Genomic DNA, 56234 nt, shown 5'->3' with positions numbered 1-56234 from the left:
CCAGCGAGATCGGCGACGAGATCTGCGCCAATCCGCTGGTGTCGAAGATCACCTTCACCGGGTCGACGGAGGTCGGCAAGCTTCTCATCCAGAAGTCCTCGGTCACCGTCAAGAAGGTGTCGATGGAGCTTGGCGGCAACGCGCCGTTCATCGTCTTCGACGACGCCGATCTCGAGCGTGCCGTCGCCGGCGCGATCACCGCCAAATACCGCAATTCAGGCCAGACCTGCGTCTGCACCAACCGCTTCCTGGTTCAGGCCGGCGTCTATGACAAGTTCGTCGAAAAGCTCGCTGCCGCGAGCAACGGGTTGAAGGTCGGTTCCGGCCTCGAGGACGGCGTGCAGCAGGGACCGCTGATCGACGAAAAGGCTGTCGAGAAGGTCGAGGAGCTGATTGCCGACGCGACTGCCAAGGGCGGCAAGATCGTCGCCGGGGGCAAGCGTCATGCGCTCGGCGGYTCGTTCTTCCAGCCGACCGTCATCGCCAATGCGACGCCCAAGATGCGCTTCATGAAGGAAGAAATCTTTGGCCCGGTCGCACCGGTGTTCAAGTTCGAGACCGAAGAGGAAGCCATCGCGCTCGCCAACGACACCGAATTCGGCCTCGCCTGCTATTTCTACACCGGCGATCTCGGCCGCGCCTTCCGCGTCATGGAAGGGCTGAAATACGGCATGGTCGGCGTCAATGAAGGCCTCATCACCACGCCCGAGGCGCCGTTCGGCGGCGTCAAGGAATCCGGCCTCGGCAAGGAAGGCGGACATCAGGGCATCGAGGACTACCTCGACACCAAATATGTCTGCATCGGTGGCCTCGGCCTCTGATAGGCTAGCTCCAAGCGGGCAGGTCTGTGACCTGCCCGCTTGAGTCGAGAAAACCAGCCGAAATTCTCTGAATCAACTGGCGTTTGCGAGCATGGCGAATGAAGGACGGTGAGGTTTTCGGTACGACGCAGGCAGGCGAACCGGTGCGTCGCTTCGCGATCAGGGGTGGCGGTCTTACCGCCAACATCATCGGGCTCGGCGCAATCATCCAGGATTTGCGCCTCACCGGACACGATGCGCCGCTGGTGCTCGGCTACAACAATTTGGCAGCCTATGAGACCGACACCGCCTTCTTCGGTGCGGTCGTCGGCCGCTACGCCAATCGCATCCGGGACGGCCGCTTCACCATCGCCGGCCAGCGCTACCAGACCGAACGCAACTTCCTCGACAAGCACACGCTGCATGGCGGCTCGCAAGGCTTTTTCCACCGGCCGTGGACGGTTTCGCTGCATGGCAGGGATTTCGTCACGCTGACGCTGCATGATCCCGACGGCACGATGGGCTTTCCCGGCGCGCTCGACGTCACCTGCACCTACCGGCTGAAGATCCCCGGCACGCTCAGCGTCGAACTCACCGCGACCTGCGAGGAGCCGACGCTGTGCAACCTCACCCAGCATTCCTATTTCAACCTGGATGATGGTGGCGCCGGCGACATTCTCGACCACAGGATGATGCTGAATGCCGGCGCCTATCTGCCCGTCGATGGCGACATGATCCCGACCGGCGTGGTCAAGCCGGTCGACGGCACGCCCTTCGATTTCCGCCAGGCGCGGCCGCTGCGCATGGAGACCGAGGGCGAACAGCTGCCCTATGACCAGAATTTCTGCCTCGCCCCGACGCGTGGGCCGCTCAAACAGGCGGCTTGGACGCAAGGGGCGAGTTCCGGTGTCGAGATGGAGGTGTGGACCACGGAGCCCGGCGTCCAGCTCTACACCGGCCAGTACGTGACGCCGCGCAAGGGGTTGGAAGGGCGAGACTACAAGGCCTTCTGCGGGTTCTGCCTGGAGCCGCAGGTCTGGCCGGATGCGCCGAACCGGCCGTATTTCCCGCAGGCGACGCTGTGGCCCGGCGCGATCTACCATCATGTGACGGAATATCGGTTCCGGCTCCCTTAGTATTTCAGGTCATTCGCTCTTGAACGCCGCTCGCAACGTCTCGAATGGCGCCAGCGCGCCGCGCACCTGCACCACGGCGGCCGCGACGCGGTGCGCGCGCAATACGGCATCCGCCGGCGCGTGACCGGCGAGGCGTGCGGCGAGATACGCCCCATTGAAGGAGTCGCCGGCGCCCGTGGTGTCGACAGGTGCGGTGACATGGATCGCCGGCACGTCGTGCGATGTTCCGCTGGCGGCGATCAGTGCCGGCGCCTCGCCGTTCTTGACGACAACTTCGCTGACCACTTGCCCAAGCCGGGCGGCGGTCGCTTGCGGCGTTGCATCGCCGAACAGCATCTGCTCGTCGGGAAAGGTCGGCAAGGCGATGTCGGTGACGGCAAGCGCTTCGGCAATCGCTGCCTGCGCATCCTCGCGCCGGCGCCAGAGCCGCGGCCGGTAGTTGGGGTCGAAGGCAACAGTCGAGCCTGCCGCCCGCGCCCTGGCCACGGCCGCCAACAGCGCAGCCCGCGGGGCATCGTCCAGAATTGCCAAAGTGATTCCGCTGAAGTAGACAAGCGCCTGATTTTCCAGGTTTTTCGACAATGCAGGCGGATCGGAGGCGAGCTGCCGGGCGGCGGCGTCGCCGCGCCAGTAGGTGAAGGAACGCTCGGCGCCGGTCAAAGTGATCGCATAGAGGCCGGGCCGCGCCCCGGCTATGACCGGGCTGGAACCGATGCCGATGCCGTTTTCAGCGAAGAAAGCGATCTGGCCTTGCGAGAAGGGATCGTCGCCAAACGCCGAGACATAGGTTGCTGGCCGCTCACTGCTCAACGCGTGCAGCGCCCACAGCGTGTTGAACGTGTCGCCGGCAAAACCCATGCGCCAGTTCGGGCCTGTCTGGCCAGAGAGTTCGAGCATGCATTCGCCGATCGAGGCGACGCCGTTTCCCGCCATCTACAATCCTCCAGTGATCCCGGTGCTGTAGCTTTTTGCCACGGGCAGCGCCATGCTTGGCAAGCAGGCTTTTTTCCGCCACAGCGTTTTCCCACAGGCTGGCGGGATGCGATCCGTCCGGCAAAACGTTGTCTGCAGAAGAGGAACCGGTTTGGCATCGTTATGGCGTTATCTTCTGGCGGGTCTTGGTCTGGCTGCCTTGCTGGTCGGCATTCTCGCGGTCGTCTATCTGACGGCGCCGCGATCGGTGCAGCCTGCCGGTCCGGATGTCTCGCGGACGAAGAACACCGACAACGGGCTTTTCGTGGCAAGTTTTTTGCCGGAGCGGGGCGTCGTGCGGCAAGGCGAACTGGAATCCTGGCTGCTGACCCTGAAGACAAAGGCCGGCGCGCCGGTGGAGGGGGCCGCGATCGCGATTTCCGGCGGCATGCCGCAGCACAATCACGGCCTGCCGACCAGCCCGCAAGCGACCGACTATCTCGGCGACGGGCGCTACCGGATCGAAGGTGTGAAATTCACGATGAGTGGCTGGTGGCAACTGCACTTCGCCATCTCGGCCACGGCCGGCTCCGACACGGTGCTGTTCAACGTGGTGCTGTGAGCGACCGATGAGGCACTTTCCGCGTTTTCTGGCGCTGTTGGCGGCCATCGTCCTCGCCGGTTGCGGCAAGCCGGATTTCTCCGACGCCGAGAAGAAGACCGTCGCCTCGCTGGCGCTGTCAACGCTGCCGTCGCTGAAGCCCGACACCACCAACCGCTTTGCCGATGTGCCGGCGGCCGCCGCACTCGGCTCGACGCTGTTCTTCGATCAGGGTATGAGCCGCGACGGCACGGTCTCCTGCTCGACCTGCCACAAGATCGACCGCCAGTTCCAGGACGACCTACCGCAAGCGGTCGGCGTCGGCCACACCAACCGGCGCACCATGCCGCTGGCGGGCGTGGCGCGCGATCCCTGGTTCTTCTGGGATGGCCGCCGCGACAGCCTGTGGGCGCAGGCGCTGACGCCGCTCGAAAATCCGCTGGAGCAGGCGGGAAACCGTACCGCCTATGCACATTACATGAAGGCGCGATTCGGCGAACGCTATGAGCGCATCTTTGGACCGCTGCCCGATTTTTCCGGCATGCCGTTGAATGCAAGCCCACTCGGAACCGATGCCGAGAAGGCCGCCTGGAACGCGATGAGTGATACGCAGCGCAACGCGATCAACGGCGTCTATGCCAATATCGGCAAGGCGATCGCCGCCTTCGAACGGTCGATCGAACCGGCGCCGACGCGCTTCGACCGCTTTGCGCTGGATCTCGCCACCGGCGCCGAGGCCAAAGGCGATGCCGCCTTCTCCCAAGAGGAAATCCTCGGGCTGAAACTGTTCATCGGCAAGGCCAATTGCGTGACATGCCACAATGGGCCGCGCTTCACCGACAACAGTTTTCACAACACCGGCGTGCCGCCCGTTGCGGATCTGCCGCCCGACCGCGGCCGCATCGATGCGGTACGCCAAGTCGAGGCCGACCCGTTCAACTGCCTGGGCGCCTACCGTGATGGCGACGCCAGTGCCTGCGGCGAGCTGCGCTTCATGGTCAAGGATGGGCCGCAGTTGATCCGGGCCTACAAGACGCCCTCGCTGCGCGGCGTCGCAACGCGTCCACCCTATATGCATGCCGGGCAGTTTTCGTCGCTCGACGAGGTGATCGCGCACTACGCAAAGGCTGCGCCCAGCGTTGAAGGAACATCCGAAATCCATCCGCTGGAACTGTCGGATCGCGAACGCGCGGCGCTGGTGGCCTTCCTGAAGACGCTGGCGGAATGATCTACCGATCCTTGACCGTCTCCATCGCCACGAAAGTCGAGGTCTGGGCGACATGGGGCAGGGCCGAGATGCGCTCGCCAAGCACGCGGCGATAGGCGGCGATGTCCCGGGTGCGGACCTTCAGCAGATAGTCGAAGCTCGACGCCATCATGTGGCATTGCTCGATCTCCGGTACCGCCTGCACGGACCGGTTGAAGGCATCGAGTGCTGCGGATCGGGTATCGGACAGTTTCACCTGGACGAAGGCGACATGACCTTCGCCCATGCGCTCGCGGTCGATGATCGCCTGGTAGCCCCTGATGTAGCCATCCTTCTCCAGCCGTTTGACCCGCGCCTGCACCGGTGTCTTCGACAAGCCGACCTTTGCCGCCAGTTCGGACATCGAAAGCCGCCCATCGCTTGCCAGCGCCGACAGGATATTCCGGTCGATGCGGTCCAATTGGTCTTCTGTCATCGAAAGTACAGTCCATATGCCTGTTTATTGCCGCTATGATAGATCGAATGACCTAAAATGTCGACTTCTTCGGACCGACCGAAATTCGCACATTGTGCTAGCTTGCGCCATTCGGTCCGGTGACCGCCGGTCCGCTCCCCGATGCTCGCTCCGCAGGACCGCCATGCCACTAGATTCCATCCGCCAGCAGATCCGCGCCAACTATCTGCCCGACGAAGAGGAGGCGGTGCAGCGACTGGCCGAGGCGACGGGGCTTTCCGCGAAAGACCGCAAGGCGATCTCGGCCCGCGCCGCCGATCTTGTGCGGGCGGTACGCGGCTCGTCCGATCCGCGGCTGATGGAGGTGTTCCTCTCCGCTTACGGACTTTCCACCAAGGAAGGCGTGGCGCTGATGTGCCTAGCCGAGGCGCTGCTGCGCGTGCCCGACACCGAGACGATGGATGATCTCATCGCCGACAAGATCGCGCCGCACGACTGGTCGGCGCATTCGGGCGGTTCGAGCTCCATCTTCGTCAATGCCTCGACCTGGGCGCTGATGCTGACCGGTCGTGTCCTCGATGAAGGCGAGGGCGGCATCGAAGGCACGCTGCGCTCCATGGTGCGCCGGCTGGGCGAGCCGGTCATCCGCAAGGCGGTGGCGGCGGCCATGCGTGAGATGGGTGAGCAGTTCGTGCTCGGACGCACCATCACCGAGGCCGTCAAGCGCGGCCGGCCGATGACGCAGAAGGGCTATCTCTATTCCTTCGACATGCTGGGCGAAGCCGCACGCACCGAGGCCGACGCGTTGCGTTATCACAAGGCCTATGCAGACGCGATTTCCTCGCTCGATTCCGGTTCCAACGGCCCGGACATCCGCCAGAATCACGGCATCTCGGTCAAGCTCTCGGCGCTGCATCCACGCTACGAGGTGGCGCAGAAGGACGAGATGCTGCCTGTCATGGCCGAGCGGCTGTTGTCGCTGGCGCTGGCCGCGCGACATTCGCGCATGGGTCTCAACATCGATGCCGAGGAGGCCGATCGCCTCGATCTGTCGCTCGACGTCATCGAGCGGGTGCTGGCCGAGCCGGAGCTTGCCGGCTGGAACGGCTTTGGCGTCGTCGTCCAGGCCTATGGCCCGCGTGCCGCCTTTGCCATCGACTGGCTCTACGCGCTGGCCAAGAAATACGACCGCACCATCATGGTGCGGCTGGTCAAGGGCGCCTATTGGGACACCGAGATCAAGCGGGCGCAGACGCTCGGGCTTACCGGTTATCCCGTCTTCACCCGCAAGGCCAACACCGACGTTTCCTACATGGCTTGTGCCAAAAAGCTGCTGTCGATGACCGACCGCATCTATCCGCAATTCGCCACCCACAACGCCCACACCGTCGCCGCCATTTTGTCGATGGCCGGGGACCGCGATTCCTTCGAGTTCCAGCGTCTGCACGGCATGGGCGAGGCGCTGCACGAGACGGTGCGCAAGGCCGAAGGCACGCGCTGCCGCATTTATGCGCCGGTCGGCGCGCATTCCGATCTGCTTGCCTATCTGGTTCGGCGGCTGCTGGAGAACGGCGCCAATTCCTCCTTCGTGCATCAGTTGACCGACGAGGAGGTCGAGCCGGAGGACATCGCCCGCGATCCGCTCGAAACGGTCGAGAGCCAGGGCCCCGCCGCCAATCCGGCGATTGCCCGGCCTTCCCAGATCTTCGGTGCCGGTCGACGCAATTCGAAGGGTTTTGATATCACCGACACTGTGACGCTGGCGGCGATTGACAAGGCCAAGGCTGCGTTCGCCGGCCCCGATCGCTGGCATGCCAAGCCGATCACGCGGGCCGCCGGATATGGCAAGCAACGGCCGATCGTCAATCCGGCCAAACCCGCGGAAGTCGTCGGCACGGTCAGCGAAGCCGCCGCCAAGCAGGTGGCGACCGCCGTGCGCATCGCCGTGGAGGCGCAGCCGGCCTGGGCAAAGCGTCCTGTGGCCGAGCGCGCCGCCATTCTCAATCGCGCTGCCGATCTCTATGAGGCCAACGCCGTCGAGTTCTTCGCACTGGCCACCCGGGAAGCCGGCAAATCTCTGGCCGACGGTGTGGCCGAGGTGCGCGAGGCCGTCGACTTTCTCCGCTACTACGCTGCCGAGGCCGCCAATGCCGAACCGGGCACGCTGGCGCGCGGCGCCATCGCCTGCATTTCGCCGTGGAATTTTCCGCTCGCCATTTTCACCGGCCAGATCGCGGCGGCACTCGTCACCGGCAATTCGGTGATCGCCAAGCCGGCAGAGCAGACGCCGCTGATCGCATTCCGCGCCGTCGAAATGCTGCGCGAGGCCGGCGTGCCGGAAGACGTCATCCAGCTTCTGCCCGGCGACGGCCCCTCGGTCGGCGGGCCGCTGACCGCCGACCCGCGCATCGCCGGTGTCTGCTTCACCGGCTCGACCGAAGTGGCCAAGCTGATCGAAAAGCAACTGGCCGAGACCGCCGCGCCGGACGCCATGCTGATCGCCGAGACCGGCGGCTTGAATGCGATGATCGTCGATTCCACCGCGCTGCCCGAACAAGCGGTGCGCGACATCCTGGCTTCGGCCTTCCAGAGCGCCGGCCAGCGCTGTTCGGCGCTGCGCGTGCTCTATGTGCAGAAGGATGTCGAGAAGAAGATGCTTGAGATGCTGAAAGGCGCCATGGAGGCGCTCAGCATCGGCGACCCTTGGCGGATTTCGACCGACGTCGGCCCGGTCATCGACGACGAGGCGCAGACTTCGATCCGCGATTACTGCACGAAGATGGGCCTGCAGGGCCGGCTGATCGCCAAGCTCGAGGCGCCGAAGGATGGGCGGTTTGTCGCGCCGCATGTCTTCCGGGTCAAGGGTATCGAGGACATGGAGCGCGAGGTGTTCGGGCCAGTGCTGCATGTCGCCACGTTCGACGCCGACGAGATCGACGCGGTCATCGCCGCCATTAACCGCAAGGGCTATGGCCTGACCTTCGGCCTGCACACCCGCATCGAGGGCCGCGTGCAGCATTTCGTCGACGGCATCCATGCCGGTAACATCTACGTCAACCGCAACCAGATCGGCGCCGTCGTCGGTTCGCAACCGTTTGGCGGCGAGGGGCTGTCGGGCACCGGGCCGAAGGCGGGCGGTCCGCACTATCTCCGTCGGTTCCGCAAGGGGCCGGAGGCCGGCACGCAGATTGCCGAAGGCCACAAGGTGACGGCGACCGAGCTTGCCGACAATCTGCCCGATCCGGCGTTGGGTGGCTGGTCGACGCGGCCCGACCGGATTGCCATCCTGAGGAAGCATCTGCGCGGCAAGGGTGCCGCGGCCATTGGCGCCGCCGCCGGCATCGACTTCGGCCAGGTCGACCTGCCCGGCCCGACCGGCGAGGCCAACACGCTGTCGCTGTCGCCGCGCGGACGGGTTCTGTGCCTCGGTCCCGATCAAGACACGCTGCTTGCCCAAGCGATCCAGGCACTCGCCGCCGGCAACGCGGTGCTGGCCGTTGCACCGGGCGCACCGGCGGCGCTCTCGGCGCTGACCGGCAAGGGCCTGCCGCTGGCCGCCATCGACGGCCGTCCGGATCCGGTCGAAGCGCGCTCGCTGCACGTCGACGTCGTCGCCTTCTCGGGCACACCGGAGGCTGCGCGCATCGTGCGCAAGGTCATCGCTGACCGCTCAGGGCCAATCGTGCCGCTGGTCAGCGAGGTGCTCAACCCGGCGGCCTATGCGCATGAGCGCGCCGTCTGTGTCGACACCACCGCGGCGGGCGGCAATGCCAGCCTGCTGGCCGGCTCCTGACGGGCCGGCTGCTCACACCTCTTCGGGTGCGCAGCCGAACTTCAGCAGATTGCCGTGCGGGTCCCGGATATGGAATTCCTTCATGTTCCACGGCCGCACGGTGAACGGACTGAGTTGCCTCACACCGCGCGCTGAAAATTCGGCATGCAGCGCCGGCACCTCGCCGCCCCTGATATAGCAGGACGAAACTTCGGGAAGTTTGCGGTCGTCGCTCTTCCAGAAATGGATTTCGATATCGCCCCGGCGCACGATCAGATAGTCGTCCATCTCCGGCCCGACGACACCGAAGCCGAGCTCATCGCGGTAGAAATCGCGCGTTGCCTCGATGTCGGGCGAGGGCAGGATCGGAATACTGCGCGCGGGGTCTTCGGTAGGCGTTGCCATCTCAGGCCCCTTCCACGACGGAAAAGCCCTCGAATTGCGGATGGCCGAGATAGTGGACTTTCGTCGTGCCGACATTTCTGTGGGCAGCGCGGAAATTCTCCGACTTGGTCCAGGCGACGAAATCATCGCGGCTCGCCCACACCGTGTGCGAGGCAAACAGCGTGTAGCCTTCGGCCTCGTTGACCGGGCCACGCAGCAGATGGAACTCCCGGAAACCTTTCATCTGTGCAAGGCTGGAATCGCGGTTCTTCCAGACGGCTTCGAAATCGGCTTCCGAGCCGGTCTGCACCTTGAAGCGGTTCATGGCGATGTACATGGAGGTTCCTTTCATTCGGGTGTTGATGGCTGAGGGCGCGACAGTTTCAAAATGGGCCGATTTCGGCCTCGAACGCCAAACTCTTGCTCGCGGCCTGTGGTGGAATTGGAGGAAAAGGAGCTGCCTTGCGCACGATGCCGAGCGCGACCTTGTCGAAGTTCGGCGATCCAGAGCTTTGCACGATGCGCAGGTCATCAATGCCGCCGCGGCTGCCGATGACGAATGTCACAACGGCATTGTTGCGAGCAGCCAACTGTACCGAAGGCGGGACGCCGCGATTGACACGGCTGAGCTTTCGGAAGACATCGCCGCGGTAATTGTCTTCCGCCGCGCTGCCTGCCTCCTTCTGTTTTTTGCCCTTGCTGGCCGCCTGCGCCAGTCGGTCCTGGCCATTCGCCGTGCCACGCTTCTCATCCGCTTGGCTGGTGCTGGGCGGGGCGGCTGCCGGAGTTGGCCTGGCGCTGGGAACCGGTGGCTGCTCCGGGACGGCGGCAGGCTCGGCCAGAACGGTCGGCTGTGCAGGGGTTTCAGTCTTTGCAACGATGCTCTTGTCATCGGCGCGCGGGGCTGTCGCCACCAGAATGTCCGGCGTGACGGAAGGCTGTTTGACAGGCGCTGACAAAGGCTCGACCGGCTGTTTGGCGGTTTCTTGAACAGGTTGAGACGGCTCTGTTGGTGTCGTCGGCCTGGCCGCCTTTGACGGCTCTGATTTGGTCGGCCGTGGATTGGGCACCAGCGTGACATTTACCGCCGCCGGATCCTGGTCCAGTGCGCTGCCGACCACCTTGTCCCCGGACTGATCGCTGCCTTCCGACTGTATGGCGTCCTGCGAATCGAATGTCTCCGGGGGCGAAATCAGAAAACCCGCAGCCACCGCCGTATGGAGCAGGCAGGAGACGGCGATCGCCGCCGTCCATTTGCGGTTCCAGGCCGATGACCGCGGCGGCGCAAGCGCCTCAGTTGGCGTGATAGCCAGCTCGGCGGCGCTGGCTTCGGAGAGGGGGCTGATATCCTGCATGTCTCGCAGCGAGACCTGCTGCGACCCTAGCAGAATTGTCAAATCAAGTTCGTTTGCCAGCGGCAGTCGGCCGTAGCCGACCGGAGGCCATGCCACGGCGTTTTGCAGGAATGCGGGATGCAGTCCCACCTCAGACGCCGAAAGCGATACCGGTCTTGGTGTCGGTCTTCAACTTGCGCATGCAGGCGTTCGGTTCGACGGCAGCGCCGGCGCATTCCGTCGCGCTGTTGATCAGCACACGGCTGACCTTGGCGCAGTCGGTGCCGGCCAGATCGAAGCGTGTCACCTTGGTCTTGCCTGCCGGCAATTCCTTGAAGTCGAGCACGGTCAGCCGGTCGACGACGCCCGCCTCGTTGAACAGGGCGATCTCGAACGCCGCCTTGGAGAGGTCGGCGCCGAGGTTGTTGCTGACCACGAAGGTCAGGCGGCAGCCTTTGTCGGAGGCTTGCGCGCCGTTGAGTTCGAGGGCCAGCGCGGGAACCGGCGCGGACTGCTCAGCCCACGCCGGAACCATCGCAAGCGACATCGCCAACGCCGAGGTCAGCAGACGAAGGGATGTCCTCAAGCTCGTCATTGCCGTCAGCCTCCAAATCGCATCGTTGCCGCCAGCTTCAGCGTTATGCCCGGTTCATAGACCGCGACCGTCGTGCTGCCGTTCAACGGGTTGGCGTATTTGACATCGAACAGATTGTCGGCGCGGAAATCGACCTTCAGATTGTCGGTCGCCTGATAGCTGGCGAAGGCGTTGACCAGCGTATAGTTCTTGGCCACCGCATTGCCCTTCGGCTTGCCATTGTACTGCACTTCGCCACCGACGGTCAGCTTGTCCTCGAGGAAGCGCAGGCCGAGCTGGGCCGTGACCTGAGAGGACGGGATGGTGGCAAGGTCTGCCCGGTCGCCTTCATAGGATATGGTGTGACCATTGATGATGGAGGCGGAAAGTCCGGCATAGCCCCATGCCGCATCGTAAACGCCCTCCATCTCGAAGCCGTTGATCTTGGCCTTGGCAAAATTCTGGTACTGGAAGCAGATCGGGATGCCCGGGCCGAACGGGCAGCCGCTGGTCGGGTCGAACGGCGACAGCGTCACGCCGTCGATATAATCATCGACATTGTTGTTGAAATAGGCCGCCTTGATGCGAAGCGCGTCGCCGGCCTCCATGATGTCATCTTGCTTGTAGTTGACGCCGAATTCCGTCGTCTTGCCGGTTTCAGGCCGCAAATTGGGATTGGGCAGGAACGGGAAGGAAACGCCGGCCGGATGGTTGCCGCTGATCAGCGTCTCCGTCAACGAGGGCGAACGGTAGCCTTCCGCATAGGTGCCATAGAATTGCAGGCCGGCAAGACCAGCGCTTTCGAAGGGCGAGACGCCGACGGTGATGCGCGGCGACACTCTATCGCCGGAAGTCTCGTGGGTATCATCCTTCAAGCTGTAGTTGTCGTAACGCAGGCCGGCGATGACTTCGAGCCACTCCCAGGTGAGCTTGTCCTGGACATAGGCGCCGGAAACGTTGCGCTTGCCGGAAGGCGTGTAGAAGCTGTCACCACCGGCCGTGCCGCCGGTCTCGACGTTGTCGCCCGCCCAGTCACCGCCATAGGTCAGTTCGTGCGCGACGCCGGCGGTCTCGAACCTGGACGTGTTCCAGATGTCGATGCTGGTCGTGCCGACATTGAAGGTCGAGGTCGAACCTGTCGGCAGCACCACAGGCAGGCCGGTGACCGGATCAAAGCGTTTTAGCGGGACGAGGCTCTTCAGGTCGAGGTTGGTCTTGTTGTAGGAGGTGTTGATGTGGAGATCGAGCCAGCTCTTGTCTTCGTCGGTGATGTTGTAGCGGGCTGTGAAGGTGTTCGACTTCAGGTCCACATCATTCACCGGCGCGCCACCGCTGATCTCGTTCCAGCCATCGCTTGAGCCGACCCAGCCGAGCTTCAGCTCACTGTTGTCGGTCGGCCGGATGGTGGTCTTGAGCAGGCCGCTGAGCACGTCGAAGCCAGTGCCCTTGACGGTATCGCCATCGCCATCCTTGTAGTCGTCATAGTTGCGGTAGACGATGTTGCCGAGCGCATCCCAGTTCTCGTTGAAGCGATAGGCGCCGGATGCGCTGGTGGTCCAGCCCTTGCCATTGCTCTCATAGCGCCCGGTGACGGAACCAGCCCATGTCTCATTCGGCTTGAGGAAATCCTCGGCATCCTTGGTGTCGAAGAAGACCACGCCGCCGATGGCGCCCGAGCCATAGGTATTGGCGACAGGACCACGGATCACGTCGACGGATTTGACGAGCTCCGGATCGATGTAGAAGGTCGACTGCGTGCCGTGGTCGGAACGCTGGAAATTCTGGCGGGCGCCGTCGACGATAACCGCGACGCGGCCGAAATCCTGCAGGCCGCGGATGTTGATGCTGGTGCTGACGCGCCTGGCGTCGGCCTGCGCCGCGACACCTGGCACACCGAGCAGCATCTCGTTCGGCGTCGTCGCCATGCGGCGGTCAAGCTGTTCCTGGTGGATATGGCTGGCCGAAGCCAGCGATTCGATCGCTGTCTCGCCGGTGCGGCTCAGCACCAGGATCTTGTCGAGCAGTGTTGAGCCCGCCGGGGCGGGCTTTGCCTCCTCAGCCTTCGGTGATTGCGCCGCTTGCTGGGCGCTGGCCGGTGGCGCCAGCAAAGCGACTGCCGCGACGCTTGCCAGCAAGGCCGTCATCGCTCTTGCCGTGGATCGCCCGCCAAGACCCTCATCAGACGGGCCAGTGTCAAACCGGCCACGCCATTCCCAATTCATCAACCCCATGCCCCAACTCCAAAGCCCAGGTTCGTTGCTGGCTGGCCTGGGGCTCGCTGGCGTTTTTGATCGTGTCCGGCGTCTTAAATGTTGACTCATTTACTCCGGTATTGCACTGACTAGTAAACATGATTATTCGAGTCAAGAAATGAATCGGCATTTATGCAGGCCTAGCCAGGCGCCCGGCACAGGAAAGGGATCGATCCAGATGAACACGCACAATCCCAATGACTTTCGCTATCGCGTCCGTCGTTCCGACGACACCTCCACCCGTTTCGACCGGGTTCCGCTGGCGGTGCGAACGCTGTCCAGCAACACCCTGTTCCAGGGCGAGCACGAGATCGGCATCGAGCATCATGGCGCTCTCTACCGGCTCAAGATCACCCGCCAGGGCAAGCTCATTCTCAACAAGTAAGGCAAGGCAGTAGGGACGAAACATGGACCAGCGCGTAAAACCCGCCCCGCATGAAATCCGGCGGGCACGGACAGAGAATCCGAAGACGCGCGAGCGTGATCTGGCTGCCCAGCTCGGCATTTCGGAGGCCGAGTTGCTCGCCGCGCATTGCGGCGACGGGGTTGTCCGCATCGAGCCGCGCGTCAACGATCTGCTGACCGGCCTCGAAGCAGTCGGCGAAGTCATGGCCTTGACCCGCAACGAAAGTGCGGTGCACGAGAAGATCGGCGTCTACGACAAGATCGTCACCGGCAACCACAATGCCATGGTGCTCGGCGAAAATATCGATCTGCGCATCTTCCCGAAAGTCTGGGCGCACGGCTTTGCCGTGGAAAAGCGCGATGGCGACGACATCCGCCGCAGCCTGCAGTTCTTCGACGCGGCGGGCGAGGCGGTGCACAAGGTGCATCTGCGGCCTGCCTCCAGTCTCTATGCCTACCAGAAGCTGGTCGCCGCACTCGAATCGTCGAATCAGGAGCCGACGATCGACATTTCTGGACACGTCCCCGACGACGAGGTCCATGGCGGGGAAACCACCGCCAATCTCGACGATCTGCGCGACCGCTGGAGYCGGCTGACCGACGTGCACCAGTTCTTCGGCATGCTGAAGRCGCTGAAGCTCAGCCGCAGGCAGGCGGTGCGCATGGTCGGCCAGGACTATGCCTGGCTGCTCGACAATGACGCCGTCCGCGCCATGTTCCATCATGCCTCCGAGGGCGAGATGCCGATCATGTGCTTTTGTCGGCAATCGCGGCTGCATCCAGATTCATTCCGGTCCGGTCAAATCCATCAAGCCGATGGGGCCATGGATCAACGTACTGGACGAGACCTTCCACCTGCACTTGCGCACCGACCACATCCATGAGGTCTGGGCGGTGCGCAAGCCGACCAAGGACGGTCATGTCACCTCGCTCGAAGTCTATGACGCAGACGGCAAGATGATCATCCAGTTCTTCGGCAAACGCCACGAAGGCGAGAGCGAGCGCGACGACTGGCGATTCCTGGCGGAACACCTGCCGCGCATCCCTAGCCCGACCGCAGCCTGAGGACGATACCTATGGTTTCCCTTTCCAGACTGGCGCCTGTTCTCAGGCTGGCGCTTGGACCGGCAATCGGTCTCTCCCTGGCTTTTGTCGCCTTGCAACCCGGCAACGCCGCCGAGGGTGCGACCGTCTTTGCCGATCGCTCGAAGACAGTTGCCATTGGCGGCTCCATCACCGAGATCGTCTACGCGCTCGGCGAGGAGAAGCATCTGGTGGCTCGCGATTCCACCAGCCGGTATCCGAAAGCCGCACTTGATCTGCCTGATGTCGGCTACATGCGCCAGCTGTCGCCGGAAGGTGTGCTGTCGGTCAACCCGACCGGCATCCTTGCGCTGCACGGCAGTGGTCCCAGAGAAGCCGTCGATGTGCTGAAGAAGACGAGTGTCCCATTCATCGAAGTGCCCGAACACTATAGCCACGAAGGCATCCTGGAGAAGGTCCGCATCGTCGGCAAGGCACTCGGAGTCGACGCCAAGGCCGAGGTGCTGGTCAGGGAGCTTGATGCCAAGCTCACCGCGGCCGAAAGGCAGACGGCCTCGATCAAGCAGCGCAAGCGCATCCTGTTCGTGCTGTCGATACAGGGCGGCAAGATCCTGGCGGCCGGCAGCGAGACCGCCGCCGACGGCATGGTCAAGCTCGCCGGCGGGATCAATGCCGTGGAAGGCTTTTCCGGCTACAAGCAAATGTCCGACGAGGCGATCATCACCGCCAGGCCGGACGCGATCCTGATGATGAGCAATGCCGGGCCTCCGGTCTCGGACGACGAATTGTTCTCCAATCCGTCGATCGCCTCGACGCCGGCGGGTGCCGCACGCAAGCTGATCCGCATCGACGGCGCCTATCTGCTCGGCTTCGGGCCGCGCACGGCCGATGCTATCCACGATCTCGCCGTCTCGCTTTATGGCGGGCAGGTCACGGATTGAGCGGGCAGATCATGGTCGATGAATCAATCGCCGGCCCGGTGAAGGTGATGGCGGGTGGATCCGAAGGCGATCGCTCGGATCGCGCCCGCATCATCATCCTTCTGCTGTGCCTGGGGCTCGTCATTGCCGTGCTTTTGTCGCTCACGTCGGGGGCGTCGGACGCATCGGCCGCCAACGTCATCAGCGACTGGCTGTTCGGCACCGTGCCCCGCGACACCGCGTTGAGCGCCCGCGACAGGCTGATCGTCTACGACATCCGCCTGCCGCGCATCATCCTGGGAACGCTGGTCGGCGCAGCACTTGCCGTCTCCGGCGCTGTCATGCAGGGGCTGTTCCGCAATCCGCTCGCCGATCCCGGCCTGATCGGCGTTTCGGCCGGGTCCAGCCTCGGCGCGGTTGCCGTCATCGTGCTCGGCGCCACGGTGCTGGCGCCGGTGACGGCCTGGCTTGGCACGCTTGCGCTGCCGCTGGCGGCATTCTGCGGCGGGCTCGCCACGACATTGGTGCTCTACCAGGTTGCCACGCGACGGGGACAAACCTCGGTCGCCACCATGCTGCTCGCCGGCATCGCGCTGGCGGCGCTTGCCATGGCGCTGACCGGCATCCTGATCTTCGTTGCTGACGACCGCCAGTTGCGCGACCTGACCTTCTGGCAACTCGGATCGCTCGGCGGCGCGACCTGGGCGAAGATCGCTTCGGTCGGACCGATCATCGTGCTGGCGCTGGCGGCGATGCCGTTTCTGGCGCGCGGCCTCAACGCACTGGCGCTGGGCGAGGCGACCGCCGGCCATCTCGGCATTCCGGTGCAGCGGCTGAAGTACACGGCCATCATCGGTGTCTCGGCGGCGGTCGGCGCATCCGTCGCCGTCAGCGGCGGCATCGGTTTCGTCGGCATCGTCGTGCCGCATCTGCTGCGGCTGCTGATCGGTCCCGACAATCGTTATCTGCTGCCGGCATCGGCGCTGCTCGGCGCCTCGCTGCTGCTGTTGGCCGACACCATCGCGCGCACCATCGTGGCGCCGGCTGAATTGCCGATCGGCATCGTCACCGCGATCGCCGGTGCGCCGTTCTTCCTGTGGATACTGCTGCGCAAGCGCGGCGTCGTTGATTTGTGATTTGGGATTTGTGACCTGTGAGGCTGGGATGATCGAGGCAAGGGATGTTTCCGTGGCGATCGCCGGCAAGCGGATCGTTGCCGGTGTCGATTTCGCCGCACACCCCGGCGAAGTGACGGCAATCGTCGGCCCCAACGGATCCGGCAAGACGACCTTCCTCAAGGCGCTGTCCGGCGAACTTGCCTACACCGGACATGTCGTCCTCAACGGCCGCGATCTCTCGGGGATGAAGCCGGTTGAGGTCGCCATCCATCGGGCCGTGCTGCCGCAGGCGACGACGCTGTCGTTTCCGTTCACGGTGCGAGAGGTCGTCAAGCTCGGCCTTGTCGGCGGCCGCTCGGGCGTCCTTCCGGGCGAGGACGCGCGGCTGCCGGAGCGGGCGCTGGCGCGTGTCGACCTCGACGGTTTTGCCGGGCGTTTCTACCAGGAGCTTTCGGGCGGCGAGCAGCAGCGTGTCCAGCTTGCGCGCGTGCTGTGCCAGGTCTGGGCGCCGGTGCTCGACGGCAAGCCGCGCTATCTGTTCCTCGATGAGCCGGTTTCCAGCCTCGATATCAAGCACCAGCTGATCATCATGAACATCGCCCGCGACTTCGCCAGAAGGGGTGGCGGCGTGGTCGCCATCCTGCACGACCTCAATCTGACGGCCATGTTTGCCGACCGGATTTTTGTCACGCATCGCGGCCTGCTTGCCGCCACCGGCTCGCCGCGGAACGTGCTGAGCGACGATCTGATCGAAAAAGTGTTCGACTGCCGGCTCAGGATCGGCGTGCTGCCTGACGGCGACATGCCATTCGTTTTGCCGCAGTCGACGGTCTATTGAGATTCAGGTGAGGCCGGGCTGCGAATGGCGTTTTCCTGCGCTTCCGGTACTCACGTACCCGAAAGTACGCTCCGTTCCGGTTCTCGGAACCCGCCATTCTCGACTCGTCCTAACCTGAATCTCAACAGACCTACTCAGACGGGGAGACTTGCTCAGGCGGCAGGTGCGCGGCGCTCAACCAGCATGTCGATACCGAGCAGGTTGCGCACATTCGGCCGCGCCGCCACGAGATCGGCGATCGTGTAGCGCTCCAGCACCGCGAAGAACGCGTTCAGCGCCTCGCGCAATGCCGAGTTCAGCGCACAGCTGTCGACCAGCGGGCATTCGGCGGCATCGTTCTCGAAGCATTCGGCCATGGCGAAGCTCTCTTCGGTCACGCGCACGACATCGAACAGGCTGATGGACTCAGCGGCACGGCCAAGCCTGACGCCGCCATTCCTGCCACGCACGGTCTCGACCAGGCCGTGCTCGACCAGCGGCTGCAGGATCTTGAACAGGAACAGCTCCGACACCGAGTAGGCGGCCGCGATCTCGGGGATGCGGCTCAATCGATCATTGTTGGCGGCACAATACATCAGGATGCGCATGGCATAGTTGGTCTGGCGCGTAAGCCGCATTTTGTCCTCACAACGCGCTGGCGCGGTAGAACCACGCCAGATTTCAAAACTTTACTGATGCGGCTTTGACCCCGAAATTTCGGATTCGCCACATTGGCCTGGGCGGAATATGGCCTATACCTTGGAACAATTCCAGACTAGCCGGGCACAATAGATGAACATTCTCGTCAACTTTGTGTGTGCATCTGGGCAAGGTGCGAGCGAAACCGGCTGTAACGGGCATTTCGCCTGATGAAACACTAAATAGGCCCGAGATTGACGAGGAGCAGCTCATCCATGTCACAATCGGTCCAGTCGCTGGCGCCTGTCCGTTTCGATGCCGACGCGGAGGCCAAGCTTTCCGCCTTGCGGTGGACAAAGTTTATCGCGGCGGCGGCGCTAGCGCTTTGCGTGCTGGTGTTTGCGCTCGCCAAGTCGTTCGAGCACACCTATCCGTGGCTCGGCTTCGTCGCGGCCTTTGCCGAGGCCGCGACCATCGGCGGTCTGGCCGACTGGTACGCAGTGGTGGCGCTGTTCAGGCGGCCGCTGGGATTGCCGATCCCGCACACCGCCATCATCCCCGAGAACCAGAACCGCATTGCCGACAATCTCGGCCGCTTCATCGAGGTCAATTTTCTGGCGCCCGAACCAGTGCGTGAAAAGCTTGCCGAGGTCGATTTCTCGGCGCTGGTCGCCGACTGGCTCGCCGATGCCGAACGTGCGGCCGGCCTGTCGCGCTTCGTCGTGCGGCTGGTGCCGCAGACGCTTGCCGCGGTCGAGCAATCCGGCCTGCGTGGCTTCGTCACCAGCCGCATGCTCGAGCAGATCGAAAAGGTGCCGCTGGCGCCGCTGGCTGCCGAGCTGTTGTCGGCGCTCACCGACGACCGTCGCCACCAGAAACTGTTCGACGAATTCACCAAGGTGATCGGCCGGTTCCTAAACGACGAGCAGGCGCTGGCGACGATGCGCGAGAAGATCCGCGAGGAGTTGCCGTCGCTGTTCAACCTGTTCCGCGCCGACGCCTACCTGCTGAAGAAGATCGTCGCCTCGGCCGGTTCGCTGCTCGACGAGGTGCGGGCCGATCCCGACCATCCAATGCGCGCCGAATTCGACCGTTTCGCTCAAGCCTTCATCGAAAGGCTCAGGACATCGAAGCAATATGCCAAGCGCGCCGAGAAGCTGAAACGCGATTTCCTCGCCCGGCCGGAGGTCAGGGGATTGGCCGGCGACATGTGGGCAAGCCTCAGCCAGTTCATCGAGCAGGACGCCAAGGCGCCCGAGTCGATCATTCGCACGCATCTCGCCAACATGTTCGTCGAGGTCGGTCGCCATCTTGCCAGCGATGCACAGATCCGGGCCGACATGAACCAGGGGTTCGTGGTGGCGCTCGCTTCGTTCGTGGAGAGCCAAAAGAGCGGCGTGTCGAAATTCATCGCCGACCAGGTCAAGCGCTGGGACCTAACGCAGCTGACACGGCTGATCGAGATGAACATCGGCAGGGACCTGCAATACATCCGCTTCAACGGTATGATCATCGGTGGGCTTGCCGGTGTCGTGCTCTATGTCGCCGAGCGGCTGTTCCTTGTCGGCTGACGCCCATTCGGGCCTGGGCCATTCACTGCGGTCGAATGGACACGCAGCACTTCGGTGCTATTCTCTTGTCCGGAAGCCCAATCGGCGGCGACAGGGGAGAGACCATCATGGCCAAGCAACCGGAATCTGATTCCTTCATGGACATGTTCGGCAAGTTCGGCCGCGACCTCAAAGTGCCCAACGTCGATGTAGAGGCAATTCTTGCGCATCATCGCAAGAACCTCGAAGCGCTGGAAAAATCGGCCCGAGCCAGTGCTGCTGGCGCGACCTCGCTGTTGTCCAGGCAGCGCGAAATGCTGCAGGACACGCTGCGCGAGGTTACCGAGATGGCGCAAAGCTACAGGGCGCCGGGCAATCCGCAGGATCTGATGGCCAAACAGACGGAATTCGCGCGCAAATCCTTCGAGGCTGCGTTGAAGAACGCCGGCGAAGTGGCTGAACTGGTCAAGAAATCCGGCACCGAATCGGTCGACATCCTGCGCACGCGCATCAAGGAGGCGATGGAGGAAATCCGCGCCGGCTACGACAGGAAGTAGCGGTCTCCGGCCAAGGTGGCATTGTTGCCGCCGGCAGCCCGAAAGCCATAGAAATCCCGATTTACCCTGCCGTTGCGGCGGGCGGCATGGCACGATCGCGGCCGAAGTCGGCGGAACGGATTCGCGCAGGGCGAATTGACAGGGGCCGCCAGTTCGTGGTCCGGAGGCGTTGGAAGCTATCGGGAAACCAGGAATGACTGAAATACGGCTCAAGACGCCGCCGACCTACGAGCAATTGAGGACGATGGCCGGGCAGGAGCTTGGCGTGTCTGAGTGGACGACGGTCGACCAGAATCGTATCAACCAGTTCGCCGAATGCACCGGCGACCATCAATGGATTCATGTCGACCCTGAGCGGGCGCGACGGCAAAGCCCGTTCCGCACGACGATCGCGCACGGTTACCTGACGCTGTCGATCATCGGCGCGCTGGCGCTCGGCATGGGCATCGTGCCCGAAAACACCCAGGCTGCGTTCAACTACGGTTTCGACAAGGTGCGTTTCCTGGCGCCGGTCAAGGTCGGCGCGCGTATCAGGCTGCGCGCCGTGCTGTTGTCCATGGAGGACAGAGGCCCTGGCCAGTATCTGATGAAGGCGGCCAACACGGTAGAGATCGAAGGCGAGGAAAAGCCGGCGCTCACCGCTGAAACGCTGGTCATGCTCTACGAGCGCCGAAAACGGGCAGGGGCCTGAGCGTTACGAAACGCTGGGCTGCGCGCGGCCAACGGTGCGGGCCGAGAGCAGCGCAAGGAACAGCGCGACCAGCGCCAGTGCCGTTGCCGTCTGAAAGGTCACCTGCATTCCCCGGGCGGCGGCCACGGAACTCAGAATGTCTTGTTCCCCAGCCGATGCGACGGCGAAGACGGCGCCCATCAACGATGCGCCGGTGATGAGGCCGAGATTGCGCGACAGATTGAGTAGGCCGGAGACGACACCGCGCTCGCCGGCGCCAACACCGGTCATGATGGCTGCATTGTTGGACGTCTGGAACAGCGCGTAGCCGATGCAGGTGATGGTGATCGGCACGACATAGCTGGCAATGCCGAGTTTCGTCATGGCGAGCGACAGCAGGAAGGTGCCGGTGGCGAGGGTGGCCAAGCCGGCAACCATCATCCTGTGGGCTCCGAAGCGGTCGGTCAGGCGTCCGGCCAGCAGCGCCGACAGGGCCGAGACGAGCGGGCCGGTCGACAGCACGAGGCCGACCATAGCGGCATCGAGCCCGAGCCCGCGCGACAGGTAGAACGGGGCAACCACCAGGGTCGCCATCATTACCGTTGCAACGACGAGGCTCATCGCCAGGCTGGCGCTCAACTGGAGGTCACGGAAGCCGGCAAGCTTGATCAAGGGGTTCTTCACTTTCGCCTGCGCAGCGGCGAACAGAACGACGCCGATGCCGGCAGCTATCAGCAGGCCGAGGTTGAGTGCGCCGAAATTGCCCCTGCCTAGAGTCATGGCCAGCGCATAGGCGGCCAGCGTCAGGGCCAGCAGGGCGGTGCCTACGGCGTCGAACTTGCCTGGATCGGTCTGGGCTGCCTTGCCGCGCGCCGGCAAGGCACGATAGGCGAGAGCGAAGGTGAGCATGCCCAGCGGCACGTTGACGAGGAAAATCGCCCGCCAGCCGAAGCCCGCGATCAGAAGGCCGCCGAGCGACGGCCCGAGTGTCGTGCCGATTGCGGACATGGCGCCGAGCAGGCCCATGGCGCTGCCGGTTTTGGCCTTGCTCACCGTTTCGGCGACAAAAGCCAGCGTCAGCGCCATCATCAGCGCCGCACCAAGTCCTTGCACGGCCCGCGCGGCGATCAGCAGCCAGAGCGTTGGCGCCAGGCCGCAGAGTATGGATGCCAGCGTGAACAGCGCGATGCCGCCAAGCAGCAACGGCCGGCGCCCGAACATGTCGGCCAGCCGTCCGGCGCTGACAATCAATGTGGTGATGGCGAGCAGATAGGCCAGAACAACCCACTGCACCGACTGGAACGAAGCGCCGAACGCCTGCATCAGCGACGGCAGGCCGACGCTGGCAATGCTGGTTCCCAGCGACGACAGCAGGGTGGCGAGCGAAAGGCTCGCCAGCGCCCGGCGGGAGGATTGGACCTGGGGCGGCGCCGATACGCGCTCATTTTGCTGTGCGATTGCCAAGGCGATCTCCTTTCCATCGGCTCCAGAACCGGAGCTGTCGGAGATCTAGTCTCTTGGTTGATATGGCGGAAGGCGCAGCATTTGCATGTTATTCGTGCACCAAACGCCATATCGTGTGCTATGATCCGCCGATGGCATCGCCCGATCTCAATTTGCTCGTCGCTCTCGACGTTCTGCTGACCGAAGGCAGTGTGGCGCGCGCCGCCAATCGTCTTGGTCTCAGCCCCTCGGCGATGAGCCGGACGCTGGCGCGGCTGCGCGAGGCGACGGGCGATCCGCTGCTGGTTCGCGCCGGCCGCGGCCTGGTTCCGACACCGCGTGCCGAGGAGTTGCGGCAGCAGGCCGGTCGCGTCGTCCAGGATGCGGAAGCACTTCTGCGCCCTGCCACGCTCCTCGACCTTTCGGGCCTCGCCAGCACTTTCACACTGCGCACCAATGAAAGCTTCGTGGAAGAGTTCGCGCCGCGCCTTGTCGCTCGTATCGAAGCGGAGGCGCCATGCGTGCGACTGCGTTTCGCGCCGAAGTCCGACAAGGATGTCACGCCGCTGCGCGAGGCGGCGGTTGACCTGGAAATCGGTGTCGCCGGTGAAACCGGACCCGAGATGCGCATTCAGGCCCTGTTTCGCGACCGCTTCATCGGTGCCGTGCGCGCTGGCCATCCCTTGAGCGAGGGCGTCGTCACGCCCGAGCGCTACGCGGCCGGCCGCCACATCAGTGTTTCGCGGCGTGGCCGCGAGAAAGGGCCGATCGATGAAGCCCTGGAGCGGCTTGGACTCCAGCGGGCTGTCGTCTGCATGGTTTCAAGCTTCTCGGCCACGCTTGCGATGGCGCGCGCATCCGACCTGATCGCCAGCGTGCCTGCGCGTCACACCGAAGGCGCGCGCGCCGGCATGCACAGCTTTCCGCTGCCGGTCGCCACCGTGGAGGTCACCATCTCCATGCTCTGGCATCCGCGTCTCGATGCCGATCCGGCGCAGCGCTGGTTGCGCGACTGTGTGCGCGAGGTCTGTGCGACATCTCGCTGACCACCTTGCAACATCAACGCGCCATCGCCGCCTCAACCACCTTGAAAATCCGTTCGTCCGCGCACTGGGCGACGTTGAAGCGCAGGAAGCGGCTGGCTGTCTGGGACAGGCTGAACGCATTGCCGGGCGCCAGCACGATGTTGTCGGCGAGAGCCCGGCGGGCGACTTCGGCCGCATCGACGCCATCCGGCAGGCCGCACCATAGGAACATGCCGGCCGGCTGGTCGATCCAGGGCGTGATGCCGATTGCCCTCAGGCGGGTGCTCGTCTCGCCCATGGCGCGCGAAAGCCGCGCCCGCAGCAGATCCATGTGCTTGCGGTAGCTGCCGTCCTTCAGCAGAGTCAGCACCAGTTCGGCCGCAAGCCGCCCGCCGCCGAAGGTGGTGGCGATCTTGAGATCGGTCAGGCGCTCGATCCAGTCGCGGGGTGCTGCGATGAAGCCGCAGCGAACAGACGCCGACAGCGTCTTGGAGAAACTGCCGATCTGGACGACCCGGCTCAGGCCATCGAATGCCGCCAGCCTGGGGGCGGACGCATGTTCGAAATCGGCAAAGATGTCGTCCTCGACGATGGTCAGGTCGGATTGATCGGCGAGCTTGAGCAGCCGGTGGGCCGTGACTGGCGACAGGATCGCGCCGGTCGGGTTGTGGATGGCCGAATTGGTGATGTAGAGGCGAGGCCGGTGCTCGGCCAACGCCTGCGCGAACAGGTCGATGTCCGGCCCCGACGGTGTGTAGGGAATGCTGACGACCTTGGCGCGGTGGGCGCGCAGCAGAGCGTGGAAATTGAAATAACAGGGATCGTCGACCAGTACCGTGTCACCGGGCTCGATCAGGAACCGGCACAGGAGATCGATGGCCTGCGTGCCCGATTCCGTCAACATGATCTGTTCGGGAGAGGCTTCGATGCCATGCTCGGACATGCGCCGAGCCAGCAGGTTCCGCAGCGGCGGCAGGCCGAGCGGCGTGCCGTAGTCGGCGAGCGCGACATCATCGGCGCGCGCCACGGTGCGCAGCGCGCGGCGCAACCCTGCCTGGGGCATCCACGCGGCCGGCAGCCAGCCGCAGCCGGGTTTCAGACTGTCATCGCCTGCGTCCAGCGACTGGCGCGAGATCCAGAGCGGATCGACCGCGCGATCGAGCCGGGGACCGATCTCGGCCAGAGACAGCGGCGCCAGCGACCCGGCGGCATAGAAGCCTGAGCCCGGTCGGGAGCGGATCGCGCCTTCTGCGGCGAGCCGCTCATAGGCTTCGACCACGGTGGATTTGGAAACCTGCATGGATTTGGCGAAGGCGCGGATCGACGGCAATCGCGCCCCCGGAGTCAGGCTGCGCGCGGCAATCCGCTGGCGGACAGTTGCCATCACGCTCTCGACCAAAGTGACCGTGTCTTCAGTCTCAATCGCTGTTCTCGTCATCTGTACTGCCTTGTTGGCCATTACAGTTTTGCAAAATTGTACCCCATTGTCTCTGGCGACGCCATAGGCGCAGGCCCGATAGAGGGCGAAACAAACGGAGCCTGTGATGGACAAGATGGCGAGCGGCTGGGTGAACGGATTCGTCGGYGTGCTGATTTTCAGCGGCTCGCTTCCGGCAACGCGCGTCGCTGTGATGGATTTCGATCCAACCTTCGTGACATCGGCCCGCGCGGCGATTGCCGGACTGCTTGGTCTCGCCCTGCTGCTGGTGTTCCGCCAAAAGCGCCCGGAGCGAGGGGATCTGCTGTCGCTGGTCATCGTCGCGCTCGGCGTGGTGGTGGGTTTTCCCCTGCTGACGGCACTGGCGCTCAAGCACGTCACCTCGGCCCACTCCATCATCTTCGTCGGCCTGCTGCCGCTGGCGACCGCGATTTTCGGCGTGCTGCGCGGCGGTGAACGTCCTCGCCCGGCGTTCTGGCTGTTCTCGTGCGTGGGCAGCGCGCTTGTCGCGGGCTTTGCCCTGATGCAGGGCGTGACAGCCTCGCCGGTCGGCGATGGTCTGATGCTGGCCGCCATCGTCGTCTGCGGCCTGGGTTATGCCGAGGGTGCAGCGCTGTCGCGCAAGCTCGGCGGCTGGCAAGTGATCTGCTGGGCGCTGGTGCTGTCGCTGCCGATCATGCTGTTGCTGACTTTCGCGACGCTGCCGCCATCCTTTGCCAGCGTCGGCTCCAACGCCTGGGTCGGGCTCGCCTATGTCTCGCTGTTCAGCATGCTGATCGGCTTCGTGTTCTGGTATCGCGGCCTTGCGCAAGGTGGCATCGCTGCGGTGGGGCAGTTACAGCTTTTGCAGCCGTTCTTTGGCCTGGCACTGGCGGCGACGCTGCTGCATGAGCAGGTCAGTCCGCTTATGGTGGTCGTGACGCTCGGTGTGGTGCTGTGCGTGTTCGGCGCGAAGAAATTTGCCAGGTAGTTCCGGGGCGGCGGCTCCTTTCCCTAGAACTTCGTCACCACCCCGATGCCGATACCCTCGAAGCCGCCCATGGCCATCAAGGCCGCGGGCGCTTCTTCGAGGCTGATCTTCTTGCCGACCAGAAGTTCGGGCTTGAGCTTGCCGTGGCGGATCATCTCCATCATCGCGTGGTAGCGATAGGCCTGCATGCCGTGGCTGCCGAGGATTTCGAGCTCGAAGGCGATCACCTTGTCCATCGGCACCGGCGGGCGGGCGTGCTCGCCCAGCATCAGGCCGACCTGCACATGGCGGCCGCGCCGGCGCAGGTTGGCGATCGAATTGAACGAGGTGGTGGGATGGCCGAGCGCGTCCATCGACATGTGCGCGCCGCCATTGGTGATCTGCTTGACGGCCTTGACCACATTCGGCGTTTTCGACGCGTTGATGGTGGCGACGGCGCCGATCTTCGTGGCGAAATCGAGCTTCTCGTCGGTGAGGTCAATGGCGATGACATTGGCGCCCATCGCGCTGGCGATCATGATCGCCGACAGGCCGACGCCGCCGCAACCATGCACCGCCACCCATTCGCCCGGTGTCACCCGACCCTGATCGACGATGGCGCGAAACGAGGTGACGAAGCGGCAGCCGAGGCTGGCGGCGGTGGCGAATTCCATCTCGTCGGGTAAGCGCACGAGATTGCTGTCGGCGTGTTCGATGGCGACATATTCGGCGAACGAGCCCCAGCCGGTGAAGCCGGGCTGCGTCTGATGTTCGCAGACCTGGTGGTTGCCCGAGGTGCATTCGAAGCAACGGCCGCAGCCGACGGCGAACGGCACGGTGACGCGCTCGCCGGCCTTCCAGCGGGTGACATGCTTGCCGGCGGCCACCACGACACCGGCCAGCTCATGGCCTGGAACATGCGGCAGGCGGATGCCGTCGTCATGACCCATCCAGCCATGCCAGTCGCTGCGGCACAGCCCGGTCGCCTCGACCTTGATGACGACGCCATCGGCAGCCGGTTTCGGATCGGGAACGGTCTGGATCGTCGGCGTTTCACCGAATTTCTCGAAGACGACGGCTTTCATTGGCAACTCCCAACCTTCAAACGGCCTGTGGGAAACGATAGCCGATTCCCCGTGCGGTCAAGCGGAAATCGATTCCGCCAGACGGGCTGACCGGGTCGCGCCGGTACCGGCGCTACGCGTCGGCGGCCTTACTCGGCATCGATCTGGTTCTGTGGCGCCGCTTTCTGAAAGGCGGGCAATGCCATGCAGGCGCCGTTGACGCGCGCTATCGTCGGGTAGGGCGTCATGTCGAGGCCGAAGCGGGCATTGCTGGTGACCTGCGCAGCCAGGCAGATGTCGGCCAGGCCCGGCATGTCGCCATGGCAGAATGTTCCTGTCTCGGCCGAGGCAGCCAGGATCTTTTCCAGCGGCTGAAAGCCTTCGTTCACCCAGTGGCGGAACCAGTTGGTGATGTCCTGGTCGCCGGCGCCGAACAAGGTGCGCAGCGAGGTCAGCACGCGCAGATTGTTCACCGGATGGATATCGCAGGCGATCATCTGCGCCAGCATCCGGACCCGCGCCCGGCCAGCCGCGTCCTTCGGCAGCAGCGGTGGTTCGGGACGGGTCTCGTCGAGGAATTCGATGATCGCCAGCGATTGCGTCAAGAGCGTTCCGTCGTCGAGGATCAGCGCCGGCACCAGCCCTTGCGGATTGACCGCGAGATAGGCTGGCTCCAGATGCTCGCCATGGCGCAAATGATGCGGGACATAATCATAGCTCAGCCCCTTCATCTCCAGCGCAATCCTCACCCGATAGGAGGTGGAGGAGCGATAGTAGTTGTGCAGGACGATGTCGCTCATGCGCTCACCTCGGCTGGCCGACGGTGATTTCGATCGTGCCGATGCCGTCGACGCCGCCAGTCATCGTGTCGCCTGGGCCTACCGCGCCGACACCGGCCGGCGTGCCGGTGAAGATCAGGTCGCCGGGTTCCAGTTCCACCGCCTCGCTGCAGATCGATACGATATCGGCGATCGGCCAGATCAGTTCGGCGAGGTCGGCATCCTGCCTGACCTTGCCATTGACGGCGAGCGAGATGCGGCCCTTTTGCGGGTGGCCGGCTTTCGCCGCGGGGACCAGCGGGCCGCAAGGCGCGGAGCGGTCGAACGCCTTCGACCAGTCCCAGGGCCGCGCCGTCTTCTTGGCTTCATCCTGCAGATCGCGGCGGGTGAGGTCGATGCCGACGCCATAACCCCAGACATGATCTAGAGCCCGCTCGCGCGTGATGCGGAAGCCTGGCTTGCCGATCGCAGCGACCAGTTCGATCTCGTGGTGCAGATTGCCGGTCAAGGGTGGGTAGGGGATGGTGGTGCCGGAATCGACCACCGCATCGGCCGGCTTGGTAAAGAAGAAGGGCGGATCGCGCTCGTCATTGCCGAATTCGCGGGCATGCGCCGCGTAGTTGCGGCCGACGCAGAAGATGCGGCGCACCGCAAAACGCTCGGGCGAACCTGCAACGGCCACCGATGATGTCGCGGGCGAGGGTAGGACGAAGGCGGTCATGTGGGGTCTCTGCTTGGTTACCGGAACATTCGGTCGATTTGGGCCGCCGGGCAAGGCGAATGGGTCGAGAAAGCGCGGCCGCGCTTTCCGACGGAGATGGCGATGTACTATTTGGCAATAATCTGGCCATGGTCGCGAGGCTATTCTAAAGCGCGTCGCGTTTGAACGGATTTGAGGCGACGCGCTTTAGGTCTTTGTCTCATGCATGTCGTTCACCCAAAACCGGGGCCACTTTTGGGCGACATGCATCAATCGCCCCTGAACCGAAATGAACCCCATGACCGCAATCCACGATCGCGCCCGGTTCCTGATCATCGACGACCATCCGCTGTTTCGCGAGGCGCTGCACAGCGCGGTGCAGATGGCCTATCCGGAAGTCGACACGGTGGAGGCGCGCTCGATCACCGAGGCGCTCGATCTTCTGGCCGGCGCCAAGCCGTTCGATCTGGCGCTGCTCGATCTCAGCATGCCCGACGTGCACGGCTTCGAAGGGCTGCTGCAGCTCCGAACTCGCTATCCGCGCCTGCCGGTGGTCATCGTCTCGGGCTATGAGGAGCCAAAAATCATTTCCGAGGCGCTGTCCTATGGGGCGGCCGGCTTTATCCCGAAATCGGCGCGCAAGAGCGACCTCGCCGCCGCCATACGCTCGGTGATGGAAGGTGCGATCTACGTGCCGGAAACCTATGAAGGCCGCACGCCGGACGCCGACAGCGTCGACCGCGCCGACATGGTGCAGCGCCTGTCGACGCTGACGCCGCAACAATTGCGCGTGCTGCAGATGCTACGCCAGGGCCTGCTCAACAAGCAGATCGCCTACGAGCTGCAGGTCGGCGAAACCACCGTCAAGGCGCATGTCTCCGAAATCCTGCGCAAGCTGAACGTGTACAGCCGCACGCAAGCGGTGATCGAGGTGTCGAAACTGGACAATGCGGAGTTGTTCAGGGATCAGGCTGGGTTTTGAGGCGAAGCGGAACGGGGTGGGGTGGCGGCGCCGGTTGGCAAATAGTGCTTTTCGTCATTTTTGAAATTTAATAATACGACCGATCGACGTACTTTCTCGCGAGATGACGCGTTTTCTGGTTAGCCCATCTAGACGACACAATATCCGACAAATAGGGCTGGAGTTCGCGAAGGTCTTCGTCTGCTAGTGAGGGCAGCCATGCTGCGGCTTTCTCGGACGCTAACCGTGACTTTGATAAGAATGCTGCCGCAACGATCTTCCACATAGGAAAATTCTGTTGGGTGGGTCCATCAATCAATTCTTTGACGGTATCAGCGGCGATCAAGAAGGAATCATCCAGCAACGAAAAAAGTCGAAAGAAATCTCTAACTTCTTTGAGATGATATTCGCCCTTTAAACCTTCTAGCGTCCATGAATTATTTTCATACCGCAATCGCGGTTGATCTCCCATTAATAGATCCCCTCGTTATGAAATGGCGGCCGGGCGAACATCGCAAAAAGCGCACTGTCACCGTAATTTTTACCTTGAATAGCGCATGTTTCGGGGCGCTAAAGCGATATAGACGAAACAATTTCTGTCGCCTCATTCAACTCCTTATTCATACGGTCGTTTTCCACACCCAGGGCTACGTATGTCACGAATGCAAAATCGTTTCCGTTTGATAAATACCACGCGGACAACCTCTTATCTTCAGTCTCTGAGGAGACGCCGACGCACATTGTGCTGTCAAATTTTCGTGCCCGAATACGCTTGGCGTCTATGAGGTTGTTTTGACAAAATTCAATCATGAACGATCTAAGGACGTCGAAACCTGCGTTTGGCTTTTCCCCAGCACGATACTTCGCAATAGAGAATTGAAGGGCGCCGACACCTGATGCTCTAGCCAAGGTGGGTGGTGATCCTGCGGGAAGGTCGTCGGTTATGTCTTCCCATCCGGCAGGCAGGTCGAAGGTGATGCCATAGAACTGTACTATCATTGTCGATTCTTTGGGCCGGGTGATTTGTCACGGCGAGTGGCAGACATGATGAAAGTGCACTGTCGCCGTAATTGCCTCGATAAAAGTGCACTGTCACCGCAATTCGCATCTTAGAATTATCATCTCGAGACTGCGTCGGCGCGCGCCAAGGTCACCCTCCTTATTCTGTCAACATAAGCGTGATACAAAATATGTATCGAATAGTCCGCTTTATCAAATCGGTCCCAAGGGCCGTATTCACCCAAAATGGGATCTCTCCGTGCGTCGCCGCTTTTCGAGGGCACACCGAGGGTACCCAGCACATCGTTGCGACTGGATGAAAAGGGGATATCAAGAAGCTCTCGACCCAAATTGTCAGATTCTATAAATATGGTGTCTATTTTTTCATCGTTATCGCATGTGAATGAAAATTTGTTGCTCGCAGAAACGTAATCTATGCGGATTTCTGGAAGGTCATCTTCAACAGTTTTTCGGAATTTCCAGAATTTAAACGGTGCCGACGATAGGAGTAGCGACGCCGGATTTCCTAGATATTCAAGAATCCCATTGATCATTCTCTAAGCCAGCAGATGCGCCAGCAGCGCCCTCAATTGCGCCGGCTTCAGCGGCTTGCGCATCAGTTCGATGCCGCCGGCGCGTGCCGCCTTGGCGACGGCTTCAGAACTGTCGGCGGTGACGATCAGGGCCGGCACGGCGCGGCCGAGATAGTCGCGGACCTCGGCGATGGTGGCGGTGCCGAGATCGCCGCCGTCGAGATGCTGGTCGGCAATGACGATGTCGGGCACCCAGTCTGTATCGCCCAGCATGTCGAGGGCGTCGTCGGTCGAGGTCGCGGCCCGCACCAAGCATTGCCAGCGCTCTAGCAGGAAGGTCATGGCCTGCAGAACCTCGACATCGTTCTCGATCAGCAGCACCTTGGTGCCGAACAGGCCGTAGCCGCGCGGCCGTTCCATGTCGGCGCTGCTGGCGATGGCGTCGGCCGGGGCGCCGATTCCGACCGGAACATCGATGTGGAAGATCGTGCCGCGCCCGACCTTGGATGAAAATGTCACGGGATGGCGGAGCGCGCTGGCCATGCGGCGCACGATGGCAAGCCCGAGCCCGAGACCGCCGCCGTCCAACTCGGCATTGGCCGACGAGGTGCCGCGATGGAATTCCTCGAACACCGCCTCGCGCTGGTCTTCGGGAATGCCGCAGCCGGTATCGGCGACGTCGATGCGGATGGTGTCGCCACGATGTCTGGTGCCGACCAGCACACCGCCCGAGCGTGTGTAGCCCAGCGCATTGGAGAGAATGTTCTGCAGAATGCGGCGCAGCAGCGTTCGGTCGGAGCGGACCACGGCGTTGACCGGCCGGAATTTCAGCGACAGTCCCTTCAGTTCCGCCACCGGCAGGAAATCCGAGCGCAGCGAGGAGAACAGCGCCTCCAGGCTGACGTCGCCGGTGTCGGGTTGCACCACGCCGGCGTCGAGCTTGGAGATGTCGAGCAGGGTGCGCAGCAGGTCCTCCATCGTCTCCAGCGAGCGCTCGACCTGCCGCACCAGCTTCCTGCCCTCGTCGCTGGTCTGTACTTCGGCCAGCGCCGAAACCGAGAGGTGGGCCGCGTTCAGCGGCTGCAGCACGTCGTGGCTGGCGGCGGCGAGGAAGCGGGTCTTGGACAGGTTCGCCAGTTCGGCGTTTTCTTTGGCGGCGCTGAGGTCGATGTTCGACTGCTCCAGCCGGCGCAAGGTCGAATGCAACTCCTCGGTGCGCGTGCGCACGCGGTTTTCCAGCGAAATCGCGGTCTGGAACAGCGAGAATGCATTGCCCTGCTGGTCCATCGACCGCTCGACACGGCTGACCAGTGCGGCGTTGATCTTCTTCAGCTTTTCGAGATCGTTGATGTCCCTGAGCGGCATCTTATTCCGCCGCCTGTCGTTCGCCAAAGGCGATGCCGGTGAAAGTCTGGTTCAAATGCATCGACCGGTATTGTTCGCCATAAGTGCCGAAGCCGATGACATTGTTGACCCGGTAGAGCTCCGAGATATCGCGAAACACCTGACGGTTGCGCGCGTCCAGGCGGCGCAGCACGCAGTCGAAGCCGAGGATCATGTCGATGCCGCCAAGCCGCTCCTCGACATCCCTGAGCGCCGCGCGCGTCGATTCGACCATGTCCTTGGGTTGGGCGATCGACAGCACGACACCGTCGTCTATGGCGCAGAAGAACGACAGCGAGCCATCGGGATGCATCTTCTGGATCGACCGGCAATAATACTCGCCGCCCACTTTCACCACCACCGGATGCGAGGCAAAACTCAGCGGCGTCAGCGTCTGCGCGACGATGCCGACGGACGCGGCGTATTCCTCCGCCGCATTGGTGGCGTTGAACTCGCGCACGATGCGGTGATCGGGATCGGCCGCCGTCACCACCAGCTTCTCGTCGGTGGGAACGAAATTGTCGGTCTTGAAGACGTGGAAAGGGATTTCGGTGGCGATCAGCACGATGATGGCGCTGTCGGAGGTGACGTCGCCGTTCGAGATCAGGCGCGTCGTCTCGAACTTCAGGTCGTCGCCGGCCGAGCCGCCGAGCAGCGGTATGTCGTCGAGGCCCCAATGGATGGCCGAACTCACCGCTTCCTCGGCATAGGAGAGCCCGTCGATGAAGCACAGCGCGAACGTGCCTTTGGTGCGGTCGCAACCCAGGCGCGCGCGCAGCGACCGCCGCAAGGCCTCGACCTCGCTGGTGATCCTGTCCATGCCCGACGAGGACAGATCGTCGACCATCACGCTGACGGCGGTGAACGCGGCGGACGGAAGCAGCATGGCGAGCACGTGGCCATCCTCAAGGCCTTGCGGCGTGATCTCGCCGGCGGTCGAGCAGCCCGCGTGATGAAGCGCGGGCGCGTGGCTCATGAGCGCCTGGGAAAGGGTGTCGGCCTCGACCAGGCTCTGGGAAAAGAACAGCAGCGCGAAGCCGGCGTCGATTGCCGCGGCCTCCAACGCGATCGCCTTGGCGAATGCGTCCATGTCGGGCTCATCCGTGGTGAGCGCCGACAGGCCGCATGCATAGCGCGTCCGTGAACTGGCCAGCGGTGTTCTCCGCATTTCCTCCGACGCTGTTTTATGCGCGTCGGGCGCGCGGGCGTCTGATAACATTGTTGCCCTCAAACCCTGTTTTGGCAATGGGCGACCGGGGCCGTGCGTTTGGGCTCGGCCCATGACCGAAAGTACAATGTAACGAGTTTGCGACGTGCTGTTTTTTGTCGATTGTGCAGTGTACGAATAACGCATGGCCGAAGCGCCAACACCGCGTCGGCAGCGTGATGACCAAGGTTGATACCCAGGGAGGAAGCATGTCGGACATTTCGTTGATGGTGAACGGAAAAAGGGTCAGCGGCGCTGCCGAGGACCGAACGCTTCTGGTTCACTTCCTGCGCGAGAATCTCGGCCTTACCGGAACGCATGTCGGTTGCGACACGTCGCAATGCGGTGCCTGCGTCGTCCATGTCGACGGCAAGGCGGTCAAATCCTGCTCGATGCTCGCGGTACAGGCTTCCGGCTCGACCGTGGTGACGATCGAGGGCCTGGCCAATGGCGCCGATCTGCATCCGGTGCAGGCCGCCTTCAAGGAACATCACGGGCTGCAGTGCGGCTTCTGCACGCCGGGCATGATCATGACGGCGACCGACATGATCAACCGCCACCCCGAAGGCCTCGACGAAGTGACGGTGCGCACCGAACTCGAGGGCAACATCTGCCGCTGCACCGGCTACCACAACATCGTGAAGGCGATCCTTGCCGCATCGAAGACGATGTCCAAGGGGTCGAAGGGCAAAGCCAGGCAAGCGGCGTGAGAGGGAAGTGAACAGCGAATAGGGAGTAGCGAATAGTCAGCAGTCTGACGAAACGCCAACTCACCACAATTCGCCATTCACTACTCACTATTCGCTATTTCAGCATTTCGGGAGGAATTTCTGATGGGCATTGAAGGTGTTGGCGCTCGGGTCGCGCGCAAGGAAGACAAACGATTCATCACCGGCGCCGGCCGCTATGTCGACGACATGGTGGTTCCCGGCATGAAGCACGCAGCCTTCGTGCGCAGCCCGCACGCGCATGCGCAGATCAAGAAGATCGACGTCAAAAAGGCTCAAGCCATGCCCGGCGTCATCGGCGTGCTGACCGGCAAGGAGCTCAAGGCCGACGGCATCGGCAACCTCATCTGCGGCTGGATGATCCACTCCAAGGATGGTTCCCCGATGAAGATGGGGGCGTGGTCGCCACTTGCTTTCGACCGGGTCCGCTATGTCGGCGATGCCGTCGTCATCGTCGTGGCCGAGACCAAGGGCCAGGCGCGTGATGCCGCCGAGGCGGTCGAGATCACCTACAAGGAGCTGAAGGCCGTCGTCGATGCCTCGAAGGCGATGGACAAGGGCGCGCCGCAGATCCACCCCGAGGCCGACAACAACCTGATCTTCGACTGGGACATCGGCAATGCCGACGAGACGGCCGCGGCGTTCAAGAAGGCGGCCCATGTCGTCAAGATGGATATCATCAACAATCGCCTCGTGCCGAACGCCATGGAGCCGCGCGCGGCTCTTGGCCACTACGACAAGGCAGAGGACCACTACACCTGCTGGACGACGTCACAAAACCCGCATGTAGCGCGGCTGGTGATGAGCGCATTCTACAATGTCGCGCCGGAAAACAAGCTGCGGGTCATAGCGCCCGATGTCGGCGGCGGCTTCGGTTCGAAAATCTACATCTATCCCGAAGAGATCGTCTGCCTGTGGGCGTCGAAGAAGACCGGCGTGCCTGTCAAATGGGTGGCCGACCGCACCGAGAGTTTTCTGACCGACGCACATGGTCGCGACCATCACACCCATGCTGAAATGGCCTTCGACAGCGATCACAAGATCCTCGGCCTGAAGGTCGAGACCAAGGCGAATCTCGGCGCCTACATGTCGCTGTTCTCGTCGGCGACGCCGACCTACCTCTATGCGACGCTGCTGTCGGGCCAGTACAACATCCCCGCCATCCACGCCAATGTGAAGGCGATCTACACCAACACCGCACCCGTCGATGCCTATCGCGGGGCAGGGCGGCCGGAAGCAACCTTCGTCATGGAACGCATGATGGAGACCGCCGCGCGCCAGTTCGGCGTCTCACCCGCGGAGTTGCGCCGCAAGAACTTCATCACCTCGTTCCCGCACCAGACGCCGGTCATCATGTGCTACGACGCCGGCGACTATGCCGCTTCGCTCGACGCGGCAATGAAGGCGTCGGACTATGCCGGCTTTGCCAAGCGCAAGGCTGCCGCAGCCAAGAAGGGGCTGCTGCGCGGCATCGGCATGAGCTGCTACATCGAAGCTTGCGGCATCGCACCGTCGGCGGCGGTCGGCAGTCTTGGCGCCGGCGTCGGTCTGTGGGAATCAGCGGAAGTGCGGGTCAATGCCGTCGGCACGATCGAGGTGCTGACCGGCTCGCACAGCCATGGCCAGGGCCATGAGACGACCTTCGCGCAACTGGTCAACGAGCGCTTCGGCGTGCCGCTCGATTCGGTCTCGATCGTCCATGGCGACACCGACAAGGTGCAGATGGGCATGGGCACCTATGGCTCGCGCTCGGGTGCTGTTGGCATGTCGGCCATCGTCAAGGCACTCGACAAGGTCGAGGCCAAGGCCAAGAAGATCGCCGCTCATCTGCTCGAGGCTGACGAGGGCGACATCATCATCGAGAACGGCGCGCTGAAGGTCGCCGGCACGGACAAGAACGTGCCATGGTTCCAGATGGCGCTCGCCGCCTACACCGCCCACAACCTGCCGGGCGGCATGGAGCCCGGGCTGAAGGAAACGGCGTTTTATGATCCGTCGAACTTCACCTTCCCGGCGGGCTGCTACATCTGCGAGGTCGAGGTCGATCCGGAAACCGGCATGACCGAGATCATCCAGTTCGTCGCCGCCGATGATTTCGGCAACATCATCAATCCGATGATCGTCGAGGGCCAGGTGCATGGCGGACTGGCGCAAGGCATCGGCCAGGCGCTGCTCGAAGGCGCCCACTACGACAATGGCGGCCAACTGCTGACCGCGAGCTACATGGACTACACCATGCCGCGCGCCGGCGACCTGCCGTCGTTCAAGGTCTCGACCTCGAACACGCCATGCCCGGGCAATCCGCTCGGCATCAAGGGCTGCGGCGAAGCCGGCGCCATCGGCTCGCCGCCGGCGGTGATCAACGCCATCACCGACGCCATCGGCAGCAACGATCTTGCCATGCCGGCATCGCCGTCCACCGTGTGGGCAGCGATCCGCGCGACGACGAAACACTGAGGAGGAACGAGCATGTATTCGGTCAACTATCACCGCGCCGCCTCGGTCGCCGACGCCGCCAAACTGGTCAAGGCGGGCGATGCGAAGCTGCTTTCGGGCGGCATGACGCTGATCCCGGCGATGAAGACACGGCTTGCCGCGCCCTCCGACCTTGTCGACCTGTCGAAGATCAAGGAGTTGCAGGGGGTCAAGGTGTCGGGCAAGACGGTGACCATCGGCGCCGCGACCACGCATTACGACGTTGCCAATGACGAGAAGCTGAAGAAGGCCTGCCCGGCGCTTGCCCATCTGGCGTCGCTGATCGGCGATCCGGCGGTGCGCCACCGGGGGACGATCGGCGGCTCGATCGCCAACAACGATCCGGCGGCCGACTATCCGGCGGCGCTGCTGGCGCTGGGCGCCACCATCGTCACCAACAAGCGCCAGATCGCCGCTGACAAATTCTTCAAGGGCCTGTTCGAGACGTCGCTGAAGGAAGGCGAGATCGTTACCGCCGTCACCTTCACCGCGCCGGCTAAGGCGGCCTATGAAAAGTTCCGCAACCCGGCATCGCGCTATGCGATCGTCGGTGTGTTCGTGGCCAAGGGCAAGGATGGCGTCAGCGTCGCCGTCACTGGCGCCGGTGATGACGGCGTCTTCCGTTCGAAGGAGATCGAGGCAGCCCTGGCCAAGAATTTCGCGGCCTCGGCGCTCGAAGGCGTGAAGGTATCGGCGAAGAATTTGATGACCGACATCCACGCCTCGGCCGACTACCGCGCCAATCTGATCGCGGTGATGGCCAAGCGCGCTGTGGCTGCCGCCACCGCCTGACACCATCAGCCGCGCACAAGGAAAGGGGCCCCTCGGCCCCTTTTTCGCGTGCGGTGACCTGCAACTGTCCGGTTCCGATGGGATCGCCTCAGCGCGCCAACCGTTTGCTTGAAGCAATTCCCGTCCATACTTCGCCAGGAACTGCGTCAGCGACAATCTCGCACTTGCACAAAGCGATATTGCACTGCACTATGCCAGTGACCAAACGCGAGCCGGGTTGTTAGTGTCGATCACGGCCTGCGACCCTTTCAGCATCTTTCAATGCGAAGGGAGCCGGCATGACCGACATCTCCGCGACGCATGTCGTTGCGTCCCGACCCGTCGCCGACAGAGCGGCCAGAACAAGACTGGCCTATCTCGATGGCTGGCGCGGCCTGTCGATTGCCCTGGTGCTGATCGGCCATTTCTTTCCTGTTCCCGGGATCAATCTGGGTGTGCTGGGCGTCGAATTCTTCTTCGTGCTCAGCGGCCGGCTGATGAGCGAGATCCTGTTCATCGAGCGCTACCCGCTGAAGAAATTCTTCAAGCGGCGTTTTTCCCGCATCTATCCGGCACTTCTGGTCTTCGTGGTCGTCGCCATGATTGCGCTCTCCGGCACATTCATTGCCTTCAAATGGAAGGCGGCGCTGACCGCGCTGACATTCACCTACAATTATGCCGGCATTCTCGTCACGCGGGCGGGCGCACTCGACCATATCTGGTCGCTCTGCATCGAGGAGCACGCCTATATCATCCTGGCGCTGATCAGCGTCGTCGTCTTAAGCCGCTCTCGCGTAGTCGTGCTGCTCCTGGCGCTGGCCTTGCTTGCCATGGCCAATGGAGCGGTTTCGTACTGGGTGTTCGGGATGGACTACGAAACCACCTACTGGCGCACCGATGTGCATATCGCCTCGATCCTGCTGTCGGCCTCGATCTGCCTGCTCAAGGCCGATGGCAGGCTGCCGGCGATCTTCAGAGGCAGGCAAGTGGCTCTGGCGGCATCGGTCTTCGCCGTTCTTCTGTTCCTCGATCCAGTGCCGACGCCGATCCACTATCTCTTCGCGGTGCCGCTGCTGGCGCTGGCCGTCAACGCACTCGATTTCAGCCCGCGCTATCTGACCGGATTGCTGTCCTCCTGGCCGATGGCGACGCTGGGGCTGTGGTCGTACTCGCTCTATCTGTGGCAGCAGCCGTTCTACAAATTTGTCTACGAGCAAGGCAGCGCTCCGATCCCGATGCTGGCCGGGGTCTTTGTCTGCGCGCTTTGCAGCTACTACATCGTCGAGCGACCGGCACGCGAATGGCTCAACCGCAACTGGTAATGCCGCAGCGCTGTCGGCCCTAAGCCGACCGGCGCTTCTTGTCCGTCAGATACCGCTTGAGGCCGGCTTCGCCGCGCGGCGTCGTCCAGCGATGGTTCCAGGCGAAGGCCTGCCGTAGCAGCGGTGCGAGGAATTTGAGGATCGGCCGCAGCACCGTGACCTGCCAGGTCAATTGCACATGGGTGCCGGTGCCGGACGGCGACAATTCCGCCCGCCACAGCCCGTCGAAATCGCCAAGGGTTTTCACCACCACCAGCCTGCCGGGTTCGAGTTCGGCGGCCTCGATGATGAAGTTCAGCTCGTAGGGCAGGGCGCCGCGAGCCCGCGCCCTTGCGCGCGAACCGATGGTCGCCTTGCCCTTCCTGTCGAGTGGCACCACTTCCTTGTAGACATCGCCCCACCAGATCGGCAGCAGTTCGGCATCCGAGAGCACCTCCCACACTTCCTGCGGCGTGCCTTCGGGGATGTGCCAGCTTTCGTCGAATCGAAAGACGTTGCTCGGCATCGCGTTTCCTCCGGTTGGCGGAAACATTCATATTAGCTGCGGCTTCTTTGTGTGGCCAGCGCCAGCGGGATCAGCCGGAGATTCGCCTGATGTATCAGGCGGCGATCTGCCTGATGTATCAGGATAGATTCGCCTGATGTATCAGTCGGAAATCCGTCTGATGTAGTAGCGCACCGCCTTCTTGCCGCCGTGGATGACGGCGTCGCCGGCTTCGGCGAAGCCAAGCGCGGCGTGGAAGGCATCCGAGGCGGGGTTCGGCGGGTCGGTGTTGACTTCGCAGGTGACCAGAGTGTGGCCGGCGCGCTCAACGTGGCCGAACAGATCCTGATAGAGCCGGCGGGCATGGCCGCGGCCACGCGCTTGTGCTGCCACGACGACACGGTCGACATAGACGAAGCGGGGGTAGCGTTCGCGGAACCAGACGAAGTTCGGGCTGTCGTAAGGGGCGTCCTGGTCGAAGGTCATGATGAAGGCTTCGAGATTGCCGATGCGCCGCGTGTAAAACGCCTCGCCGAGCAGGAAGGACAGCCGTTCGGGCTCCAGCCACGACAGTTCGGCTGCGTGCTCGTTGTTGAGCGCGAGGATCGCCGCTTCGTCTTCGGCCGATACAAGGCTGATCGGGGCAGGCGTCGCGCTCATGCCTTCGCAGCCGCGATGGTGGCCGCCACGAGGTCCGTGTCGGTCAAGGTGTTGCGGTACTCGCGGTCGAGGTCGGAGCCGCCCATGCCGACATGCGGGTTGCGGTAATCCATGGCGCTTGGCACGTCCTTGAGGGCTGCGAAATGCATTTCTGACAACCCGGTTTTTCCCAGCACTTCGGCGATGTTGCCTAGGTCCAGCCCACCGCAGCCGAGGATGACGATGCGGCCGCCGGCCTGTCGGACCAGATCCGCCAACAGCGACATGCCCTCGACCGCCGTGTCGCGCTGGCCGCTGGTCAGCACGCGGCCAACCTTGCTGCGGATCAGCGCTTCGAGCGCCTCGGCGGGGTCGCGGGTCATGTCGAAGGCACGGTGGCAGGTGACGTTCAAGGAGCCGGCGGCTTGCGTCAATTCACTCATGCGCGCCTCGTCGATGGTGCCATCGGCGTTCAGGCAGCCAAACACCACGCCGGGCACGCCGAGGTCGCGCAGTGCTGCGACATCGGCGAGCATCGAGGCGTACTCGGTTTCGCTGTAGAGAAAATCGCCGCCGCGCGGCCGCACCATGACGTGGAACGGCACGGTCGCCTGATCTAGGGCGGCGCGCACGGTGCCGAGGCTCGGCGTGATGCCGCCTTCAATGAGGCTGGCGCACAGTTCGACCCGGTCGGCGCCGGCCGCCTGCGCGGCCAGCAGGCCATCAATGCCTTCGACACAGATTTCGATCAGCGGCAGGCGAGTTTCTTTGGTCAAGGGGCGATCCAGTTCCATGATATCGGCGCCAGCCCTAGCATCAGGCCGGTTGGCGCGAAAGCGTGAACAGCGCCCGGCCATTTGGGCCAGGCGGCAAACTCCCTGCTTGACAGTCAAATAATCGTTGGGTTATGGATTAATCATAACCGGATGGTTATTAATTTCACAGACCGAACTCAGAAAACCTGGATGCGCGGCATCCGGGCCGACGAGACACGGCCTGACGAAACCCTTCAAAAGGAGAAAGACCATGCAAGCAAGAATCAAGAATCCCGTGGTGCTCATTCCCGGCTCCCTGCAGGCCTTGTTGGCGCTGGACAAGTCGTCCGAGGCGGCCGAATTGCCCTATGTGACGCGCAAGCTCATCCATCTGCGAGCCAGCCAGATCAATGCCTGCAGCTTCTGCGTCGACATGCATGCGCGCGAGTTGAAGAAGGCCGGCGAAAAGGACGAGCGCATCTTCGCCCTCGCGGCTTGGCGGGAGACGCCGTACTTCACCGATGCCGAACGCGCAGCGCTGGCGCTGGCCGAGGCCGGCACACGGCTTGCCGACCGGCCCGACGCGGTGCCGGACGATGTATGGGACGAAGCCGCCCGGCATTACGATGAAAAGGCGCTCGCCGCCCTGGTCATCCAGATCGCGCTGATCAATGCCTTCAACCGGCTCAACGCTACGACACGGCAGGTGGTCGGCGCCTGGGGCTAGCCTTGGAGCAAAGGGCGTCGACCTTGGCCGCTACTGGCGCAACTCCGTGTTCTTGGCGCCTTCCTCGACCTGGTCGATCACCAGCAGCTTGACCGGACCATCGCCGATGTTGGTGGCCTGGTGCCATTGGCCGATCATTTCGATGATGAAATCTCCGGTCTTGTAGGTGTTGCTGTTGCCGGTCTCGACATTGGTAACCTTCAGCGTCCCGGCCTGGACATAGGCGTAGCGCGGGAAGGGGTGTCTGTGCACCGGCAAGGTCGCACCCGGCGCGATGTCATAGGTCGACACCAGAACCTGCACGCTCTTCTGCGGCAGCGTGATCGGCTGGCCGGAAGCAGTCGTCGTGCGCGATGCCAGCGGCGTCACGACGACGGGCGTGCCGCTGCTGTCCAGCGCCAGGGCGGGGTGAGCAAATGACGCGACCGCCAGCAGCAATGCCGATGCCAAGATTTTCCGCATGAATCCTCCAGAAGCAACACATCTATCGCGCGGCGGCCTAGCGCGTGCAAGCACGCTTCTCGACGCGAGCGGCTTTCTCACGGTTCCATTGCCTTGAGCGCCGCCGGAACCGGATAGCGATTGCCGTCGTAGCGCAGCCGGTAGGTCCGCTTCACGGACTTGCCGGGATGAGACTGGCACTCGCCGTCCTTGTCGGGCAAGGGTTCGTCGGTATCCGCCTGCTCGATCGCTGTGATGTCGTGATAGCCATGGTGGCTCGCCGCGCTTATCGCCAGGCTGACCTGGCTGGAATGAAAGGATCCGGCGCAACTGGCGTCGCCTTCGCCGCCATGGCCGGTCACGGCAAGGCCGCCGAGCACCAAGCGCAAGGCATCGCCGGCGACGGTATAGAGCCGCAGGCCGGTTTCGTTGAATGGATTGGCCTGCGAATGGGTTGCCAGTTCGATGCGCAGGCCAAAGGCGGAGACATCGGGTGCCAGCCGATAGCGACCGGTATCGAATTCGACCTTGCGGATGGCGATGGCGTCATCGGTCATCAGGCCGGGCTGGAGCAGGCGCTGGCGCACGCCCAGGCTCTTCCTGTCGACGACCAGAAGCTCGATATCGCCAACATGCCCGTCATCGCTGGATACGGCGCTGTCGATCAGCGGCACTGCGACCAGCAGCAGGTCATCATGGGCAGGCCAGATCTTGCAGACCAGGCCAACTGGGTTTTCGTAGTCCGGGAGCGTCAGGGGGATGCTGATATGGGGTTCGAGGGCCAGCGAGGTGGCGTCGACGCTCCTCTTGGCCTTGGGGTAGGCCTGCTGCACCAGGGCGACAACATCGCCGCAATCGCCGGCCGAGGCCCAGGTGGGAGACAGACTGGCCGCGGCGAGGCCGAGGAAGAGGGTGCGCAACACTATTCGCATGGGATTCTCACGTCGCAGGGCCGAGTTCGCTTGGCGATCCGCGTGTACCACAGTTGTTGCGTTTGGACGGGCCGGATTTTGCAACGTTACCTTCATCAACAAGATCAGTCGCCACTCCGCGCTCGCCGCTCGATGAAGCGTCTTATATTAGCCAGCAACGATATATTAACGGCTGTGGTGCAGCCTTTCCGTTGGGGACGGGGGAATGCCCTCCCCATCGACGTTCCAACGCGCGTCCTTGGAGCAGCGGGACGCTCGACCAATGCGGGGAAAACGCATGAGTGTCGGAACAGCTCTCGAACAGTTGCTGCGATTGATCCATCGCAGGGCCATGAAATTGGCCGCGTTGCCGGAGGATGAGAGAGATTTACACTACGATCTCATTCGCCGCACATGTTGCGATGCCGCCGAGCACGTTGGGCAAAGCCCCGACAAGGCAGCCATCACGGCAAACGATATGGTTGAGTTTGTTCGCGCACTGGTCGGAATCATTGAAGTGGGTCGTGAACCAGACCAAGGGCGAAGCGCCGATCGCCCGCTGCCAGCACGCCATTTTGGCAGCCGGGAGAATGTCACTACACCTAGCGTCGGCGCTTCATTGGTGTCGCCAATTTGGCGTGACATTCGGCGTACTTCGGGGGCTGGATCTCGCTAGTCCAGGCTGCCAGATCGAAAGCGACGCCTACGGCGAAATCCACTCCCAGTTGTTGCGTAGACGCCGGCGTTGCCGCCAGAAGGTCCGCTGCCCGCCGCAAGGGAAGCGCTAACTTGGGTTCTCCAGGCGGTTGGCTTTTCGCCACGCCTCGTACTCCCCGCGGGCATCGTCATGCAGCGGATAATATCGTTGCAAAGACCCGCCCTCCATGAGCTTCGCTCGTGAGAACTCCTCCCAATCGTGATGCTTCTGCGATTCATCGATCACTTTTGCGGCCATTGCGACGGGAAGCACCACCACCCCGTCGTCGTCGGCGACGATGATGTCGCCGGGGATCACCGTGACACCGCCACAGGCAATCGGAACGTTGACGGCATTGGGATAGATGCTGGTCTGCACATGATAATTTGGCGTCCAGCCGCGCAGCCATAGCGGCAGATCGAGCTTTTCGACATTGGGCCGGTCGCGCATGCATCCATCGATGACGATACCCGCGCCGCCTCTGCCCTTGAAATACGTCGACATCATATCGCCGAAGACGCCCGAGCTCATGTCGCCGCGCGCGTCGACCACGACCACGTCGCCTTCCTGCGCGTGATAGAGCACGTGCCGGTGCAGTTGCGTCTCCGGATCGGCATATTCTCCCTCGTTGAAGAGGTCCGGCCGCTGCGGCAGGAATTGGAGCGTCAGCGCCGGCCCGACGATCGACTTCCCGTGGTTTTGCGGCACGGGACCAACCATGTGCGGATTGCGGAAGCCCATGTGGCCAAGTGTGCCGGCAACCGTCGCGGCGCCGATTTCCCTTAGCGCGTCGATCAGGTCTTTAGGCGGTCGCGTAATGTCGGGGGTATGCGTCATTTTAGACTCCGGTGGATGGAACTACCAGTTGGTAACAGAACCGTCGCGGCGCTTAAGGTGAGGCGCTTCCCAAAAACGAAAGCTCTCCGCCTGGACTGCCTCTTCGTTGACCTCGACGCCGAGCCCCGGCAGGTCGCTGACCGGATAATTGGGGCCGTCGAGCCGTGGTTGCACGGGGAAGAAGTTGGAATTGTCGAAGCCCAGCTTTCTTTCGGGCGCCCTAGTCTCAAGCCATGCGAAGTTGGGTACCGCGGCAGCGAGATGCACGGTCGCGGCCGTGCACACTGGGCCAAGGGGATTGTGCGGCATCAGGTCCACATAGTGCGCTTCGCTCCAGCCAGCGACTTTCATCGCCTCGGTGAACCCGCCGACATTGCAGATATCGAGCCGGTTGAACTGATGGATGCCGCGCTCGATGTAGGGGAGGAACTGCCACTTGCTGGCAAATTCCTCGCCGATGGCAAAGGGGATGTCGGTCATGGTCCTCAGGGATTCGTAGGCCTCCGGTGTCTCGTCGCGTATCGGCTCCTCGAGGAAATCAAGCACGCCACGGCCGAGCTTGTTGCAGAAGCTCGCCGCCTCGGCCACCGACAGCCGATGGTGATAGTCGATGCCGAGGACGACGTCGTCGCCCAGCGCCTCGCGCGCCTTGTTCAGCATGGTCGCGGTAACGCCGATCGACTCGCGCGGCTCGAAGATGTCCCTGCTGCTTTGCCCGACGGGGAAGAAGCGGATCGCCTGCCACCCCTGTGCGCAAAGTTCGCGGGCTCGTTCAATGGCAACATCGCCCTCGGCCTCGTCTCCGGTCGAGGCGAAGGTGGGGATGCGGTCGCGCTGCTTGCCGCCGAGCAGTTCGTACACCGGCACTCCAAGCGCCTTGCCCTTGATGTCGTGAAGGGCGATGTCGATGGCGGAAATCGCCGCCTGCAGAACGCGCCCGCCTTCGAAGTACTGGCTGCGATAGACCTCCTGCCAGATCCGCCCGATCTGCATGGGATCGCGGCCGATGAGAAACTCGCGATAGTGCTCGACCGCGCCGGCCACGGCCCTCTCGCGACCGCTCAAGCCGCTCTCGCCCCAGCCGAAAATGCCGTGATCGGTCTCGACCTTGACGAGCATCTGGTTGCGCGTTCCAACCCACACCGGATAGGGCTTGATCGCAATAATCTTAAGCTTCTTAGTCATCCAAGCCCACGTCCCACAAGCATCCGCCCGGTCTCAATCGGCCTTGAGGGCCATTTCAGTTTCGCCGTCGAACAGATGCATGCGCTCCTGGTCGAACTCGAGCCAGATCTGCTCGTCAGGCGCGACGGCAATGGTCGGCGGCACGCTGACATTGACGATGGCGCCGGACAGGAACGCCTGAACAAAGGTGACGTCTCCGGTCGGCTCCACCGTGTAGGCCTTTGCCGGGACGCTGCCTGGCACTGCACTCTTGTGGAGCTTGATCGTCGAGTGACGTGCGCCGAGCACGACTTTCTTGGTCGTTGCCTTCGCGACTTTGCGGGCGTTGCGCGGCGAGAGCTCAAGGGTCCAGCCCTCCGCGCTGGTCAGCACGGTGTTGCCGTTCGCTGTCGATGCCTGCAGAGGAATAAGGCTCATCGCCGGGCTGCCGATGAAGCTTGCGACGAACATGTTCATCGGATGGGCAAAGACCTGTGCCGGTGAATCGTATTGCTGCAGGAAGCCGCCGTTCATCACCGCCATCTTGTCGGCCATGGTCACGGCTTCGAGTTGGTCGTGAGTCACATAGATGATCGTCGCCTTGAGGTCCTGGTGGAAGCGCTTGATCTCCGACCGCATCTGCACGCGCAGCTTGGCATCGAGGTTGGAGAGCGGCTCGTCCATGAGGAATACGGCCGGGTCGCGGACGAGGGCACGGCCCAGGGCTACACGCTGCTGCTGCCCGCCGGAAAGTTCGCGCGGCTTGCGCTCGAGCAGGTGCGTCATGTCGAGCACTCGCGCCGCGTCCTTGACCTTCTTGTCAATCTCGTCCCTGGGCAATTTGCGCATCTGCAGCGGGAACGCCAGGTTCTTATAGACCGATTTCTGCGGATAGAGCGCGTAGTTCTGGAACACCATTGCGATGTCCCGGTCCTTGGGGTCGAGGTCGTTGACTACCCGGTCGCCGATGACGATGTCGCCCGACGTGATCGGGATCAGCCCGGCGACGAGATTGAGCGTGGTTGTCTTGCCGCAGCCTGAAGGACCGACGAGCGCGACGAACTCGCCATCGTTGACCGTCAGCGAAACGTTGTTGACAGCTTTGAAGCCGCCATAGGTCTTGACGAGATCTTTGAGGACCACGTGGGCCATCGGCAACTCCCTAGTGTTTGACCGCGCCTTCTGTAAGGGCGCGTACGAAGTATCGCTGCAGGACGAGGAACAACACGACGACGGGCACGCTCATCATAAAGCTGGCCGCCATCAGGCCCGGAAAGTCCGTCGTGTTTTCCGAGAAGAAGCGCTGGATGCCGACCGGCAGGGTCAACTGCTCGTTCTTGGAAAGGAAGGTGTAGGCGTAGATGTACTCGTTCCACGCGCCGATGAAGGAATAGATCGCGGTGGCGATGATCCCGGGCGTCGAAAGCGGCATCACGATCAGGATGAAGGCCTGGAACCGCGTTGCCCCGTCGATGCGCGCCGCCTGCTCGAGCTGCACCGGGATGTTGTCGTAGAAGCCCTTGAGCAGCCAGATCGCCAGCGGCAGGCCGAAAGTAAGATAGGTGAGGATCAGCGAGCCATGYGTGTTCACCAGCCCGAGCATGCGCATCAGTATGAACAGCGGCACGAGAAAGATCACAGCCGGGAACATGTTGCGCAGCAGCACGGCGAAGAACAGGAAGTTCCGGCCGGGGAAACGGAAGCGCGAAAACGCGTAGGCCGCCGGGACAGCCACGATCACCGAAAGGATTGTCGTGGCAGTCGACACGAAAAGGCTGTTCCAGAAGAAGCGCAGGAAGTCCTGGCCGACGCTGTTCTGCGGATCGAGCAGCTTCTGGTAGCTGGCAAGGGTAGGCTCGTCTGGCCACCATTGCGGCGGAAATTGCATCGCCGCGAAGCCGGACTTGATCGAAGTGAGCAGCATCCAGATCATCGGCAACGCGGTGTAAAGCAGCATGAACACAAGGAAGATGCGCCCGCCCCACCGCCATCCGTCGACGCGCATGCGGCGACGGGTCTGACCCCGAGAGGCTGTTTCGGCAATCGTGCTCATGCGCTCCCCTCTTTGCGTTCGTTGCCGCTTAGCGCACGGACATAGAAATAGCCCAGCGTCATCAGGATGAGGAACAGGAGCACCGAGTAGGCCGATGCCAMGCCCCATAGCTGTCGTCCGAAGGCGAGCTCATAAATATGGGTGATCCAGATATGCGATGCGTTGGACGGCCCGCCGCCGGTCATGATCCAGGGGATGATGAAGGAATTGAAGTTGGCCACTGCGAGCAGCAGGATGGTCACCGTCGAGACGCTGCTCAGATGCGGGAAGGTGACGTGCCAGAAGCGCTGCCACGCACTGGCCCCGTCGACTTTTGCGGCGCTCAGCAGCTGTTCGGGGACCGTCTGTAGGCCGGCCATCATCATGATCATGGCAAACGGAAACTCGCGCCAGATATTGACGACGATCAGGGAGGGCAGCACCGTGGTGACGTTGTCGATGAAATTCGGCGGCCGGTCGGCCCATCCGAGACCGACCAGCACCGCACCGATGACCCCGAAGTCCGAATGGTAGATCCACTTCCAGATGTAGGAGGCGGCGACGGCGCTGATAACCCAGGGAATGATCAGGATAGCGCGCAGGACGCCACGGCCGATAAAGTCGCGGTGGAGCGCCAGCGCGGAGCCAAACCCCAGGACGAAGGAGATGAAAGTCGATGCCAGTGTCCAGATCATCGTGTTCCAGGTGACTTTCCAGAACACCGGACTGGTGAGGATGTTCGTGTAGTTGTCGAAGCCGACGTAGATCTTGTCGCGCAGCTGTAGGCCTGGCGGCGTCTTAAAAAACGACAGCTCGATTGTGTAATAGATCGGATAGGCGATGACGATGAGCATCACGGCGATCGCCGGGAGCACGTAGGCGTAGTCGGCGCGATGCTCCCATACCCTCCGCAGCACGCCGGACCTACCGGATTGCAATCTTCGGCGAGCCTCGGCCTTACCGGTCACGATCGTCACTGTGGCGCGCCCTTATTTTCCTTGGAACGAACCGGCTGCACCGTCGGTGCAGGCCGGTCGAATCGTAAGCCAGGTTCAAACTAGAGTTTGCCTTCCACCAGGCTCTTCACCTTTTCGGCCGCGTCGTCCGCTGCCTGATCGACGGTCATCGCTCCGGTCAGGGCATTCTGCAGCATGTCCGGGACGATGATGTTCATGATCTCGGGAGACTGCGGCAGGGCTGGAAACGGGATGCCGTATGGCAGCATCGACGTCGTGACATCGAGGAACTTGATGCTGTCCAGACGTTCCTTCATCCATTTGGTCTTGAAGCCGTTGAGGTTGCCCGGGTTCGAGCCGGCGTAGGCCATCTTCAGCGACCATTCAGGGCTCGTCCACATGCAGATGATGGCCTTTGCAGCCGGCTCGTCCACCTTGCCGCCCTCGACATATTCGGGCTTCAGGATGTGAATGTTCGAGCCGCCGAATACAACGGCGCGCTTGCCGTCTGGGCCAGTCGGAATCAGCCCGTAGCGCATGTTGTCGATGACGGTCTGCGCCTTGTCCTTGTCGGTGCCCGTCGCCTTTTTCTGCAGGTCTAGCATGACGTTGTAGTCGGATGGGTGCGAGACCATCATGCCGAGTTGGCCGGCGAGGAACAGTGGCTGGTTATCGGCCTGCTGGTTGGTGAGTGCCGACACCGGAACCGACTTGTCGCGAACATACATATCGTACGAGGCTTGCAGCGCCGCCTTGCTCTGGGGACTATTGAGTTCGACCTCCTTGTAGGTCGGGTTTGCGGTGGCTTCGTCGAAGACGCCGCCGCCGTAGGCCCATAGCTGCGGCATGAACCGGTACGGCGTGTTGCCGGCATTCTTGCGAGCCACGAGGCCGTAACCGGAAATGCCGAGCTTGTCGTGGATCTGCTTGGAATATTTGACCACGTCGTCCCAGGTCGCCGGAGCCTTGTCCGGATCAAGGCCGGCACGCTTGAAGACGTCGGCGTTCCAGATGAACGCCATCGTCTCGTTGTTGGTTGGAATGCCGTAGGTCACCCCGTCCCAGGTCACGGCCTTCATGGCGCCGGGCCAGAAATCCTCGGTCGAATACCCCACATCCTCGGGCTTGAGCGGCTGCAGATAGCCCTTTGCGGCGAACTCGGTACCACCCAGGATTTGCAGGCGGACCGCCATCGGCGCGGCATTGCCCAGGAGCGCCGTGCGGAACTTGTCGAGAAGGTCGTTGTAGGTGAGGGCCTGTTCCTCGAGCTGGATGTTTGGATAGGTCTTGCGGAAGGTCTCGAAGAATTCCTTGTAGTACTGGCGCAGGAGGTCGGGATCGCCCTCGAACACGCCCTGATACCAGAAAGTCAGTCGCCCCTTGTAGTCGAGCGGGGTGACTTTGCCGCAATCGGCGGCCGTATCAAAATCCTGCGTGCCCGCAATGGAACGCACATATTCCGGCGACCACTTGCTCAAATCGACCGGCGGCGCACCCAGCGCCGATGCGGACAGCGATACCACTAAAGCAGTGGAGATAGTGCCGCGCAGGACGGCACCGCCGAGTGTAATCCTCGTCATAGATATCCTCCAGGTTCTCTCCCATGCCGCTTTGCTTCGAGGCAAGCGGTCCATGCTCGTTCGATCGCGGAACGTCTTCCTGTTCTGTGTATCCCTTCGAGCACTTTGTACGTTTTCAGATCATGGATTGTCTGTCAACGCGATAAATCGTACATTGTTTATGGAAACCGTGCGTGATATCGATTAAAGTGTGTATTGAATTGGGGAGCCGGCCTTGGCCGAAACAAGCGATTTCAAAGCAGAGCCACCCGCGGGGATTGATCCCATCGGGGCCTCCAGCGAGGGCGCCTCGCTTTATGAGCTGATCAGGGAAGACATCATCGAGGGGCGGCTTGCCGCCAACGAGCGGCTTGTGGTGACCGATCTCGCCCGGCGCCACGGCACCTCGACCAACCCCGTGCGCGAGGCTCTGCAGCTGTTGCGCGGGGAGGGATTTGTCACCTTTGTCGCCAACCGCGGGGCGCGTGTCCGGCCCATAGATCAGGATTTTGTGCGGGATATCTACGAGATCGGAGTCCTGATCGAGCCAGCCCTGACGCGATGGTTTGTGAATATGGCGACCGTCGAAGACATAGCCGAACTCGAACGTATCCAAAGTCTGATTGAAGAGAACAACTTTGCCGACACGTTCAGGCACAGTGAGCTGGATACCGCCTTTCACACCGTGATGTACCAGCGGCACTATAACCGCCATGCCGCCGAGCTTTGGTGGAAGCATCGCGAGGTACTGCGGGCCGTGAGCCGGCGATTCAATTTCACGCTCGCACGGCGCGCCGCAATCCTTCGCGAGCATCGCGAACTCATCGCACTGGTGAAGGCGGGAGAGGCAGACAAGGCCGCCGACCTCATTTCCCGCCATGTCGAGGGTTCCGGCCGGCATGTTCTCGAACAGATGCGTGCGCGCAACGCCGCTCGGGCCGGATAGACTCTCCGATCTGGAACATCGTTAGCCTGACAATCAGATAAAGGTAGTTGAGAGATGAAAATCACGAGCGTTCGGCCGTGGCTGATCAAGTCCGATGCTTCATATTGGGGAGAGTACCTGTTCGTCGAAGTGACGACCGATGAGGGGGTGAGCGGCTGGGGAGAGATCACAACCACCACCAGGCTCGCCAACCGCGCTCTCTGCACGATCCTTCGGCAGATCGGCATCGCCGTGACCGGCGAGGATCCCGCGCGGATCGAGCACCTCTGGCACAAGATTTTCCGCAGCTTCACCTATATGGGCAGCCGCGGCGCCGCCGTCGAATGCGTGAGCGCCATCGACATCGCCCTCTGGGACATCCGCGGCAAAGTCCTTGGTAAGCCGATTTACGAACTGCTGGGTGGACCGGTACGCGATGAAATCGCGCTCTACACCCATCCCAACCAGGCCAAATTTACCAGCAAGGAGGCCGTGGTCCGCGAAATTCGAGACATCGTCGAGTCCGGACACACCGGGCTCAAGTTTGATCCTTTCCCCCACCAGGGGCGCACCGCCGATGGCCTGTCCCGCGAACAGCGGGACGGCTACCTCGACGGCAGCATGACCCGCAAGGACGAGCGCGAAGCGGCCGAACTGACGGCGCTGATCCGCGAAACGGCGGGACCCGATGTCGACATCCTGATCGACGCGCATGGCCGCTTCGACGTACCCACCGCCATTCGCCTGTGCCGGAGCCTTGAGGAAGCCGGCCAGATCGACTGGTTTGAGGAGCCTTGCCCGCCAGAGAGCCTCAACGCCCTCAAGCAGGTGCGTGAAAAGGTCAGTGCCGCTATCTCGTGGGGCGAGCGCGGCCACACGAAGTGGGATTTCGTGCCGGTGCTGGAGAACAAGCTCGCTGACTATATCATGCCGGACGTTACCTGGACCGGCGGCATTACCGAACTGAAGAAGATTTCCGCCCTGTGCGAAGCCTATTACATCCCGGTCTCGCCGCACGACGCCGCGGGGCCGATCAACGTGGTTGCGGGAGCGCAGGTGATGATGACGGTGCCTAACTTCTACAAACTCGAAACGTCGGAGTGGAACCTGGGCAAATACGATCACCTCATCGACAGACCGCTCGACGTTTCGAACGGCAGTCTCAAGCTGACGTCGAAGCCTGGTCTCGGCGTTGAGATGAACCGCGACTACCTGCAGGCCAACGAAATCGAGCTGGGCTAAGCAACGCTCCATGCCGCCCCGGCGTGCTTTCGACAAACTCCGCCGACCAGAATGAGGATAAGTCATGCCAAAGACAGGTGGAGCCGACGGGGCGCTCAATCGGGTGAACACGAATTCCAAGCCGACTGACCTGCGCATCACGGACCTGCGCGTCGCCGAAATCGTCGGCGCGCCGTTCACATCGGCGCTCGTTAAGATCTACACCAACCAGGGTATTGTCGGCCTGGGCGAGGTGCGCGACGGCGCCAGCGCCACCTATGCGCTGATGCTGAAGAGCCGGTTGCTGGGCGAGAATCCCTGCGACATCGACCGACTGTTCCGCCGCATCAAGCAGTTTGGCGGTCATGGGCGGCAGGGTGGTGGTGTCTCGGCAATCGAGATCGCCCTCTGGGACCTCGCCGGCAAGGCCTATGGCGTGCCGATCTACCAGATGCTTGGAGGGCGGTTCCGCGACAAGGTGCGAGTCTATTGCGACACCGACGCGGACAAGCCCAGCGGCACCGAGACCGGAAAGCGGCTCAAGGCGCGGATGGACCTCGGGTTCACCTTCCTCAAGATGGACCTCGGGCTGGCGCAGATCTCCCACATCCCAGGCGCGGTCGTCGCGCCGGCCGGCGTGCTCGACGGTTTCCGCACGCATGCCGGCCGCGGGCGAGCAGGCACGCTGGACGAGCGCCGGGCGCGTAATGCCGCTTACGACGCGCAGAACGTGCCGCATCCCTTCACCGGCCTCCACTTCACCGAAAAGGGCATCGACCTGCTCGATCAATATATCCACGAGGTCCGCGAGGTGATCGGCTATGAGATTCCGCTCGCCATCGACCATGTTGGCCACGTCTCGCTGCAGGACGGCATCCGTCTCGCCCGGCGGATCGAGAAATACGCGCCAGCCTGGCTCGAAGACGTGATCCCCTGGCAGTACACCGACCAGTATCGGCGGTTGCAGGAGGCAACGTCCGTGCCGATCTGCACGGGTGAGGACATCTACCTCAAGGAAGGCTTCGAGCCGCTGCTCAACTCAGGCATTTCGGTCATCCATCCGGACTTGCTTACCACCGGCGGCATCCTCGAGACCAAGAAGATCGGCGACGCGGCGCTGGACCACGGCGTTGCCATGGCCATTCACATGGCGGAAAGCCCGATCGCGGCAATGGCCGCCGCGCATGTCGCGGTGGCCACGGAAAACTTCATGGCGCTCGAATATCACAGTGTGGAAGTGGACTGGTGGGACGACATCGTCACCGGCTTGCCCAAGCCGCTGGTCAAGGACGGGTTCATTACAGTGCCCGACAAGCCGGGCCTGGGCATCGACGACGTGGTCGATGAAGTCATCAGCCAACACCTGCAGGACGGTGTCAAAGGCATCTGGCAGCCGACCGACCACTGGGACGACGAATATTCCTGGGACCGGACCTGGAGCTGACCGCCTCACGTTTTGAGGCAGTGTAGGAAAGGGAAAGCATGAAGATCACCGATCTACGGTGCGCCGTCATCGGCAAACATCCCATCGTCCGCATCGTCACTGACGAAGGTCTTTATGGCCTTGGCGAGGTTGAGTACACCAAACCCTATCTCAAGCCCTGGGTGCTGCATTTTCGCGACGCGCTGATCGGCGAGGACCCCACCGACGTCGAGTGCTGCATGCTGAAGATCCGCCAGCGCGGCTCGTTCAAGCCCTATGGCGCCGCTGTTTCTGCAATCGAGCATGCCTTGTGGGACATCGCCGGCAAGGCGGCAGGCGTTCCGGTCTACAAACTGCTCGGCGGCAAGGTCCGCGACAAGGTGCGGGTCTATAACGGCTCCATCCGCAAAAAAAGGACCGGCGACAGGCCCGAGGACTATGCGGCGGATGTCAAATGGATGATGGAGCAGCCGCAGAACTTCTTCATGGTGAAGCAGGGGATCAGCTTCCACTCCAACATGAAGACGAGCGTACCCGACTTCCATTACGGTGTCCGGCAGCCACCGACCTATCACGGCGCGATGGACCAGGGGCAGATCAGCGAGCGCGGCATGGCGCATATGATCGACTGCGTCATCGCCATGAAGGAAGTGCTCGGCGACAAGGTTTCGCTCGCACTGGATTGCGGCCCCGGCTGGTTCCTGCCCGACGCCATCCGCTTCGCGCAGGCGGTGGAAAAATACAATCTCATGTGGCTCGAGGACATGCTGACGGGCGACTATGTGCCGTGGGTCAATCCGCAGGCATATCGTGAACTCACCACATCCACGTCTACTCCCATCCACACGGGAGAGCAGATCTACCTGCGCCACAACTTCAAGGAACTGATCGAGACGCAGGCAGTGCGCGTCATCGGCCCGGATCCCGCCGATATCGGAGGCATCGCCGAGCTCAAATGGGTGGCCGAGCACGCCTATATGCACTCGATCCTGATGGCGCCGCACGGCACCGCAAATGGCCTCCTCGGCCTCGGCGCGCTGATCAATGTCTGCGCCACCTTGCCCGCCAACTACATCGCCTTCGAATACCCGAGCGCCTCCGACCCTTGGTGGGAGGACATCGTCATTGGCCTGCCTAAGCAGATTGTGAAGGATTCGATGATTGATCTGCTAGAAGCCCCCGGGCTTGGTCTCGACATCGACGCCAAGGCCGCCAAGAAGTATCTGCTGGAAGAGGACGCCGGGTTCTTCGACTGAACCACCCCGATTGAGCGAGACCGCGCCTTACGTGGCCGCCATGCCTTCCGAAGCCGCTGACATACTCGTCATAGTCCTTGATCAGGACATCAACTATCGCTGCGGCACGAGGCTTACCATTTGCCTCGTCAGTACCGTCAATCAATGTGCCATCGAGCCGGGGAAAATCGTCCTGACGCCCGGTGTCCTTTTTGGCCCAATCTGGTCAGCTGTGGACTCATAGGAATCCACGCCGGTTTTTGTAACGTCCGCCGACCTTCTATCTGAGATATTAATCACATAATCTGAAACATCATAACAGTGTTTAGCACCGTCTATCGACAGGTCAGACCATTTCGGAACGGGTCATGGTTACAGCGCGGTTCGCGCGTCGACAGGCGGCCTGTCGAGTTGATCGTGCGGCAGCACGTCTGGCTGCGCCCATTGCCTGCGGGCCGCTTCGGAGAGGACAAGGCCATGGCCGGGGCGCTCGGGGGCCTGAATCCACCCATCGACGATCGCCATAGGCTCTTCGACAAGGTGGTTCAGATTCTGGAAGGAATATTCGAGCCACTCGACTTCGGGCAGGGCGCAGGCCATGTGCACACCGATTTCAAGAAACGTATTGCCAAGGGTCACCGGGATGCCGAGTTCAGCCGCCAGCCAGCCGATCCGCATCACGTCGGTCACCTGTCCATGAACATTCAGCATGTCGGTCGCCCCGGCCTGCATCAACAGGCGCTTGCCGGCGGCATCGAGATATTCGCCTGAATTGATCATGGTTTGGGGGGTTGCCGCCTTGAGCATCCGAAGACCTTCGAAGTCATGGCGCAGAATCGGATCCTCAACCCATAGGAGCACATAGCCAAGGTTATGAATTTTATGGATTTTTACCGATGCCTCCTTTGCGCCCCAAGCCTCGTTTGCATCGATCATGATCGATGCGCCCGGCCGCACCGTGTTTCTCAACAGCTCCAGCCGGGACAAGTCGCGATCGAAATCGGGGTGCCCCACCTTGATCTTGAACGCGCGGTACCCGAGGGCGTCGGCATGGGCAAAAAACGCCTGGAATTCGTCGTCGCCAAGGTGGAAATCGAGACCCGAGGCATAGGCTCTCACGCGCTTGCGGCGGCTTCCCAGCAGGCTGTGCAACGGCAGGCCGGCCTGCTTGGCGCTCAGATCCCACAAGGCAACCTGAAGGGCTTCTTCGAAAGGCAAGCCGAAGAGGCGCCGGTTGCCGCCGCGGGGCCGCTGGACCCGGTGCACGAGCGCCAAAGGCGGCTGTCCGACAAGACCGGACCAGAC

Annotated in this window: 54 protein-coding genes and 1 pseudogene (2 of these 55 only partly in view); 26 read left to right on the top strand and 29 right to left on the bottom strand. The window is 62.6% G+C overall.

The annotated features are described in order from the left end of the window. On the top strand, positions 1-821 hold the 3' portion of the coding sequence (locus tag AC1DZP_RS18520) for an NAD-dependent succinate-semialdehyde dehydrogenase (RefSeq protein ID WP_095087470.1). 637 nt of this gene lie to the left of the window's left edge; only the last 821 of its 1458 coding nucleotides appear in the window; its start codon lies beyond the left edge, outside the window; the stop codon is at positions 819-821. 98 nt (positions 822-919) lie between these two features. Next, complete coding sequence (locus AC1DZP_RS18515) at positions 920-1936, top strand: aldose epimerase family protein (protein WP_477227496.1); 1017 nt, start codon at positions 920-922, stop codon at positions 1934-1936. Positions 1937-1945: 9 nt separating this feature from the next. On the opposite strand, the gene AC1DZP_RS18510 is transcribed toward AC1DZP_RS18515, so the two are convergent. Further along, on the bottom strand, positions 1946-2869 hold the full coding sequence (locus AC1DZP_RS18510) for a sugar kinase (RefSeq protein WP_477304371.1): 924 nt from the start codon (positions 2867-2869) through the stop codon (positions 1946-1948). A 151-nt stretch (positions 2870-3020) separates the two neighbouring features. Here AC1DZP_RS18510 and AC1DZP_RS18505 point away from each other — a divergent pair, with 151 nt between their 5' ends. Next, entirely contained in the window at positions 3021-3470 is a 450-nt protein-coding gene (locus AC1DZP_RS18505; protein ID WP_477227550.1) for a FixH family protein, read from the top strand. 7 nt (positions 3471-3477) lie between these two features. Then, entirely contained in the window at positions 3478-4677 is a 1200-nt protein-coding gene (locus AC1DZP_RS18500) for a cytochrome-c peroxidase (protein WP_477304369.1), read from the top strand. Position 4678: 1 nt separating this feature from the next. Here AC1DZP_RS18500 and AC1DZP_RS18495 read toward each other — a convergent pair whose 3' ends face one another. Then, complete coding sequence (locus AC1DZP_RS18495; RefSeq protein WP_027029407.1) at positions 4679-5131, bottom strand: Lrp/AsnC family transcriptional regulator; 453 nt, start codon at positions 5129-5131, stop codon at positions 4679-4681. Positions 5132-5294: 163 nt separating this feature from the next. Here AC1DZP_RS18495 and putA point away from each other — a divergent pair, with 163 nt between their 5' ends. Then, positions 5295-8903, top strand: coding sequence for a bifunctional proline dehydrogenase/L-glutamate gamma-semialdehyde dehydrogenase PutA (putA, locus tag AC1DZP_RS18490; RefSeq protein WP_477304367.1), 3609 nt, complete (start codon positions 5295-5297; stop codon positions 8901-8903). Positions 8904-8915: 12 nt separating this feature from the next. Here the strand turns inward: putA and AC1DZP_RS18485 are convergent, their stop codons facing one another. From AC1DZP_RS18485 to AC1DZP_RS18465, 5 genes are read right to left on the bottom strand one after another with little or no spacing between them, the layout of a single operon-like run. Then, a complete protein-coding gene (locus AC1DZP_RS18485) occupies positions 8916-9287 on the bottom strand; it encodes a bleomycin resistance protein (RefSeq protein WP_477304365.1) in 372 nt (123 codons plus the stop codon). Position 9288: 1 nt separating this feature from the next. Next, positions 9289-9603: a heme-degrading protein HmuQ gene (hmuQ, locus tag AC1DZP_RS18480; RefSeq protein ID WP_095088049.1), complete on the bottom strand. Its 315-nt coding sequence runs from the start codon at positions 9601-9603 to the stop codon at positions 9289-9291. 46 nt (positions 9604-9649) lie between these two features. After that, positions 9650-10750, bottom strand: a complete 1101-nt coding sequence (locus AC1DZP_RS18475; RefSeq protein WP_477304362.1) for an energy transducer TonB family protein — start codon at positions 10748-10750, stop codon at positions 9650-9652. A 1-nt stretch (position 10751) separates the two neighbouring features. Then, entirely contained in the window at positions 10752-11195 is a 444-nt protein-coding gene (locus AC1DZP_RS18470) for a hypothetical protein (RefSeq protein ID WP_477304361.1), read from the bottom strand. Positions 11196-11200: 5 nt separating this feature from the next. Then, entirely contained in the window at positions 11201-13405 is a 2205-nt protein-coding gene (locus AC1DZP_RS18465; protein ID WP_477304360.1) for a TonB-dependent hemoglobin/transferrin/lactoferrin family receptor, read from the bottom strand. A gap of 199 nt (positions 13406-13604) precedes the next feature. On the opposite strand from AC1DZP_RS18465, the gene hemP reads away from it, so the two are divergent. The 5 genes and pseudogenes from hemP (at position 13605) to AC1DZP_RS18440 (ending at position 17751) form a co-directional block, all read left to right on the top strand. Then, positions 13605-13811, top strand: a complete 207-nt coding sequence (hemP, locus tag AC1DZP_RS18460; protein WP_457155520.1) for a hemin uptake protein HemP — start codon at positions 13605-13607, stop codon at positions 13809-13811. 22 nt (positions 13812-13833) lie between these two features. Beyond that, a pseudogene (locus AC1DZP_RS18455) lies at positions 13834-14896 on the top strand (hemin-degrading factor). Positions 14897-14907: 11 nt separating this feature from the next. Continuing rightward, complete coding sequence (locus AC1DZP_RS18450) at positions 14908-15816, top strand: heme/hemin ABC transporter substrate-binding protein (RefSeq protein ID WP_477304358.1); 909 nt, start codon at positions 14908-14910, stop codon at positions 15814-15816. Positions 15817-15827: 11 nt separating this feature from the next. Further along, the gene (locus AC1DZP_RS18445; protein ID WP_477304356.1) at positions 15828-16931 is read left to right on the top strand and encodes a FecCD family ABC transporter permease; all 1104 of its coding nucleotides are present in this window, start codon (positions 15828-15830) and stop codon (positions 16929-16931) included. 28 nt (positions 16932-16959) lie between these two features. Continuing rightward, positions 16960-17751, top strand: coding sequence for a heme ABC transporter ATP-binding protein (locus tag AC1DZP_RS18440; RefSeq protein WP_477304355.1), 792 nt, complete (start codon positions 16960-16962; stop codon positions 17749-17751). A gap of 152 nt (positions 17752-17903) precedes the next feature. On the opposite strand, the gene rirA is transcribed toward AC1DZP_RS18440, so the two are convergent. Continuing rightward, entirely contained in the window at positions 17904-18368 is a 465-nt protein-coding gene (gene rirA / locus AC1DZP_RS18435) for an iron-responsive transcriptional regulator RirA (protein ID WP_095087491.1), read from the bottom strand. 276 nt (positions 18369-18644) lie between these two features. Here rirA and AC1DZP_RS18430 point away from each other — a divergent pair, with 276 nt between their 5' ends. The 3 genes from AC1DZP_RS18430 to AC1DZP_RS18420 all read left to right on the top strand — a co-directional run bounded on the left by AC1DZP_RS18430 (position 18645) and on the right by AC1DZP_RS18420 (position 21167). Next, positions 18645-19940 (top strand): DUF445 domain-containing protein, encoded by a 1296-nt coding sequence (locus AC1DZP_RS18430; protein ID WP_477304353.1) that lies wholly within the window; start codon positions 18645-18647, stop codon positions 19938-19940. Positions 19941-20047: 107 nt separating this feature from the next. Then, the gene (locus tag AC1DZP_RS18425; protein WP_477304351.1) at positions 20048-20476 is read left to right on the top strand and encodes a phasin family protein; all 429 of its coding nucleotides are present in this window, start codon (positions 20048-20050) and stop codon (positions 20474-20476) included. Between the two features lie 193 nt (positions 20477-20669). After that, positions 20670-21167 (top strand): MaoC family dehydratase, encoded by a 498-nt coding sequence (locus tag AC1DZP_RS18420; RefSeq protein WP_477304349.1) that lies wholly within the window; start codon positions 20670-20672, stop codon positions 21165-21167. Positions 21168-21170: 3 nt separating this feature from the next. Here AC1DZP_RS18420 and AC1DZP_RS18415 read toward each other — a convergent pair whose 3' ends face one another. Further along, complete coding sequence (locus tag AC1DZP_RS18415; RefSeq protein ID WP_477304347.1) at positions 21171-22610, bottom strand: MFS transporter; 1440 nt, start codon at positions 22608-22610, stop codon at positions 21171-21173. Positions 22611-22741: 131 nt separating this feature from the next. Here AC1DZP_RS18415 and AC1DZP_RS18410 point away from each other — a divergent pair, with 131 nt between their 5' ends. Next, positions 22742-23635 carry a LysR family transcriptional regulator gene (locus AC1DZP_RS18410; protein WP_477304345.1) on the top strand — a complete coding sequence of 298 codons (894 nt, stop codon included), beginning with the start codon at positions 22742-22744 and terminating at the stop codon, positions 23633-23635. A 13-nt stretch (positions 23636-23648) separates the two neighbouring features. Here the strand turns inward: AC1DZP_RS18410 and AC1DZP_RS18405 are convergent, their stop codons facing one another. Continuing rightward, positions 23649-25052, bottom strand: coding sequence for an aminotransferase-like domain-containing protein (locus AC1DZP_RS18405; protein ID WP_477304343.1), 1404 nt, complete (start codon positions 25050-25052; stop codon positions 23649-23651). A gap of 106 nt (positions 25053-25158) precedes the next feature. Between AC1DZP_RS18405 and AC1DZP_RS18400 the strand changes: the two genes are divergently transcribed. Continuing rightward, positions 25159-26022, top strand: a complete 864-nt coding sequence (locus tag AC1DZP_RS18400) for a DMT family transporter (RefSeq protein WP_477304341.1) — start codon at positions 25159-25161, stop codon at positions 26020-26022. A 23-nt stretch (positions 26023-26045) separates the two neighbouring features. On the opposite strand, the gene AC1DZP_RS18395 is transcribed toward AC1DZP_RS18400, so the two are convergent. The 3 genes from AC1DZP_RS18395 to AC1DZP_RS18385 form a co-directional block, all read right to left on the bottom strand. After that, the gene (locus AC1DZP_RS18395; protein WP_477304339.1) at positions 26046-27086 is read right to left on the bottom strand and encodes a zinc-dependent alcohol dehydrogenase family protein; all 1041 of its coding nucleotides are present in this window, start codon (positions 27084-27086) and stop codon (positions 26046-26048) included. A gap of 128 nt (positions 27087-27214) precedes the next feature. Continuing rightward, complete coding sequence (maiA, locus tag AC1DZP_RS18390) at positions 27215-27865, bottom strand: maleylacetoacetate isomerase (protein ID WP_477304337.1); 651 nt, start codon at positions 27863-27865, stop codon at positions 27215-27217. Positions 27866-27869: 4 nt separating this feature from the next. Further along, complete coding sequence (locus AC1DZP_RS18385; RefSeq protein ID WP_477304335.1) at positions 27870-28565, bottom strand: fumarylacetoacetate hydrolase family protein; 696 nt, start codon at positions 28563-28565, stop codon at positions 27870-27872. 277 nt (positions 28566-28842) lie between these two features. Between AC1DZP_RS18385 and AC1DZP_RS18380 the strand changes: the two genes are divergently transcribed. Next, positions 28843-29526 carry a response regulator gene (locus tag AC1DZP_RS18380; protein WP_477304333.1) on the top strand — a complete coding sequence of 228 codons (684 nt, stop codon included), beginning with the start codon at positions 28843-28845 and terminating at the stop codon, positions 29524-29526. A 67-nt stretch (positions 29527-29593) separates the two neighbouring features. On the opposite strand, the gene AC1DZP_RS18375 is transcribed toward AC1DZP_RS18380, so the two are convergent. The 4 genes from AC1DZP_RS18375 to AC1DZP_RS18360 form a co-directional block, all read right to left on the bottom strand. Beyond that, on the bottom strand, positions 29594-29977 hold the full coding sequence (locus tag AC1DZP_RS18375) for a hypothetical protein (protein WP_477304331.1): 384 nt from the start codon (positions 29975-29977) through the stop codon (positions 29594-29596). 98 nt (positions 29978-30075) lie between these two features. Beyond that, entirely contained in the window at positions 30076-30504 is a 429-nt protein-coding gene (locus AC1DZP_RS18370; RefSeq protein ID WP_477304329.1) for a hypothetical protein, read from the bottom strand. 557 nt (positions 30505-31061) lie between these two features. Further along, complete coding sequence (locus AC1DZP_RS18365) at positions 31062-32402, bottom strand: hybrid sensor histidine kinase/response regulator (RefSeq protein ID WP_477304327.1); 1341 nt, start codon at positions 32400-32402, stop codon at positions 31062-31064. A gap of 1 nt (position 32403) precedes the next feature. Continuing rightward, positions 32404-33588 carry an FIST N-terminal domain-containing protein gene (locus AC1DZP_RS18360; RefSeq protein WP_477304325.1) on the bottom strand — a complete coding sequence of 395 codons (1185 nt, stop codon included), beginning with the start codon at positions 33586-33588 and terminating at the stop codon, positions 32404-32406. A 248-nt stretch (positions 33589-33836) separates the two neighbouring features. Here AC1DZP_RS18360 and AC1DZP_RS18355 point away from each other — a divergent pair, with 248 nt between their 5' ends. From AC1DZP_RS18355 to AC1DZP_RS18340, 4 genes are all read left to right on the top strand, one after another. Next, positions 33837-34337, top strand: a complete 501-nt coding sequence (locus tag AC1DZP_RS18355; protein WP_477304323.1) for a (2Fe-2S)-binding protein — start codon at positions 33837-33839, stop codon at positions 34335-34337. Between the two features lie 123 nt (positions 34338-34460). Further along, positions 34461-36812: a xanthine dehydrogenase family protein molybdopterin-binding subunit gene (locus tag AC1DZP_RS18350; protein ID WP_477304321.1), complete on the top strand. Its 2352-nt coding sequence runs from the start codon at positions 34461-34463 to the stop codon at positions 36810-36812. A gap of 12 nt (positions 36813-36824) precedes the next feature. Further along, a complete protein-coding gene (locus tag AC1DZP_RS18345) occupies positions 36825-37622 on the top strand; it encodes an FAD binding domain-containing protein (protein ID WP_457153142.1) in 798 nt (265 codons plus the stop codon). Positions 37623-37900: 278 nt separating this feature from the next. Then, the gene (locus AC1DZP_RS18340; protein WP_095087524.1) at positions 37901-38923 is read left to right on the top strand and encodes an acyltransferase family protein; all 1023 of its coding nucleotides are present in this window, start codon (positions 37901-37903) and stop codon (positions 38921-38923) included. Between the two features lie 19 nt (positions 38924-38942). On the opposite strand, the gene AC1DZP_RS18335 is transcribed toward AC1DZP_RS18340, so the two are convergent. The 3 genes from AC1DZP_RS18335 to AC1DZP_RS18325 form a co-directional block, all read right to left on the bottom strand. After that, positions 38943-39428, bottom strand: a complete 486-nt coding sequence (locus AC1DZP_RS18335; RefSeq protein WP_095087526.1) for an SRPBCC family protein — start codon at positions 39426-39428, stop codon at positions 38943-38945. Between the two features lie 141 nt (positions 39429-39569). Then, positions 39570-40067, bottom strand: coding sequence for a GNAT family N-acetyltransferase (locus tag AC1DZP_RS18330; protein ID WP_477304319.1), 498 nt, complete (start codon positions 40065-40067; stop codon positions 39570-39572). After that, positions 40064-40840 carry a copper homeostasis protein CutC gene (locus AC1DZP_RS18325; RefSeq protein ID WP_477304317.1) on the bottom strand — a complete coding sequence of 259 codons (777 nt, stop codon included), beginning with the start codon at positions 40838-40840 and terminating at the stop codon, positions 40064-40066. The genes AC1DZP_RS18330 and AC1DZP_RS18325 overlap by 4 nt, the downstream gene beginning before the upstream one ends. Positions 40841-41072: 232 nt before the next feature. Here AC1DZP_RS18325 and AC1DZP_RS18320 point away from each other — a divergent pair, with 232 nt between their 5' ends. Further along, entirely contained in the window at positions 41073-41528 is a 456-nt protein-coding gene (locus AC1DZP_RS18320) for a carboxymuconolactone decarboxylase family protein (RefSeq protein ID WP_477304315.1), read from the top strand. A 30-nt stretch (positions 41529-41558) separates the two neighbouring features. On the opposite strand, the gene AC1DZP_RS18315 is transcribed toward AC1DZP_RS18320, so the two are convergent. Together AC1DZP_RS18315 and AC1DZP_RS18310 are read right to left on the bottom strand one after the other, a co-directional pair. Next, positions 41559-41990 carry a cupin domain-containing protein gene (locus tag AC1DZP_RS18315; protein ID WP_477304313.1) on the bottom strand — a complete coding sequence of 144 codons (432 nt, stop codon included), beginning with the start codon at positions 41988-41990 and terminating at the stop codon, positions 41559-41561. Positions 41991-42067: 77 nt separating this feature from the next. Further along, positions 42068-42901 carry a PA3715 family protein gene (locus AC1DZP_RS18310; protein ID WP_477304311.1) on the bottom strand — a complete coding sequence of 278 codons (834 nt, stop codon included), beginning with the start codon at positions 42899-42901 and terminating at the stop codon, positions 42068-42070. Positions 42902-43178: 277 nt separating this feature from the next. On the opposite strand from AC1DZP_RS18310, the gene AC1DZP_RS18305 reads away from it, so the two are divergent. Next, the gene (locus tag AC1DZP_RS18305; protein WP_143748796.1) at positions 43179-43556 is read left to right on the top strand and encodes a hypothetical protein; all 378 of its coding nucleotides are present in this window, start codon (positions 43179-43181) and stop codon (positions 43554-43556) included. Between the two features lie 108 nt (positions 43557-43664). On the opposite strand, the gene AC1DZP_RS18300 is transcribed toward AC1DZP_RS18305, so the two are convergent. The 6 genes from AC1DZP_RS18300 to AC1DZP_RS18275 form a co-directional block, all read right to left on the bottom strand. Next, on the bottom strand, positions 43665-44414 hold the full coding sequence (locus tag AC1DZP_RS18300) for a ribonuclease activity regulator RraA (protein ID WP_095087539.1): 750 nt from the start codon (positions 44412-44414) through the stop codon (positions 43665-43667). 21 nt (positions 44415-44435) lie between these two features. Then, complete coding sequence (locus AC1DZP_RS18295) at positions 44436-45599, bottom strand: mandelate racemase/muconate lactonizing enzyme family protein (protein WP_477304308.1); 1164 nt, start codon at positions 45597-45599, stop codon at positions 44436-44438. A gap of 33 nt (positions 45600-45632) precedes the next feature. Continuing rightward, positions 45633-46730 (bottom strand): ABC transporter ATP-binding protein, encoded by a 1098-nt coding sequence (locus tag AC1DZP_RS18290; protein ID WP_477304306.1) that lies wholly within the window; start codon positions 46728-46730, stop codon positions 45633-45635. Positions 46731-46740: 10 nt separating this feature from the next. Beyond that, positions 46741-47631, bottom strand: a complete 891-nt coding sequence (locus AC1DZP_RS18285) for a carbohydrate ABC transporter permease (RefSeq protein WP_477304304.1) — start codon at positions 47629-47631, stop codon at positions 46741-46743. Continuing rightward, positions 47628-48587 carry a carbohydrate ABC transporter permease gene (locus AC1DZP_RS18280; protein ID WP_477304302.1) on the bottom strand — a complete coding sequence of 320 codons (960 nt, stop codon included), beginning with the start codon at positions 48585-48587 and terminating at the stop codon, positions 47628-47630. Before AC1DZP_RS18280 ends, AC1DZP_RS18285 begins: the two co-directional genes overlap by 4 nt. An 80-nt stretch (positions 48588-48667) precedes the next feature. Further along, a complete protein-coding gene (locus tag AC1DZP_RS18275) occupies positions 48668-50146 on the bottom strand; it encodes an ABC transporter substrate-binding protein (protein ID WP_477304300.1) in 1479 nt (492 codons plus the stop codon). Positions 50147-50360: 214 nt separating this feature from the next. Between AC1DZP_RS18275 and AC1DZP_RS18270 the strand changes: the two genes are divergently transcribed. From AC1DZP_RS18270 to AC1DZP_RS18255, 4 genes are all read left to right on the top strand, one after another. Further along, complete coding sequence (locus tag AC1DZP_RS18270; protein WP_477304298.1) at positions 50361-51071, top strand: GntR family transcriptional regulator; 711 nt, start codon at positions 50361-50363, stop codon at positions 51069-51071. Positions 51072-51125: 54 nt separating this feature from the next. Continuing rightward, complete coding sequence (locus tag AC1DZP_RS18265) at positions 51126-52292, top strand: mandelate racemase/muconate lactonizing enzyme family protein (RefSeq protein ID WP_477304296.1); 1167 nt, start codon at positions 51126-51128, stop codon at positions 52290-52292. Between the two features lie 64 nt (positions 52293-52356). Beyond that, entirely contained in the window at positions 52357-53715 is a 1359-nt protein-coding gene (locus tag AC1DZP_RS18260) for a mandelate racemase/muconate lactonizing enzyme family protein (RefSeq protein ID WP_477304294.1), read from the top strand. Positions 53716-53753: 38 nt separating this feature from the next. Then, positions 53754-54950, top strand: coding sequence for a mandelate racemase/muconate lactonizing enzyme family protein (locus AC1DZP_RS18255; protein ID WP_477304293.1), 1197 nt, complete (start codon positions 53754-53756; stop codon positions 54948-54950). A gap of 351 nt (positions 54951-55301) precedes the next feature. Here AC1DZP_RS18255 and AC1DZP_RS18250 read toward each other — a convergent pair whose 3' ends face one another. Then, positions 55302-56234 carry the 3' portion of a mandelate racemase/muconate lactonizing enzyme family protein gene (locus AC1DZP_RS18250; RefSeq protein WP_477304292.1) on the bottom strand. It continues 204 nt past the right edge of the window, so the window shows 933 of its 1137 coding nt (coding positions 205-1137); its start codon lies off the right edge, out of view; the stop codon is at positions 55302-55304.

The organism is Mesorhizobium sp. P2_F8 (assembly GCF_056403655.1).
The sequence above is the reverse complement of the archived record's forward strand: the minus strand, read 5'-3'. Positions and strand labels throughout refer to the sequence as shown.

Bases quoted from the DNA above. Each gene is read 5' to 3' on its own strand.
- AC1DZP_RS18515 (WP_477227496.1), top strand. From the start codon at position 920: ATGAAGGACGGTGAGGTTTTCGGTACGACGCAGGCAGGCGAACCGGTG.
- AC1DZP_RS18510 (WP_477304371.1), bottom strand. From the start codon at position 2,869: ATGGCGGGAAACGGCGTCGCCTCGATCGGCGAATGCATGCTCGAACTC.
- AC1DZP_RS18500 (WP_477304369.1), top strand. From the start codon at position 3,478: ATGAGGCACTTTCCGCGTTTTCTGGCGCTGTTGGCGGCCATCGTCCTC.
- AC1DZP_RS18495 (WP_027029407.1), bottom strand. From the start codon at position 5,131: ATGACAGAAGACCAATTGGACCGCATCGACCGGAATATCCTGTCGGCG.
- putA (WP_477304367.1), top strand. From the start codon at position 5,295: ATGCCACTAGATTCCATCCGCCAGCAGATCCGCGCCAACTATCTGCCC.
- AC1DZP_RS18485 (WP_477304365.1), bottom strand. From the start codon at position 9,287: ATGGCAACGCCTACCGAAGACCCCGCGCGCAGTATTCCGATCCTGCCC.
- hmuQ (WP_095088049.1), bottom strand. From the start codon at position 9,603: ATGTACATCGCCATGAACCGCTTCAAGGTGCAGACCGGCTCGGAAGCC.
- AC1DZP_RS18470 (WP_477304361.1), bottom strand. From the start codon at position 11,195: ATGACGAGCTTGAGGACATCCCTTCGTCTGCTGACCTCGGCGTTGGCG.
- AC1DZP_RS18465 (WP_477304360.1), bottom strand. From the start codon at position 13,405: ATGGGGTTGATGAATTGGGAATGGCGTGGCCGGTTTGACACTGGCCCG.
- hemP (WP_457155520.1), top strand. From the start codon at position 13,605: ATGAACACGCACAATCCCAATGACTTTCGCTATCGCGTCCGTCGTTCC.
- AC1DZP_RS18450 (WP_477304358.1), top strand. From the start codon at position 14,908: ATGGTTTCCCTTTCCAGACTGGCGCCTGTTCTCAGGCTGGCGCTTGGA.
- AC1DZP_RS18445 (WP_477304356.1), top strand. From the start codon at position 15,828: ATGGTCGATGAATCAATCGCCGGCCCGGTGAAGGTGATGGCGGGTGGA.
- AC1DZP_RS18440 (WP_477304355.1), top strand. From the start codon at position 16,960: ATGATCGAGGCAAGGGATGTTTCCGTGGCGATCGCCGGCAAGCGGATC.
- rirA (WP_095087491.1), bottom strand. From the start codon at position 18,368: ATGCGGCTTACGCGCCAGACCAACTATGCCATGCGCATCCTGATGTAT.
- AC1DZP_RS18430 (WP_477304353.1), top strand. From the start codon at position 18,645: ATGTCACAATCGGTCCAGTCGCTGGCGCCTGTCCGTTTCGATGCCGAC.
- AC1DZP_RS18425 (WP_477304351.1), top strand. From the start codon at position 20,048: ATGGCCAAGCAACCGGAATCTGATTCCTTCATGGACATGTTCGGCAAG.
- AC1DZP_RS18420 (WP_477304349.1), top strand. From the start codon at position 20,670: ATGACTGAAATACGGCTCAAGACGCCGCCGACCTACGAGCAATTGAGG.
- AC1DZP_RS18410 (WP_477304345.1), top strand. From the start codon at position 22,742: ATGGCATCGCCCGATCTCAATTTGCTCGTCGCTCTCGACGTTCTGCTG.
- AC1DZP_RS18405 (WP_477304343.1), bottom strand. From the start codon at position 25,052: ATGACGAGAACAGCGATTGAGACTGAAGACACGGTCACTTTGGTCGAG.
- AC1DZP_RS18395 (WP_477304339.1), bottom strand. From the start codon at position 27,086: ATGAAAGCCGTCGTCTTCGAGAAATTCGGTGAAACGCCGACGATCCAG.
- maiA (WP_477304337.1), bottom strand. From the start codon at position 27,865: ATGAGCGACATCGTCCTGCACAACTACTATCGCTCCTCCACCTCCTAT.
- AC1DZP_RS18385 (WP_477304335.1), bottom strand. From the start codon at position 28,565: ATGACCGCCTTCGTCCTACCCTCGCCCGCGACATCATCGGTGGCCGTT.
- AC1DZP_RS18380 (WP_477304333.1), top strand. From the start codon at position 28,843: ATGACCGCAATCCACGATCGCGCCCGGTTCCTGATCATCGACGACCAT.
- AC1DZP_RS18375 (WP_477304331.1), bottom strand. From the start codon at position 29,977: ATGGGAGATCAACCGCGATTGCGGTATGAAAATAATTCATGGACGCTA.
- AC1DZP_RS18370 (WP_477304329.1), bottom strand. From the start codon at position 30,504: ATGATAGTACAGTTCTATGGCATCACCTTCGACCTGCCTGCCGGATGG.
- AC1DZP_RS18365 (WP_477304327.1), bottom strand. From the start codon at position 32,402: ATGCCGCTCAGGGACATCAACGATCTCGAAAAGCTGAAGAAGATCAAC.
- AC1DZP_RS18360 (WP_477304325.1), bottom strand. From the start codon at position 33,588: ATGCGGAGAACACCGCTGGCCAGTTCACGGACGCGCTATGCATGCGGC.
- AC1DZP_RS18355 (WP_477304323.1), top strand. From the start codon at position 33,837: ATGTCGGACATTTCGTTGATGGTGAACGGAAAAAGGGTCAGCGGCGCT.
- AC1DZP_RS18350 (WP_477304321.1), top strand. From the start codon at position 34,461: ATGGGCATTGAAGGTGTTGGCGCTCGGGTCGCGCGCAAGGAAGACAAA.
- AC1DZP_RS18345 (WP_457153142.1), top strand. From the start codon at position 36,825: ATGTATTCGGTCAACTATCACCGCGCCGCCTCGGTCGCCGACGCCGCC.
- AC1DZP_RS18340 (WP_095087524.1), top strand. From the start codon at position 37,901: ATGACCGACATCTCCGCGACGCATGTCGTTGCGTCCCGACCCGTCGCC.
- AC1DZP_RS18335 (WP_095087526.1), bottom strand. From the start codon at position 39,428: ATGCCGAGCAACGTCTTTCGATTCGACGAAAGCTGGCACATCCCCGAA.
- AC1DZP_RS18330 (WP_477304319.1), bottom strand. From the start codon at position 40,067: ATGAGCGCGACGCCTGCCCCGATCAGCCTTGTATCGGCCGAAGACGAA.
- AC1DZP_RS18325 (WP_477304317.1), bottom strand. From the start codon at position 40,840: ATGGAACTGGATCGCCCCTTGACCAAAGAAACTCGCCTGCCGCTGATC.
- AC1DZP_RS18320 (WP_477304315.1), top strand. From the start codon at position 41,073: ATGCAAGCAAGAATCAAGAATCCCGTGGTGCTCATTCCCGGCTCCCTG.
- AC1DZP_RS18315 (WP_477304313.1), bottom strand. From the start codon at position 41,990: ATGCGGAAAATCTTGGCATCGGCATTGCTGCTGGCGGTCGCGTCATTT.
- AC1DZP_RS18310 (WP_477304311.1), bottom strand. From the start codon at position 42,901: ATGCGAATAGTGTTGCGCACCCTCTTCCTCGGCCTCGCCGCGGCCAGT.
- AC1DZP_RS18305 (WP_143748796.1), top strand. From the start codon at position 43,179: ATGAGTGTCGGAACAGCTCTCGAACAGTTGCTGCGATTGATCCATCGC.
- AC1DZP_RS18300 (WP_095087539.1), bottom strand. From the start codon at position 44,414: ATGACGCATACCCCCGACATTACGCGACCGCCTAAAGACCTGATCGAC.
- AC1DZP_RS18295 (WP_477304308.1), bottom strand. From the start codon at position 45,599: ATGACTAAGAAGCTTAAGATTATTGCGATCAAGCCCTATCCGGTGTGG.
- AC1DZP_RS18290 (WP_477304306.1), bottom strand. From the start codon at position 46,730: ATGGCCCACGTGGTCCTCAAAGATCTCGTCAAGACCTATGGCGGCTTC.
- AC1DZP_RS18275 (WP_477304300.1), bottom strand. From the start codon at position 50,146: ATGACGAGGATTACACTCGGCGGTGCCGTCCTGCGCGGCACTATCTCC.
- AC1DZP_RS18265 (WP_477304296.1), top strand. From the start codon at position 51,126: ATGAAAATCACGAGCGTTCGGCCGTGGCTGATCAAGTCCGATGCTTCA.
- AC1DZP_RS18260 (WP_477304294.1), top strand. From the start codon at position 52,357: ATGCCAAAGACAGGTGGAGCCGACGGGGCGCTCAATCGGGTGAACACG.
- AC1DZP_RS18255 (WP_477304293.1), top strand. From the start codon at position 53,754: ATGAAGATCACCGATCTACGGTGCGCCGTCATCGGCAAACATCCCATC.